The sequence below is a fragment of the Sphingobium cupriresistens LL01 genome (genome assembly GCF_001046645.1).
In the GTDB taxonomy this organism is placed as follows: Bacteria; Pseudomonadota; Alphaproteobacteria; order Sphingomonadales; family Sphingomonadaceae; genus Sphingobium; species Sphingobium cupriresistens.
Genome location: NZ_KQ130438.1, coordinates 122844 through 180000 on the forward strand (window position 1 = coordinate 122844; position 57157 = coordinate 180000).

Annotated in this window: 53 protein-coding genes and 1 riboswitch (1 of these 54 running past the window's edge); of the genes, 30 read left to right on the forward strand and 23 right to left on the reverse strand. The window is 65.0% G+C overall.

The features are described from left to right. Positions 1–427 carry the 3' end of an efflux transporter outer membrane subunit gene (locus V473_RS20505; RefSeq protein ID WP_066609163.1) on the forward strand. The gene continues 986 nt to the left of window position 1, outside the view, so 427 of the gene's 1413 nt are visible here — the last part of the coding sequence; its start codon lies beyond the left edge, outside the window; the stop codon is at positions 425–427. A gap of 11 nt (positions 428–438) precedes the next feature. On the opposite strand, the gene V473_RS20510 is transcribed toward V473_RS20505, so the two are convergent. Further along, on the reverse strand, positions 439–1275 hold the full coding sequence (locus V473_RS20510; protein ID WP_066609164.1) for a p-hydroxycinnamoyl CoA hydratase/lyase: 837 nt from the start codon (positions 1273–1275) through the stop codon (positions 439–441). Positions 1276–1445: 170 nt separating this feature from the next. Between V473_RS20510 and V473_RS20515 the strand changes: the two genes are divergently transcribed. From V473_RS20515 to V473_RS20525, 3 genes are read left to right on the forward strand one after another with little or no spacing between them, the layout of a single operon-like run. Continuing rightward, positions 1446–2990 carry an FAD-binding oxidoreductase gene (locus tag V473_RS20515; RefSeq protein WP_244884567.1) on the forward strand — a complete coding sequence of 515 codons (1545 nt, stop codon included), beginning with the start codon at positions 1446–1448 and terminating at the stop codon, positions 2988–2990. After that, on the forward strand, positions 2990–3385 hold the full coding sequence (locus tag V473_RS20520; RefSeq protein ID WP_244884568.1) for a c-type cytochrome: 396 nt from the start codon (positions 2990–2992) through the stop codon (positions 3383–3385). Before V473_RS20515 ends, V473_RS20520 begins: the two co-directional genes overlap by 1 nt. Beyond that, positions 3382–3891 (forward strand): hypothetical protein, encoded by a 510-nt coding sequence (locus tag V473_RS20525; RefSeq protein ID WP_066609167.1) that lies wholly within the window; start codon positions 3382–3384, stop codon positions 3889–3891. The genes V473_RS20520 and V473_RS20525 overlap by 4 nt, the downstream gene beginning before the upstream one ends. A 130-nt stretch (positions 3892–4021) precedes the next feature. Here V473_RS20525 and V473_RS20530 read toward each other — a convergent pair whose 3' ends face one another. Beyond that, on the reverse strand, positions 4022–4519 hold the full coding sequence (locus tag V473_RS20530; RefSeq protein ID WP_066609168.1) for a nuclear transport factor 2 family protein: 498 nt from the start codon (positions 4517–4519) through the stop codon (positions 4022–4024). A 110-nt stretch (positions 4520–4629) separates the two neighbouring features. On the opposite strand from V473_RS20530, the gene V473_RS20535 reads away from it, so the two are divergent. The 17 genes from V473_RS20535 to V473_RS20615 all read left to right on the forward strand — a co-directional run bounded on the left by V473_RS20535 (position 4630) and on the right by V473_RS20615 (position 24781). Further along, the gene (locus tag V473_RS20535) at positions 4630–5544 is read left to right on the forward strand and encodes an NAD(P)H-binding protein (RefSeq protein WP_066609169.1); all 915 of its coding nucleotides are present in this window, start codon (positions 4630–4632) and stop codon (positions 5542–5544) included. Continuing rightward, positions 5541–7730, forward strand: coding sequence for a PQQ-dependent dehydrogenase, methanol/ethanol family (locus tag V473_RS20540; RefSeq protein WP_244884569.1), 2190 nt, complete (start codon positions 5541–5543; stop codon positions 7728–7730). The genes V473_RS20535 and V473_RS20540 overlap by 4 nt, the downstream gene beginning before the upstream one ends. Before the next feature lie 8 nt (positions 7731–7738). Beyond that, positions 7739–9346: a GMC family oxidoreductase gene (locus tag V473_RS20545; protein ID WP_066609170.1), complete on the forward strand. Its 1608-nt coding sequence runs from the start codon at positions 7739–7741 to the stop codon at positions 9344–9346. Positions 9347–9451: 105 nt separating this feature from the next. Beyond that, positions 9452–10759 carry a cobyrinic acid a,c-diamide synthase CobB gene (locus V473_RS20550; RefSeq protein WP_066609225.1) on the forward strand — a complete coding sequence of 436 codons (1308 nt, stop codon included), beginning with the start codon at positions 9452–9454 and terminating at the stop codon, positions 10757–10759. 12 nt (positions 10760–10771) lie between these two features. Next, positions 10772–10962, forward strand: a riboswitch (cobalamin riboswitch). 148 nt (positions 10963–11110) lie between these two features. After that, positions 11111–13051, forward strand: a complete 1941-nt coding sequence (locus tag V473_RS20555) for a TonB-dependent receptor plug domain-containing protein (RefSeq protein ID WP_148648478.1) — start codon at positions 11111–11113, stop codon at positions 13049–13051. A 26-nt stretch (positions 13052–13077) separates the two neighbouring features. Continuing rightward, complete coding sequence (locus V473_RS20560; RefSeq protein ID WP_129926858.1) at positions 13078–13614, forward strand: hypothetical protein; 537 nt, start codon at positions 13078–13080, stop codon at positions 13612–13614. Continuing rightward, the gene (locus tag V473_RS20565) at positions 13614–14021 is read left to right on the forward strand and encodes a DUF1636 domain-containing protein (protein ID WP_066609172.1); all 408 of its coding nucleotides are present in this window, start codon (positions 13614–13616) and stop codon (positions 14019–14021) included. The genes V473_RS20560 and V473_RS20565 overlap by 1 nt, the downstream gene beginning before the upstream one ends. Then, positions 14018–15034 carry a nicotinate-nucleotide--dimethylbenzimidazole phosphoribosyltransferase gene (gene cobT / locus V473_RS20570; RefSeq protein WP_066609173.1) on the forward strand — a complete coding sequence of 339 codons (1017 nt, stop codon included), beginning with the start codon at positions 14018–14020 and terminating at the stop codon, positions 15032–15034. The genes V473_RS20565 and cobT overlap by 4 nt, the downstream gene beginning before the upstream one ends. Continuing rightward, positions 15031–15600, forward strand: coding sequence for a histidine phosphatase family protein (locus V473_RS20575; protein WP_066609174.1), 570 nt, complete (start codon positions 15031–15033; stop codon positions 15598–15600). The genes cobT and V473_RS20575 overlap by 4 nt, the downstream gene beginning before the upstream one ends. Then, positions 15597–16316, forward strand: a complete 720-nt coding sequence (cobS, locus tag V473_RS20580) for an adenosylcobinamide-GDP ribazoletransferase (protein WP_066609175.1) — start codon at positions 15597–15599, stop codon at positions 16314–16316. Before V473_RS20575 ends, cobS begins: the two co-directional genes overlap by 4 nt. Further along, on the forward strand, positions 16313–17302 hold the full coding sequence (locus V473_RS20585) for a threonine-phosphate decarboxylase (RefSeq protein WP_066609227.1): 990 nt from the start codon (positions 16313–16315) through the stop codon (positions 17300–17302). The genes cobS and V473_RS20585 overlap by 4 nt, the downstream gene beginning before the upstream one ends. After that, the gene (gene cbiB / locus V473_RS20590) at positions 17295–18236 is read left to right on the forward strand and encodes an adenosylcobinamide-phosphate synthase CbiB (RefSeq protein WP_066609176.1); all 942 of its coding nucleotides are present in this window, start codon (positions 17295–17297) and stop codon (positions 18234–18236) included. The genes V473_RS20585 and cbiB overlap by 8 nt, the downstream gene beginning before the upstream one ends. Then, positions 18233–18739 (forward strand): bifunctional adenosylcobinamide kinase/adenosylcobinamide-phosphate guanylyltransferase, encoded by a 507-nt coding sequence (gene cobU, locus V473_RS20595; protein ID WP_066609177.1) that lies wholly within the window; start codon positions 18233–18235, stop codon positions 18737–18739. The genes cbiB and cobU overlap by 4 nt, the downstream gene beginning before the upstream one ends. A 79-nt stretch (positions 18740–18818) precedes the next feature. Then, positions 18819–20294 (forward strand): lignostilbene-alpha,beta-dioxygenase NOV2, encoded by a 1476-nt coding sequence (locus V473_RS20600; RefSeq protein WP_066609178.1) that lies wholly within the window; start codon positions 18819–18821, stop codon positions 20292–20294. Between the two features lie 201 nt (positions 20295–20495). Continuing rightward, complete coding sequence (locus tag V473_RS20605; protein WP_066609179.1) at positions 20496–22883, forward strand: TonB-dependent receptor; 2388 nt, start codon at positions 20496–20498, stop codon at positions 22881–22883. A 15-nt stretch (positions 22884–22898) separates the two neighbouring features. Next, positions 22899–24368: an aldehyde dehydrogenase gene (locus V473_RS20610; protein ID WP_066609228.1), complete on the forward strand. Its 1470-nt coding sequence runs from the start codon at positions 22899–22901 to the stop codon at positions 24366–24368. A 2-nt stretch (positions 24369–24370) separates the two neighbouring features. Next, positions 24371–24781, forward strand: a complete 411-nt coding sequence (locus V473_RS20615) for a hypothetical protein (protein ID WP_066609180.1) — start codon at positions 24371–24373, stop codon at positions 24779–24781. A 9-nt stretch (positions 24782–24790) separates the two neighbouring features. Here the strand turns inward: V473_RS20615 and V473_RS20620 are convergent, their stop codons facing one another. From V473_RS20620 to V473_RS20635, 4 genes are read right to left on the reverse strand one after another with little or no spacing between them, the layout of a single operon-like run. Further along, positions 24791–25702 carry a CmcJ/NvfI family oxidoreductase gene (locus tag V473_RS20620; protein ID WP_066609181.1) on the reverse strand — a complete coding sequence of 304 codons (912 nt, stop codon included), beginning with the start codon at positions 25700–25702 and terminating at the stop codon, positions 24791–24793. Continuing rightward, a complete protein-coding gene (locus V473_RS20625; protein WP_066609182.1) occupies positions 25702–27138 on the reverse strand; it encodes an aldehyde dehydrogenase family protein in 1437 nt (478 codons plus the stop codon). Before V473_RS20625 ends, V473_RS20620 begins: the two co-directional genes overlap by 1 nt. 10 nt (positions 27139–27148) lie before the next feature. After that, the gene (locus V473_RS20630; RefSeq protein ID WP_244884571.1) at positions 27149–27970 is read right to left on the reverse strand and encodes a glutathione S-transferase family protein; all 822 of its coding nucleotides are present in this window, start codon (positions 27968–27970) and stop codon (positions 27149–27151) included. Positions 27971–27973: 3 nt separating this feature from the next. Next, on the reverse strand, positions 27974–28726 hold the full coding sequence (locus tag V473_RS20635) for a glutathione S-transferase family protein (RefSeq protein ID WP_066609183.1): 753 nt from the start codon (positions 28724–28726) through the stop codon (positions 27974–27976). 220 nt (positions 28727–28946) lie between these two features. Here V473_RS20635 and V473_RS20640 point away from each other — a divergent pair, with 220 nt between their 5' ends. The 4 genes from V473_RS20640 (at position 28947) to V473_RS20655 (ending at position 31190) form a co-directional block, all read left to right on the forward strand. After that, entirely contained in the window at positions 28947–29618 is a 672-nt protein-coding gene (locus V473_RS20640; RefSeq protein WP_244884573.1) for a glutathione S-transferase family protein, read from the forward strand. Beyond that, positions 29615–30034, forward strand: coding sequence for an acyl-CoA thioesterase (locus tag V473_RS20645; RefSeq protein WP_066609184.1), 420 nt, complete (start codon positions 29615–29617; stop codon positions 30032–30034). The genes V473_RS20640 and V473_RS20645 overlap by 4 nt, the downstream gene beginning before the upstream one ends. Before the next feature lie 148 nt (positions 30035–30182). Then, a complete protein-coding gene (locus V473_RS20650; RefSeq protein ID WP_066609185.1) occupies positions 30183–30854 on the forward strand; it encodes a DUF4197 domain-containing protein in 672 nt (223 codons plus the stop codon). Between the two features lie 72 nt (positions 30855–30926). Beyond that, the gene (locus V473_RS20655; RefSeq protein ID WP_066609186.1) at positions 30927–31190 is read left to right on the forward strand and encodes a sulfatase-modifying factor protein; all 264 of its coding nucleotides are present in this window, start codon (positions 30927–30929) and stop codon (positions 31188–31190) included. A gap of 10 nt (positions 31191–31200) precedes the next feature. Here the strand turns inward: V473_RS20655 and V473_RS20660 are convergent, their stop codons facing one another. Further along, positions 31201–32034, reverse strand: a complete 834-nt coding sequence (locus V473_RS20660; protein ID WP_066609187.1) for a helix-turn-helix transcriptional regulator — start codon at positions 32032–32034, stop codon at positions 31201–31203. A gap of 137 nt (positions 32035–32171) precedes the next feature. Here V473_RS20660 and V473_RS20665 point away from each other — a divergent pair, with 137 nt between their 5' ends. The 3 genes from V473_RS20665 to V473_RS20675 are packed head-to-tail and all read left to right on the forward strand — an operon-like array spanning position 32172 to position 34869. Further along, a complete protein-coding gene (locus V473_RS20665) occupies positions 32172–33029 on the forward strand; it encodes a beta-keto acid cleavage family enzyme (protein WP_269076455.1) in 858 nt (285 codons plus the stop codon). A gap of 14 nt (positions 33030–33043) precedes the next feature. Next, positions 33044–33979 carry an SDR family NAD(P)-dependent oxidoreductase gene (locus tag V473_RS20670; RefSeq protein ID WP_066609189.1) on the forward strand — a complete coding sequence of 312 codons (936 nt, stop codon included), beginning with the start codon at positions 33044–33046 and terminating at the stop codon, positions 33977–33979. Continuing rightward, on the forward strand, positions 33976–34869 hold the full coding sequence (locus V473_RS20675; RefSeq protein WP_066609190.1) for an SDR family oxidoreductase: 894 nt from the start codon (positions 33976–33978) through the stop codon (positions 34867–34869). The genes V473_RS20670 and V473_RS20675 overlap by 4 nt, the downstream gene beginning before the upstream one ends. A gap of 66 nt (positions 34870–34935) precedes the next feature. Here the strand turns inward: V473_RS20675 and V473_RS20680 are convergent, their stop codons facing one another. The 7 genes from V473_RS20680 to V473_RS20710 all read right to left on the reverse strand — a co-directional run bounded on the left by V473_RS20680 (position 34936) and on the right by V473_RS20710 (position 44349). Then, entirely contained in the window at positions 34936–35808 is an 873-nt protein-coding gene (locus tag V473_RS20680) for an amidohydrolase family protein (RefSeq protein WP_066609191.1), read from the reverse strand. Then, positions 35798–37927, reverse strand: a complete 2130-nt coding sequence (locus V473_RS20685; RefSeq protein ID WP_066609192.1) for a PQQ-dependent dehydrogenase, methanol/ethanol family — start codon at positions 37925–37927, stop codon at positions 35798–35800. Before V473_RS20685 ends, V473_RS20680 begins: the two co-directional genes overlap by 11 nt. Before the next feature lie 43 nt (positions 37928–37970). After that, positions 37971–39533, reverse strand: coding sequence for a class I adenylate-forming enzyme family protein (locus V473_RS20690; protein ID WP_066609193.1), 1563 nt, complete (start codon positions 39531–39533; stop codon positions 37971–37973). A 4-nt stretch (positions 39534–39537) separates the two neighbouring features. Next, a complete protein-coding gene (locus V473_RS20695) occupies positions 39538–40287 on the reverse strand; it encodes a glutathione S-transferase family protein (protein WP_066609194.1) in 750 nt (249 codons plus the stop codon). Continuing rightward, positions 40284–41051, reverse strand: coding sequence for a glutathione S-transferase family protein (locus V473_RS20700; protein WP_066609195.1), 768 nt, complete (start codon positions 41049–41051; stop codon positions 40284–40286). Before V473_RS20700 ends, V473_RS20695 begins: the two co-directional genes overlap by 4 nt. Positions 41052–41115: 64 nt before the next feature. Then, a complete protein-coding gene (locus tag V473_RS20705; RefSeq protein ID WP_244884574.1) occupies positions 41116–43485 on the reverse strand; it encodes a TonB-dependent receptor in 2370 nt (789 codons plus the stop codon). 408 nt (positions 43486–43893) lie between these two features. Beyond that, positions 43894–44349, reverse strand: coding sequence for a Saro_0803 family transcriptional regulator (locus V473_RS20710; RefSeq protein WP_242496044.1), 456 nt, complete (start codon positions 44347–44349; stop codon positions 43894–43896). Positions 44350–44462: 113 nt separating this feature from the next. Here V473_RS20710 and V473_RS20715 point away from each other — a divergent pair, with 113 nt between their 5' ends. Then, entirely contained in the window at positions 44463–45935 is a 1473-nt protein-coding gene (locus V473_RS20715; RefSeq protein WP_066609197.1) for a lignostilbene-alpha,beta-dioxygenase, read from the forward strand. 3 nt (positions 45936–45938) lie between these two features. Here the strand turns inward: V473_RS20715 and V473_RS20720 are convergent, their stop codons facing one another. Genes V473_RS20720 through V473_RS20740 form a run of 5 tightly spaced genes read right to left on the reverse strand, consistent with a single transcriptional unit; the run spans position 45939 to position 52251 of the window. Beyond that, positions 45939–47543: an MFS transporter gene (locus V473_RS20720; RefSeq protein WP_066609198.1), complete on the reverse strand. Its 1605-nt coding sequence runs from the start codon at positions 47541–47543 to the stop codon at positions 45939–45941. Further along, on the reverse strand, positions 47540–48595 hold the full coding sequence (locus tag V473_RS20725; RefSeq protein ID WP_066609199.1) for an amidohydrolase family protein: 1056 nt from the start codon (positions 48593–48595) through the stop codon (positions 47540–47542). The genes V473_RS20720 and V473_RS20725 overlap by 4 nt, the downstream gene beginning before the upstream one ends. A 3-nt stretch (positions 48596–48598) precedes the next feature. After that, on the reverse strand, positions 48599–50026 hold the full coding sequence (locus V473_RS20730) for an NAD-dependent succinate-semialdehyde dehydrogenase (protein ID WP_066609200.1): 1428 nt from the start codon (positions 50024–50026) through the stop codon (positions 48599–48601). A gap of 4 nt (positions 50027–50030) precedes the next feature. Continuing rightward, on the reverse strand, positions 50031–50789 hold the full coding sequence (locus V473_RS20735; protein ID WP_066609201.1) for a nuclear transport factor 2 family protein: 759 nt from the start codon (positions 50787–50789) through the stop codon (positions 50031–50033). Between the two features lie 37 nt (positions 50790–50826). Then, positions 50827–52251: an MFS transporter gene (locus tag V473_RS20740; RefSeq protein WP_066609202.1), complete on the reverse strand. Its 1425-nt coding sequence runs from the start codon at positions 52249–52251 to the stop codon at positions 50827–50829. 133 nt (positions 52252–52384) lie between these two features. On the opposite strand from V473_RS20740, the gene V473_RS20745 reads away from it, so the two are divergent. Continuing rightward, entirely contained in the window at positions 52385–53287 is a 903-nt protein-coding gene (locus V473_RS20745; protein WP_066609203.1) for an SDR family NAD(P)-dependent oxidoreductase, read from the forward strand. A 3-nt stretch (positions 53288–53290) separates the two neighbouring features. On the opposite strand, the gene V473_RS20750 is transcribed toward V473_RS20745, so the two are convergent. The 4 genes from V473_RS20750 to V473_RS20765 all read right to left on the reverse strand — a co-directional run bounded on the left by V473_RS20750 (position 53291) and on the right by V473_RS20765 (position 56949). Beyond that, positions 53291–53866 carry a hypothetical protein gene (locus tag V473_RS20750; RefSeq protein ID WP_066609204.1) on the reverse strand — a complete coding sequence of 192 codons (576 nt, stop codon included), beginning with the start codon at positions 53864–53866 and terminating at the stop codon, positions 53291–53293. Between the two features lie 161 nt (positions 53867–54027). Beyond that, the gene (locus V473_RS20755) at positions 54028–55395 is read right to left on the reverse strand and encodes a sensor histidine kinase (protein ID WP_066609205.1); all 1368 of its coding nucleotides are present in this window, start codon (positions 55393–55395) and stop codon (positions 54028–54030) included. A gap of 2 nt (positions 55396–55397) precedes the next feature. Continuing rightward, on the reverse strand, positions 55398–56084 hold the full coding sequence (locus tag V473_RS20760) for a response regulator transcription factor (RefSeq protein ID WP_066609232.1): 687 nt from the start codon (positions 56082–56084) through the stop codon (positions 55398–55400). Between the two features lie 13 nt (positions 56085–56097). Then, positions 56098–56949, reverse strand: coding sequence for an AcvB/VirJ family lysyl-phosphatidylglycerol hydrolase (locus V473_RS20765; RefSeq protein ID WP_082679262.1), 852 nt, complete (start codon positions 56947–56949; stop codon positions 56098–56100). Between the last annotated feature and the right edge of the window lie 208 nt (positions 56950–57157).

A 57157-nucleotide genomic window follows, 5' to 3' on the forward strand; every position in this document is an offset into this window, starting at 1 on the left:
CAATGTGCTGGGCGGCGGGCCGTTGAACTGGGTGCTGGGACCGCTCATCAGCTGGGCCTTCCCCAACACGGAAGCGATCCGGGCGCGGATCGGCGCGGCGAAGGCCGACGGCGCGGCCTCGCTGGCGACCTTCGATGGTACGGTGCTACAGGCGCTGGAGGAAAGCGAACGCGCCTTGTCCGCCTACGCCCACGCGATCGAGCGGGCGCGGACGCTGGGTCTGGCGCGGGACGAAGCGGCGCGCGCCGCCCGGATCAGCCTGGCGCGGCAGCGCGAGGGGCAGATCGATTTCCTGACCGTGCTGGACGCGCAACGCACGCTGGCGAGCGCCGAGGCCGATCTGGCGACCGCGACCCGCGCCCTGTCCTTCGCGCAGGTCGATTTGTTCCGGGCGCTGGGCGGGGGATGGGGTCAGGCCGCGGCCTGATCCCACCGGCTTCAGGCCTCGGTCTTCGCCTTGCTCAGATCATAGGCGCCCAGACCCGGCTTGTAGCTCTTCTCGTCGATGAACTGCCGGATGCCTTCCTTGCGGCCTTCGCTCTTGTCGTGGAAGTTGGCGGCTTCCTGCATCCGGACCAGATAATCTTCCGCCTCGTCATAGGTCATGGTGCCCACGCGGCGGACGGCATCCTTGGCGAATTTCAGCGCCACCGGATTCTTGCTCAGCAGCATTTCGGCGACCTGCGTCGTGCGCGCCTTGAGCTGCTCCAGCGGGACGCTCTCATTGACCAGCCGCATGGTGGACGCGGCCTTGCCGTCGATCAGATCGCCGGTCAGCGTCAGCCACATGGCGTCGCGCATCGGCAGCAGGTCGACCACCACCTTGGTCACGCCGCCGCCGGGCAGGATGCCCCAGTTGATCTCCGACAGGCCGAACTGCGCCTCATCCGCGCAGATGGCGAGGTCGCAGGCGAAGAGCGGGCCGAAGCCGCCGCCAAAACACCAGCCATTGACCATGGCGATGGTCGGCTTGTGAAACCAGCGCAGGCGGCGGAACCAGCCATAGCTTTCCGCCTGCGACTTGCGCACGCCGCGCAGGCCCTGCGATTCGGTTTCGCGGAAATATTCCTTCAGGTCCATGCCCGCCGACCAGGCGGTGCCTTCGCCGCCCAGCACCAGCACGCCGACATCGTCGCGAAATTCCAGCTCGTCCAGCACTTCCATCATGCGCCGGTTGAGCGTCGGGCTCATCGCGTTGCGCTTGGCCGGCCGCGCGAAATTCACCCAGGCGATCCGGTTTTCGACATGTACGGAAACGACGTTCTGCTCTTCCATCTTCCTGCTCCTGCGCAATATGTATCATAGGCATACAATCTGAGGATCAGGATAGGCAAGCGCTTTTTGCACATGGCTCTGGCAGTCCGCTTGACTCGTCTGGCATATCTTTTAACGATAACGATCGTTATTAATAAGCTGGCATGACTGGCGAGTGAGGTGAGATGGATGTGAAGGGCAAGACAGCGGCGGCGATAGCGCCCGCCATCATCGCCGCCTTTGGGGCGATCGTCGGCAAGGATCATGTCTTTTTCGATGAGGTCGATCAGGCCAGCTATCAGGACAAGTTCGCGATCGACGACGCGCGCCACCACCCCGCCGGTGCGGTCGCTCCGGCCACGGTCGAGGAAATCCAGGCGATCGTCCGCATCGCCGCTGACCGCGGCATCGCGCTCTGGCCGATCAGCCGGGGCAAAAATCTGGGCTATGGCGGTTCCGCGCCGTTGTTGGCGGGATCTGTGGTGCTGGACCTCAGCCGGATGAAAAAGATCGACTATGACGAGGCGAACGGCACGGTGCTGCTGGAGCCGGGCGTTGGCTTCTACGACCTCTACGATTTCCTGAAGTCGAGGGGCATGAAACATTGGCTTTCGGTGCCCGGCAACAGCTGGGGATCGGTGGTCGGCAATGCGCTGGACCGGGGCATGGGCTATACCCCCTATGGCGAACATGCGACGCGCATCTGCGGCGTGGAAGCCGTGATGGCCGATGGCCTGGTCGTGCGCACCGGCATGGGCGCACTAAACGGCGCGCCGACCTGGCAACTCTATCGCTTCGGCTTCGGCCCCGGCTGGGACCAGATGTTCGTCCAGTCCAATTTCGGCATCGTCACCAAAATGGGTCTGTGGCTGATGCCCGCGCCGGAATCGCTGATGGGCATGGATCTGGAATTCGACCGGCCGGAGGATTTGGGGCCGTTGATCGACGCGATCGCGCCGCTGCGCCGCGAAGGACTGTTGCAGCAGTCGCCCACCATCGGCAACTGGTTGCGCGCCGCCGCCGTGGTGACGACCCGCGACCAGTGGACCGACAAGCCCGGCGCGCTGCCCGACGATGTGATCGCGGCGATTCGCAAGAAATTCAACGTCGGCTGGTGGGGGGTGAGCCTGCGGCTTTACGGCCGGGAGTCGGTCAACAAGGCGGCCTATGCGATTCTTGAGCACGAACTGGGCAAGCTCAAACCCATGTCCCTACGCCCGACCGTGTGGAAGACGGGCGAACCGCTGGAGGCGACCGGATGGACCGGCACGCCGCTCACCATGCCGATGCAGAACGCCAACTGGCATGGCGGGCGCGGCGGGCATATCGGCTTCTCGCCGATTCTGCCGCAATCGGGCGCCGCGGCGCAGGCCCAGTTTCAGCGCACCTACGCCCGCTACAAGGAATATGGCATGGATTATCAGGCCAGCTTCGCCTTTGGCGAACGCCACCTCATCAATGTGAACGCGGTGCTGATCAACAAGGATGATGCGGACCTGATGGGCCGGGTCGATCCCTTTCTCAAACATCTGATATCTGACGCCAAGCGCCAAGGCTATGGCGAATATCGGACCCATCTCGACTATATGGACGCGGTCGCAGGCACCTATGATTTCAACAAGAACGCGCTGGGGCAGCTCAACCGCAAGGTGAAGGATGCGCTCGATCCCAGGGGCGTGATCGCGCCGGGGAAGAGCGGCATCTGGCCCAGCAGCCAGTCGGGAGGACAGGGCTGATGCGCCGGGGGATGATCGCGCTGGTGGGCGCTGCATTGATGTTGGCGGGCGCGGCTTGCGGCCGGGCGAGCGAAACGCCGACACAGGCGCCCAAGGGGCCGCCGCCTTTGCCCGCGCCCGAAACGCTCTCGTCGCGACCACAAGCCACGCCGGGCGAGCAACTCTATCTGACGAAATGCGCCATGTGCCATGCGCCGGGCGGCATGGGTACGGGCCTGCTGGCGCGACGCACCGACCAGCCCTTGCTGGAAAAGCGTACCGACCTGACCGCCGACTATGTCGTGCAGGCCGCCCGCATGGGGATCGGGAACATGCCCGCCATCCCGCGGGGCGAGGCGAGCGACGCCGAGTTGCGGCAGATCGCCGAGCATCTGGCCAAGGGGGCGAAGCCATGAACGGCGTATCACGAAGGGTCTTTCTCGCGAGCGCGGCCGTGGCGTCGGCGGCGCTGGCTGGCGGACGGGCGGAGGCGGCTACGCTGCCGCTCCTGCTGCACGATGCCCAATTGGCGGCCGGGCGCCGCTTCGCTGCGCGGGCGCAACTGCTGGGTGGAAAGGCGGTGGCGCTGGAGGGCGACCGGGTGCGCCAGATGCGCGATTTGCTGGCGGCCGCCCCGACGGCGATCTTCGCCGTGACGCGGCGGAGTGACGAACTGCTGGTCGGCGAGATCGCGGCCGAAGCGGGCTATCTCCGCGTGGCGCTGGTGCGGCATGGCAGGGGTGGGCTTATAACTGCGAACTGCGCACCGGACGGCGTCACTATCGGCGCGCTGGCGCAATTCTCCGATGCGGCATGGCCCGAAGCCTTTGCCGAACTGGCGCTGGACAAGATCGGCCAGTGCGCCGTCGCGCCCGCCAGCCCGGCTCTGCCCGCGCTCAGTTGGATGATGGCCCGCCGTTGACCTAAGTTCGTTCGGGCTGCGCGAAATCGAAGCCGGTCATTGAGCGCAGCGAAATGTCTTCGCTCCGCTCTGACGAGCCCTCCGCCTTCGCTCAGGGCGAACGGTTCTCATGTGAAGTGTGGTACGTCAATTACCGCCGGATAATCAGCGAATCCGGCCGCTTGCGGGGCGCCCACTTCCCCCGACCGGGGAAATTCTTCAACACTTCGCCATCCCACAATCGCACGGTGCGGCGTAGGAAGCGCCACTGGCCGTCCGCGCCCTTCACCGCATGATCGTCATACCAGCCGGCAAAGCGCAGCAGATAGGGCGGCTCGCCCTCGCATTCGGTGACGAAGGCGAAGCCGCGCATCTTGCAACTGCCGTCCGCCTGAGCCGTATATTGAACCTGCGTCACATGATGCTGGCGACCCGGAAAGCCCGGCGCATTGCGATAATGTTCGGCGATGCCGCGAATTCCCTCATGCCCTTCCCAGATGTCGGGATCGTCGAACACCTCCTCCACCATGCGCGCATCGTGCGTGAAGCAGGCGACCAGCCCGTCGACATCGCCGGTATCGAGCGCCCAGCTATAGGCGGCGATCAGGTCTTGCAGCGCAATCCTGTCCTCGATCGGAAGGGAAGGCATGATAGTCACTCTCCTTGGTTCTTCGGCCTTGGTTCTTCGGCTTGACGTAATGATAACATTCGTTACGATTATCTGCAACAAGACGACAGATCATGCAAGCGAGAGGACGCATGGGGAAGATCATCATTTCAGGCGCTTCGGGCGCCTTCGGCCACGCGGCGGCGCAATGGCTGCTGGAAAAAATCACGCCGCAGGACGCGATATTGCTGACCCGCACGCCGGCGAAGCTGGCCGATCTGGCAGCCCGCGGTGCGGACGTGCGCTTCGCCGATTTCGACGATCCCGCGAGCCTGCCCGCCGCGATGGCGGGGGGCGAGAAGATGCTGCTCATCAGCACCGCGCGCGTTGGCACCCGCGTCGGCCAGCACCGCCATGCGGTGGAGGCCGCGGTCGCGGCGGGCGTGCGGCATATCGTCTATACCTCCATCATTGCCGCCGATCAGCCCGGCAATCCCGCGATCGTCAAGAACGACCATCGCGCGACCGAGGAGATCATCGAAGCCTCCGGCGCCGCCTGGACCCATTTGCGCGACAGCCAATATGCCGAGGCGATCGCCGGGCCGATGACCATTCCCGCGCTGATGATGGGCGGCAAGCCCGACAATTGCGGTGACGGCCCGGTGGCCTTCGTCAGCCGCGACGATTGCGTGGCGACCGCGGTCGGCGTGCTGACCCAGCCGGGTCATGAAAATCAGGCCTATGTGCTGACCGGCCCCGACCTCATCACCATTCCGCAGGCGATGGCGATGGCCAGCGAAATCGCCGGCAAGCCGATCGTGGTCGATCCGGTCGATGACGACGCGATGTTCGCCTATTTCGATGCGCTGGGCGCGCCGCGCCATGCCTCCGATATCGCGCCCGACGGGCCGATCCCCTGGTCGAGCGACGACATGGTGACATTCGGCCAGTCGATCCGCGAGGGCTATTTTGCGGAAAAGACCGACTGGGTCGAGAAGATCACCGGCCGCAAGCCCAAAAGCCTGCGCGATGTGATGCTGGCGCACAAGGAAGGCTGGCCGCTGTGAAGAAATCGTTATTGGCGATTGCAGGCCTGCTGGCGCTGGCGAGTTGTGCGGGTAGCGGGCCGGGTGGCGACAGCGGCGCGGGCGACGACTGGCCCTATACCGGCGGCGACGTCTGGGGCAGCCACCATTCGCGCCTGACCGACATCGACAAGGGCAATGCCGGACGGCTGGGCCTCGCCTGGTCCTATGACCTCAATACCAACCGCGTGCAGGAAGCGACGCCCGTGGTGGTCGACGGCGTCATGTATAGCAGCGGCAATCTTGGCCGCGTCTATGCGCTCGACGCCGCGAGCGGCCAGCCGCTCTGGACCTTCGAGCCGGAGGTGGACATGCAGGCGAACCGCTCCACCTGCTGCGACCAGGCCAATCGCGGCGTCGCGCTCGCGAATGGCAAGGTCATGGTCGGCGCGCTTGACGGGAGGCTCTACGCGCTCGACGCGAAGACCGGCAAGATCCTCTGGAAGACTGACACGGTCGTCGATCACAGCCGGGGCTATACCAGCACCGGCGCGCCCGAAGTGGCAGGCGATCTGGTCATCATCGGCAATGCCGGCGCGGAATATGACGTGCGCGGCTATGTGACCGCCTATCGTATCGCCGACGGCACGCAGGCCTGGCGCTTCTTCACCGTGCCCCATGATCCGGCCAAGGGGCCGCAGGAGGACAAGGCGCTCGATGTCGCGCTCAAGACCTGGGACGCCAATAGCCGCTGGGATATTGGCGGTGGCGGCACCGTGTGGGACGCGATCAACTATGATCCCAAGTTCGGCACCGTCTATATCGGCGTCGGCAATGGCGGCCCCTATTCGATCGCGACCCGATCGCCCAAGGGCGGCGCGAACCTCTATCTCTCCTCGATCGTCGCGCTGGATGCCAAGAGCGGGGCGGTGAAATGGCATTATCAGGAAACGCCCGGCGACAGCTGGGACTTTACCGCCACCCAGCCGATGGTGCTGACCGACATGGAGGTGGACGGCAAGGTCCGCCCGGTCATCCTCCATTCGCCCAAAAACGGCTATCTGTTCGTGCTGGATCGCGAAACCGGCAAGCCGCTGCGCGTCAATCCGCTGGTGCGGACCAACTGGACCAAGGGATTCGACAAGGATGGCGTGCCGCAGATGACGCCGGACCGCACCGATTTCTGGAACGGTCCGCGCATCATCTTCCCGTCCTCGGCGGGCGCGCGCAACTGGTATCCCGCCGCCTATGATGCGGAGCGCAAAAGCTATTATGCCTCTGTGCTGGACATGGGGAACCTGATGTTCACCGTGCCCCCCGGCACGCCGGCGGAAGCGCGACGGCCCAGGGCGCTCAACGTCCAGACGACCCTCATCTTCACGCCGCAACTGGAGGCGGTGCTTCCCACCCTGCCGCCCGCGATCCGCGAGCAGGTTGAAAAGCTGCCCGAAATGCAGTGGGTGAAGGACAAGCCCTATAGCAGCGAGTTGCGCGCCATCGATCCGCTGACCGGCAAGGCGCGCTGGGCGGTCCCGACCGAGGGCTGGCAGGACCGGATGGGGATGCTGTCCACTGAGTCGGGCCTGATCGTCCATGGCACGATCGGCGGCAAGCTGGTCGTCCGCGACGCCGACACTGGCAAGCTGATCAGGGAAATCGATACCGGCACGTCCATCATGGCCGCGCCCATGACCTATCGCGTGAAGGGCGTGCAATATATAGCGGTCGCGGCTGGCTTCGGCGGCGGCGGCTGGGGCTATGTACCGCGCTATTCCGCCGCCTATCGCAACGGCAACGCCAACCGCATCCTGGTTTTCAAGCTGGATGGCGGCCCGGTGCCGCCGCCGACGGCGTTGCCGCCACCGGAAGTCGCCTCTGCGCCGCCCGCGCAAAAGGCTGGCGTCACGCCTGCGATGATCGCCAAGGGGCAGGGACTGTTCTTCCAGAATTGCGCCATTTGCCACAGCAACCAGTTGCGCTCCACCGCGCCCGATTTGCGGCGGATGCAGCCTGGCACGCATGACATGTTCAACCAGATCGTCCGCGACGGCCTGCTGCTGCCGGGCGGGATGCCGCGCTGGGACGATTTGCTAAGCGTCGAGGATGCAGACGCCATCCACGCCTGGCTGATCGCCGAGCAGGGGCCGCTGCGGGAGCGGGAACTGAAATTGAAGGCGGCGGGCAAGCCGCTTGACGCGCCCAGCGCCGCCATCATGTCCAATTTCTAGGAACGACCATGGAAGACACCGACATCATCGTTGTGGGCGGCGGTTCGGCCGGGTCCGCGATGACCGGGCGGCTGGCCGAAGCGGGTTTTGCCGTCACCCTGGTCGAAGCGGGCAAGACCGATCGGCATATGCGATCGCGCGTCCCGGCGCTGACCAGCGCGATCGTGCAGAATCCGGCTTATGACTGGTGCCATCAGGTCGAGCCGGACCCGTCGCTGGGTGGCCGGGCCGACATCTGGCCGGCGGGCAAGATGCTGGGCGGCGGCAGCGCGCTCAATGGCATGATGTTCATCCGCGGCCATCGCTGGGACTATGACGAATGGGCACGGCAGGGTGCGGCGGGATGGGATTATGAGTCGGTCCTGCCCTATTTCCGGCGCATGGAGGATAATGAGCGCGGCGCCGACCAGTGGCGCGGCACCGGCGGTCCGATCGCGGTGTCCGAAGGGCGCGCGCGCTATCCGATCACCGACCAGTGGATTGCGGCGGCGCAGGCGGCGGGCATCCCCCGATCAGCGGACCTGAATGGCGAACATGCCGAGGGCGTCGATTATGTGCAGGTATCGCAGCGAGGCGGCACGCGCTGTTCGGCGGCGCGCGGCTATCTGCACGAGCGGCGCGGCGGCAAGGCGCCGACCATAATGTTGGACGCGCAATTGCTGCGCATCCTGATCCAGGCAGGACGCGCAGTCGGTATCATCTATTGGCAGGACGGCGTCGAAAAGACGCTGCGCGCCCGTCATGGCGTGGTGCTGAGCGCGGGCGCGATGAACACGCCGCGCCTGCTGATGCTGTCCGGTATCGGCCCGGCCGATCATCTGCGCGCCCATGGGATAGAATTGGTGTGCGATCGCCCCGGCGTTGGTGGCAACCTTCAGGATCATGTCGGCACCCATGTCGTCAACGAAGTCGATGCGCGAACGCTCAACAGCGACGCGCGGGGCTTGCGCGGGGCATGGCAGCTGCTGCGCTATGCGCTGTCGCGGCGTGGCGCGCTGACAACTGCGATCGGCCATGCGCAGGCTTTCGTGAAGAGCCGGCCGGAATTGCCCGCGCCCAATCTCCAGATCAGCTTCGCCGCCTTCGCATTCGATTTCGATGAACAGGGCCGGTTGATGCTGCGCAAGACGCCGTCCGTATCCACCCTGGTCGGGCTGATGCGGCCCAGCCATCGGGGGCGGATCAGTCTCCGCTCCGCCGATCCCTTCGCGCCGCCGAAAATCGAGCATCGGCAACTGGGCAGCGAGGATGATATCGACCAGATCGTCGAGGGCATCGGCATCGCCCGCGGCATCCTGCATGAGACACCGATTGCGACACATATAAGGGGGGAGCTACGCCCCGGCGCGGCACTGACCGATCCCGATCAGTTGCGGGACTATGTGCGGATGGCGTCGATCCCGCTCTATCATCCGGTCGGCACGGCCAGGATGGGCATGCGCGACGATGCGTTGGCGGTGGTCGATGCCGATCTGGCCGTCATCGGCGTCGAGGGGCTGTGGGTCGCCGACGCCTCGGTCATGCCCAGCCTTCCCGCTGGCAATACCAACGCCACCGCGATCATGATCGGCGACAAGGGTGCGGATCATCTGCTGAGGCGCCTCCGCCGCCATTGAGGCGCTGGCGGCGCGGGGCCTGCTTTGCCACAAGGCGGACATGACACCGAATCGCGCCGCCCTCCTCGTGGATGCCATCGCCCCCTTGCCGGTATGGCGCACGTCGTGACGCCGCGACTGGGCGCGGGATTGGTGATCGGCGCCCCGGCGTCGGGCGCGGGCAAGACGATGGTGACGATCGGCCTGCAACGCGCCTTCACCGATCGCGGCCTGAGCGTGCAGGGCGCCAAATGCGGACCCGACTATATCGACCCGGCCTTTCACGAAGCCGCGACTGGCCGGCCCTCGGTCAATCTGGACGGCTTCGCCATGGCGCCGACCATGCTGCAGGGGCTGGCGGCGCACGTCGCTACAACTGTCCAACTCGTCGTCGCGGAAGGCGCGATGGGCCTTTATGACGGCGCACGGTCGCCGGGTCGTTCGGGCGCGTCGGCCGATGTGGCGCGGCTGTTGGGCTGGCCGATGCTGCTGGTCGTCGATGCCCGCGCAGCGGCGCAGACGGCGGCGGCGGTGGCGCATGGCTGCGCGACCTTTCCCGGCGCGCCGGCCATCGCCGGGGTGATCGCCAACAAGGTGGCCAGCACGCGCCATCTCCGCATGATAGAGGATGGGTTCGCGCGTATCGGCCTGCCGCTGCTGGGCGCCATCGCAACGGAGGAGGAGCTGGCCATGCCGTCCCGCCATCTGGGGCTGGTGCAGGCTGGCGAGACGGAGGAACTGGAACGGCGAATCGACGCGATCGCAGCGCGGGTGACGGCGCAATGCGATCTGGATGCGATCCAGGCGGCGGCCGGCGCTACGACAGACGTGCCGGCGCAACCGCCCGGCATCCGGCCGCCGGGGCAGCGGATCGCCGTCGCCAGGGACGCCGCCTTCAGCTTTTTCTATCCCCATATCGTACATTGGTGGCGGTCGGCCGGTGCGGAGCTGCGCTTCTTTTCTCCGCTGGCGGACGAGCCGCCGCCCGCCGACTGCGACGCCTGCTGGCTGCCCGGCGGCTATCCCGAACTCCATGCCGCGCGGATCGCGGCCAATGGCCAGTTCCTGAACGGCCTGCGCGCCTTTGCGCGGAGCCGGCCGGTGCATGGCGAATGTGGCGGCTATATGGTGCTGGGTCGCACGCTGGAGGATGGCGACGGCGTCGTCCACCCGATGGCGGGCCTGTTGCCGATGGACACCAGCTTCGCGCGCCGGCGCAGGACATTGGGCTATCGCCGCGCGCGGCTGCGGCAGGGCGCCAGCTTCGCCTCTGTCGGCCAGCTATTGCTGGGCCATGAATTCCATTATGCCAGCATCACCGCCAGCGAAGGCGAACCGCTGGCCGACATGGCCGATGCGGAGGGGCAGGCGCTTTCCCCGGCCGGGCACCGCGCGGGTCATGTGACCGGCGGCTTCTTCCACTTGATCGCCTGATCCAACTCGATTAGGGCCGCATCTGCGTCAGGTTCCCCGCAAGGGGATCAAAAGGGAACGGGGTTCAAGACCCCGGCTGCCCCTGCAACTGTGAGCGGCGAGCCATCGAGGCACAGGCCATTGGAATCGATGATTCCGAGAAGGCGCTTCGAATACGGCATTGACCCGCAAGCCAGGAGACCTGCCTGTCGCGGTCGTTCTTCGTCCGGACAGGGTGTGCCGGTCGAACGAGGATATCCTCGCGCAACGACAAGCTGACCGTGCGGGTTCGCACGGTGGCGATGTCGTGCGCGTGCGCCCTGCATCGCCACCGCGTCGCGTCCGCCCGGTCCTGTCAACGACTGGGGGATTATGATGCATTGGATTTCAAAGAGCGGCCTTTTCATTCTAGCGGGCCTGTCCACGCCGGCCTGGGCCGATGATGCGGGCGATGTGATCGTGACCGCGCTGCGCCAGCCGCAGGCGATTGAACAGGTGGCGTCGAGCATCACCATCATCGACAAGCCGGCGATCGACGCCGCACAGGCGCTGGCGGTGTCCGACCTGCTGATCCGCACGCCGGGCGTCAGCTTCACCCGCAATGGCGGCTATGGCACGGCGACCTCGATCCGCATTCGCGGCGCGGAGGCCGACCAGACCGTGCTGGTCATCGACGGCGTGAAGTTGGCCGATCCGTCCTCGACCGGCGGCGGCTATAATTTCGCGACGCTGATGACCGGCGATACCGACCGGATCGAGATATTGCGCGGTCCACAGTCGATCCTCTGGGGCAGCCAGGCGATTGGTGGCGTGGTGAACATCGTCACCGCACGGGCCGAACGCCCGATCGAAGGCAGCTTCGATATCGAGGCGGGATCGCGCGATACCGTCAGCGCCCGCGCTGCGCTGGGCGGACGACAGGGCGCGATCGACTGGCAGGTCGCGGGCAGCCGCTTCACGACGGAGGGCATCTCGGCGATCAGCCCGCGCTTTGGCGCCAAGGAGAAGGACGGCTACACCAACGGCACGCTCAACGGGCGTCTGGGCGTCGCGCTGGCGCCGGGCGTGTCGATCGATATGCGCGGCTATTATGCCAAGGGGCGCACGGATATCGACAGCGCCGGCGCCATTCCCGACAGCCCCGAATATTCGGAAGTCGAGGAATGGATCGGCTACGCCGGCCTCAACGCCGATCTGTTCGGCGGCGCGCTGCGCAATCGCCTGTCCTTCAGCCGCAGCGAGACGCTGCGCGACAACGTCAATCCCGCCCGCAAACTGCGCCAGACCAGTTTCACCGCCAGAGGCGAGACGAAGCGCTACGAATATCAGGGCGTGCTCACCATCGCGCAGGGCTGGACCGCGACCTTCGGCGCGGAGCGCGAGGAGCAGCGGATGCGCACGGCTTCGCCTTCCGATAGTTTGGCTGCCTACGCCACGACCCGCGGGTCTGCCGATATCGACAGCCTCTATGCCCAACTGAGCGTCGAGCCGCTGGCCGGCCTGACCGTCAATGGCGGAGTGCGCTACGATCATCATTCGACCTTTGGCGGCAACACGGTCTTCGGCGCGGGCGCGGCCTGGGCGCTGGTCAAGGACCGCACGATCCTGCGGGCGAGCTATGGCGAGGGCTTCAAGGCGCCGACGCTCTACCAGCTCTACAGCGATTATGGGAACACCGCCCTGGTCCCCGAAAAGGCCCATGGCTGGGACGCCGGCATCGAACAGCATCTGTTCGACCATGCGCTGATCCTGTCGGCGACCTGGTTCGATCGCAGCACCGACAATCTCATCACCTATAATGGCTGTCCGACGACCAACCGGCCGCCGCTCTGCTATGCGCCGGGCACGACAACGCCGCGCTTTGGCTATTATGCCAATGTCCAGCGCAGCGAGGCGCACGGGCTGGAACTGGCCGGCGTCGCCCATGTCGGTCGGCTGACGATCGACGGCAATTATAGCTGGGTGTCCGCGGAGGATCGGTCGCCGGGCCTGAACTATGGCAACCAACTGGCGCGGCGACCGCGCCATGCGGCCAATGCGACAGCGCGGTACGACTGGGCGTTCGGCCTGAGCACCACCGTGGCAATGCGCTGGTCGGGCAAGGCGCTCGACACCGCGCGCACCAGCGCCACGGTCGCGCCACTGGTCAACGCGGCCTACACGCTGGTGGATTTGCGTGCCGAAATGCCGGTCATGGGCAAGCTGACGCTATTCGGCCGGGTCGAAAATCTGTTCGACGAATATTATGAAACCGCGCGGCGCTACGGTCAATTGGGCCGCAGCATTCATGCTGGCCTGCGGGCGCGGTTCTGATCCCCCCTGACAAGGAGCGTATGACCATGGACAGCCTGCCCCCTGCCGCCGCCCGCCATCTCTGGATCGGATTGATGACGCTGGCCAGCACCATAACCACTCTGGCGCTGGCCTGCGCCACGCCTTTCCCCGCCCTGGCCGCCCTGGCCGCGTTGCATGTCCGCCGGCAGGACGGCATCATCCTGATGCTCGCGGCCTGGGCGGTGTCGCAGGGGGTGGGCTATTGCCTGCTGGGCTATGAAACGACTGTGGAGAATGGCGTCTGGGCCGGGACCATGGCGCTGGCGGCGATCGCGTCGCTGCTCGGCGCGGATGGTGCGGCGCGCCTGTTGCCGCACGCGCATCCGGCGGTGCGGCTGGTCGTGGCCTATGGGGCAGCGTTCGCTACGTTCAAGATGGCCGTCCTGGCGGGCGCGTGGGCGCTCGATTCCGGCTGGGCGGCCTTCGCGCCGGATGTAATGGCGCGGCAGTTCGGGCGCTACGCCATGATCCTGGCCGGCCTGCTGGCCTTGCAACATCTGGCCGACCGCAGCGGCCGGCTGCGCCGTGCGGCGACCGCCTGATGTTGCGCGCGGTCGAGGATGGTCCGGCGGTGGTGGTGTGCAGCAGTTGCCGCCACTCGCCGGGGCAGCGGGAAGATGCCGATGGCGTGCGCGGCGGTGCGCGGCTGGCGGAGGCGCTGCGCCGGGTGAAGGCCGGGTCGGACCGCTATGACGGGGTGGCGGTGCAGGACATGCCCTGCCTCTTCGCCTGTTCCGACCATTGCGCCGTCCATCTGCGGGCGCCGGGGAAGATCGGTTATGTGCTGGGGCGCTTTACGCCCGACGAGGATGCCGCGCGCGCGATCCTCGACTATGCGGCGCATCATGCCGCGAGCGCCCATGGCCAGGTGCCTTATGCCGACTGGCCGCAAGGGGTGAAGGGCCACTTCATCGTGCGTCTGCCGCCTGCCGGGTTCGTCGCCACATGAGCCTGTTTCCCACCGAGGCGGCGTTCGACGCCGCGCTGGCGTCCCTGCCGCGGGCCGACCTGGCCTGCCGCGCCGCTGCCGCAGCGCGTCAGGGGCAATTGACAAAGCCGGCCGGGTCTTTGGGTCGGCTGGAGGAGATCGCCATCTTCCTGGCCGGCTGGCAACGGCGCGCGCGCCCGCATATCGATCGCGGCCGGGCAGCGGTCTTTGCGGGCAATCATGGCGTGACGCGGCATGGCGTCAGCGCCTTTCCGCCCATAGTGACGGCGCAGATGGTCGCGAATTTCGCCGCAGGGGGGGCCGCTATCAACGCGCTGGCGGGCGCAGCCGGGCTGGATCTGCATGTCGTGCCGATCGACCTCGACCGCCCGACCGAGGATTTCACCGTCGCTGCGGCGATGAGCCAGACGGATTGTCTGGCGGCGCTCAATTGCGGCGCGGACATGGTCGATCCGGGCCTGGACCTGCTGCTGCTGGGCGAGATGGGCATCGGCAACAGCACCGCCGCTGCGGCTTTGTGCCAGCGCAGCTTTGGCGGCAGCGCGAGGGAATGGGTCGGCGCGGGGACCGGTGTCGATGCGCATGGCCTGGCGATGAAGCGACAGGTGGTCGAACTCGCCATGGCCTATCACGCAGACGCCCCGATGACGCCGTTCGAGACGTTGCGCCGGGTTGGCGGGCGGGAGATCGTCGCCATTGCCGGTGCCATGTTGGCGGCGCGGCATCGTCATGTGCCGGTGGTGCTCGACGGGTTCATCTGTGCGGCGGCGCTGGCGCCGCTGGCGGTGGCCATGCCTACGATCACCGATCATATTATTGCCGGACATCGATCCGCCGAGGCGGGTCACGGGCGGCTGCTCGACCGGCTGGGGCTGAGGCCATTGCTCGACCTCGACATGCGGTTGGGCGAGGGTAGCGGCGGCGCAGTGGCGGTGGCGGTGATCCGCACCGCGCTGGCGGCGCATGACCAGATGGCGACCTTCGCCGATGCGGGCGTGTCGGCGGGCGGATGAGCGGCACGCTGCTCCATCTGATGCGACATGGGGCGCCCGAATTGACCGGGCGATTGCTGGGACATGCCGACTGGCCCGCCACCGATGCAGGCATCGCCGCCTGCGTGGCGCGCGCCCATACGCTGGAGGTGGAAGTCATATCATCGTCCGATCTGACGCGCGCGCGCCAGGCGGCGACCGCCATCGCTGCGCAGCGCGGCATCGCGCCGCGGACCGACCCGCGCTGGCGGGAACTGGACTTCGGCGCCTGGGACGGCGCCGATCCGGCGACGCTGGATCAGTCGTCGCTTGCGTGTTTCCACGCTGACCCCGACGCCTGTCCGCCCCCCGGAGGCGAGCGCTGGTCTGCGCTGGTAGCGCGGGTCGGTGAGGCGATCGCCGCTCTTCCGCGCCGACCGACGCTGGTCGTGACCCATGGCGGCGCGATGCGCGCGGCGCTGGCGGCATTGTGCGGCTTCGACCAGCGTCAGATCTGGACAGTCGATCTGCCCTATGCCGCCTGCCTCACGCTGCGCCTCTGGCCGGGCGACCGGCCCTGGGCGCAGCTTGTGGGGTTGGTGACATGAAGGGCTTGATCCTTGCGCTGCAATTTCTGACGCGATTGCCCCTGCCGAGGGTGGAGGCGGACGGGACGGCGTTCGCCGCCGCGATGCGCTGGTTCCCGGCGGCGGGCCTGATGATCGGCGGGCTGGTGGCCGGCGCGGCATGGGCCGGCGCCTGGATCGATGCGTGGATCGGCGCGCTGCTGGCGCTGGTGGCGTGGGTTTGCGTAACTGGCGCGCTGCATCTGGATGGACTGGCCGATCTGGCCGATGCGACGAGCGCGGCGCACAAGAATCGCGAGCGGTTGCTGGCGGTGCTGGCCGATCCCCATGTCGGCGCCATGGGCGCCACCGCGGTGGCGTTGCAGTTGATCGCCAAGCTGGTGCTGCTCCATGGCCTTGTGGAATCGAAGGCATTCGCTGCGCTGCTGTTGATCCCCTTCGCCGCACGGATTGGGCCGCTGCTCTGGAGCCGCTGGCTGCCGCCTCTGCATGACGGCCTTGGCGCGCAATTCCGCGCGGTCATCCGCCCCGCCGATCTGGCGCTGTGGGGCGTCATGCTCCTCGCCGTCGCTTTCTGGATGCCGGCGCTGCTGGCTATGGCGCCGCTGGCCGGATTATGGGGCTGGTGGATTCTCACGCGCATCGGCGGCATTTCCGGCGACAGCCATGGCGCGGGTATCGAATTGCTGGAAAGCGGCCTTCTGCTCACAGTTATCGTGTGGGCGCGAGCGTCATGACGCGCTGGACCCATCATGGCGGGAAGCTGGACGACGCGCGGCGGTGGTTCGGCGAGGGGCAGGCATCTTGGATCGACCTGTCGACCGGGATCAATCCCAATGGCTGGCCGGTCGAACAGGCGCCCGCGATCAACTGGCGCGCCTTGCCCGGTGACGCACAACTGGCCGCGCTGGAGCAGAACGCGGCGCGGCATTTCGGCGTCGATCCCGCTTATCTGTGCGCGCTGCCGGGAAGCGAGGCGGGCTTGCGCTCACTGAGCGGCATCATATCCGGCGCTATCGTGCACGGCGCAGCCTGTTACCGCACCCATCGCGACATCCATCCGGACAGTATCGCCTTCACCCCCGGCGTCGATGATTCCGCCTTGCCGGACGGCAAGATACTGCTGCTTGCCAATCCCAACAATCCCGACGGGCGCCTGCTGGACAGGGCGGCGCTGGACGGGCTGCTGGAGCGGCAGGGGGCAAGTGACGGCTGGCTGGTGCTGGACGAAGCCTTTGCCGACAGCCTGCCGGCTATCAGCATGGCGGATCGTGTCGCGGACGACCGGCGGCTCATCATCTTTCGTTCTTTCGGCAAATTTTTCGGCTTGGCGGGCGTGCGACTGGGCTTTGTAATCGGGCCGCGCGCGATCATCGCACGGTTTCGCGAACGGCTGGGCAGTTGGCCCCTATCAACCGCAGCGCTGGTCATCGGCGCGAGTGCCTATGCGGATCGCGACTGGATCACCACCACGCGGGCGCAGCTGATCGAACAGGGGAAGGGGCTGGACCAGCTCTTGCGCGCGCGCGGCCTGAGTCCGCAAGGCGCTTGTCCGCTGTTTCGCCTGATCGTTGCCGAGGATGCCGCGGCATTGTTCGATCATTTGGCCCGGTGCGCGATCCTGACCCGGCCGTTCGACGAAAATCCGCGCTGGCTGAGGATCGGGCTGCCCCGCGACGCCGCTGCGCTGGCGCGGCTGGATCGGGCGCTGACCGATGGCTGAACCTGTGGCTTTGCTGGCGTTGGCGATTGAGGGGGCGATCGGCTGGCCCGATGCGCTGAATCGGCGCATCGGCCATCCGGTGGGCATTTTCGCGGCGATCATCGTCTGGTGCGATCGGCGCTGGAACCGGCCGGAATTGGCCGATTGGACGCGATATGTGGCGGGTATCGGCTGCGTGCTTCTGTTGCTTGTCGTCGCGACCGTGGCGGGGCTTTTGCTGCAATGGGGCCTGCATCGCATTGCGGGACGCTGGGCCTGGATTTTCATCATGCTATGCGCCGTGCCGGGTATGGCGGCGGGCAGTCTCTACCGGCATGTGCGCGCGGTGGCGGCTCCCTTGCAGGCGGGCGATCTTGGTGCGGCGCGTATGGCCGTCGCCATGATCGTGGGCCGCGATACCGATCGGCTCGATAGCGCGGGCATCGCGCGCGCCGCGATCGAGAGCCTGGCCGAAAGCTTTTGCGATGGCGTGATGGCGCCGCTCTTCTGGCTGGTCATGGGTGGCTTGCCCGGCCTGTGGGCCTATAAGGCGATCAATACCGCCGACAGCTTGATCGGCCATCGCGAGGAACGGTGGCGCGCCTTTGGTTGGGCGGCGGCGCGGCTCGACGATTTGCTCAATCTGATCCCCGCGCGTCTGTCCGGCTCGTTGCTGTGCCTGAGTGCCGGACGGGGCTTGCGCATCATGTTGCGCGACGCGCATCGCCACGCATCCCCCAATGCGGGTTGGCCGGAGGCGGCGATGGCGGGTGCGCTTGACGTTCGGCTGGCGGGGCCGATAGCCTATGATGGCGTGTCGCAGGACAAGCCGTGGATCGGATCGGGCCGATTACATCTCGCCGCCGCCGATCTCCATGCGGCCTTGCGCATCTATCTGCGCGCCTGTCTGCTCCTTGGGCTGGCGGCCGCCCCCTTCGCATGGTGTGACTTATGACGATTTTGTTGGTGCTAGGTGGCGCACGATCAGGCAAAAGCCGCTATGCGCTCGCCCGCGCCGAAGCCATGTCGGGCGATTGCCTGTTCGTCGCGACCGCTCAGGCGCTGGACAGCGAAATGGACAGCCGTATCACGCGCCACAGGGCGGAGCGCGGCGACCGCTGGCGCACGATCGAGGAACCGATCGCGCTTGCGGCGATCGTGCAGAGGGAATCACGCCCGGAGCGCATATTGCTGATCGACTGTCTCACCCTTTGGGCATCCAACCTGATGATGGCGGAGCGGGACATCGATGAAGCGGTGGCTGCTTTCGTTGCGGCGCTTCGACAGGCGCGGGGGCAGGTGATCCTGGTCGCGAACGAGGTGGGGTTGGGTATAGTCCCGGACAATGTGCTCGCGCGACGGTTCCGGGATGTCGCGGGCACCATCAACCAGGCGGTGGCGGCCTGTTCCGACGAAGCGATGTTCCTGGCCGCCGGCTTGCCGATGCGGCTGCGCTGACGGCGTCTTATACTCTACGCTTGGCAACAACAGTAACGATTGTTACTATGAGTCGAGATAAGAGAGGAACATCGAGGCCATGCCAGCCTATCCCCAGACCATTCATTTTGTCGGATTGAACACACCCGTCGGCATCGAATGGGCCGCCCGCAATCTGGACGTCATCGGCGCAATCCCCGCAGAGATAGACGGCGCCTTTTTCCGCGCTGTCCCGGACCCCGCCCATGCCCCGATGTTCGATGACGATATAGTGCTGTCGGGCGACGGCATGGTCGCGAAATTCACCATCCAGGGGGGCAAGGTGGATTATGCCATCCGCTATGTCGAAACCGAGCGCCACGCGCTGGAAAAGGACGCCCGGCGCGCTCTGTTCGGTCGCTATCGCAACCCCTTCACCGACGATCCCGCCGTGGCCGGCCGCGACCGCACCGTCGCGAACACCACGCCGGTCTGGCATGGCGGGCGACTGTTGATGACCAAGGAGGATGGCCTTGGCTATGAGGTCGATCCCGACACGCTGGAGACGATCGGCCGGTGGAATTATCATGGCGCCTTCACGTCGCAGACCTTCACCGCGCATCCGCGCGTCGACCCGCACACCGGGGAGATGTTCTTCTTCGGCTATGAAGCGGACGGGCTGTGTTCGACCAAGGTGGCCTATGGTGTGGCCGACCGGGACGGCAATCTGGTGTCGGAACACTGGTTTGATCAGCCCTATTGCTCGACCATCCATGATTTCGCAATCACGCAGCAATATGCCATCTTCCCGATTTTTCCGACCACGGCCGATCTCGACCGGTTGAAGTCGGGCGGCGCGCATTGGGCGCATCAGCAAGATCTGGACAGTTGGGTCGGCATCATGCCACGCGACGGCAAGGTGGCGGAGATGCGCTGGTTCCGCGGGCGGCCGGGCGTGTCTGCCTTTCACATTGTCAACGCCTTTGACGATGGCGATCTCGTTCATCTCGACCTCTGCCTGTCGGACACCAATGCGTTCGGTTTCATGCGCGAAGCGGGCGGCATCCAGCGCGACCAGCGCGAGATAAGCGGCGGCCTGACCCGCTGGACCTTTGATCTGTCGAAGGCGGGAGACGGGTTCGAGGAGCGGCTGATCGGCCCGCCGGGCGACATGCCGCGGCTGCGCGATGCGGACCAGGGGCGGCCCTATCGATCGGCCTGGTATCTGTCGATGAACCCGCAGGGCGGTCCGCCGCTGCCGGGCGGCCCGGTCGGTTTCGCCTTCAACGCGCTGTTGCAGATCGAACCGGGCAATGGCCGCATCGACATGATGGGGCTGGAATTCGGCATGGCGATCAGTGAGCCGGTCCATGTTCCATCGGCACAGGCGGGGCATGACGGCTGGCTGCTGATGGTGGTCGATCGCCAGGCGGGGGAGGCGGATTTTAAGTCCGAACTCTGGGTGGTGGACGCAAACGCCATCGCCGCCGGGCCGGTCGCGCGCGTGCCGATGCCCCTGCCGATGCGCGCGCAGGTCCATGGCGCCTGGGTGTCGGCGGCGCAATTGGCGAGCGCGAAGGCGCACCAAGCCGCTTGACAACATACTAACGATCGTTACTTAACAACGGCGAGGCAAAGACCTCTCCGTCCTGAACGGAACAGACGCAAGGCCCTGGCCGGGCAAAGAGGATGGCAAGGCAGGCAGGCGCACAGCGCCGCCCCCACCGGAACCGGTAATGGCTGGTCCGGCGCTTCCTCCCCTGCGCCTGGCGGCCATCATATGAGGGAGGAAAAGATAATGGCGACAATCTGGAAGAGCCGGTTTCACGGGCGTGTAGCGGGTTTGGCGTTGGCGGCGGCGATGATCGCCGCGCCCGCACTGGCGCAGGAGGCGGCGACGCCCGACCAGCCCGCCGATCAGGCCGGCGCAGCCGACATCATCGTCACCGCCCAGTTCCGCGCGCAGAATTTGCAGGATACGCCGATCGCGATCACCGCGGTGTCGGCCGATACGCTGGCGGCGCGCAGCCAGACCAGCGTGACGGACCTGGGTCAATTCGCGCCCAACGTGGCGCTGGCCCCCGCGACCAGCATCCAGGGCAATGCCGTGGCCGCCTTTATCCGCGGCGTGGGGCAGCTTGACGCCAGTTTCGCGCTGGAGCCGGGCGTCGGCATCTATATCGACGATATCTATTATGGCACGACCTTCGGCGCGGTCATGGACCTGACCGACCTGGAGCGGGTCGAGGTGCTGCGCGGGCCGCAGGGCACGCTGGCCGGCAAGAACAGCGTCGGCGGCGCGGTGAAGCTGTTCAGCAAGAAGCCGGATTCCACGGCGGGCGGTTTTGGCGAGGCGACCTATGGCCGGTTCGACCGGCTGGAACTGCGCGGCAGCGCGAATATTCCGCTGACCGACGACCTGTTCCTGCGCGTGTCGGGCGTGTCGAAAAATGTCGATGGCTATATGAAGCTGCTCGACTATGGCTGCGTCAACCCGACGTCGGGCATCCCGGCCACCAGCGGCAACAAGAACTGCCAGATCGGCACCGAAGGCGGGATCGACGTGATGGCCTTGCGTGCCGCGCTGCGCTACGCGCCGGCCGGATCGCCGCTGGAAATCAACATCGTCGCCGATGTGTCAAAGGACAAGAGCGAGACGGTGGCGACCAAATTGCTCTACGCTGACAATCCGTCGGTGCGCAGCTATGTCGCGGGTGATCCGACCGCAGGCATCCCGTTCGACAGCCGTTTCATGACCGGGGCGAAGAGCTATAGTTCCTACGCGACCTATGCGACCGGCGGCAATTATACGACCGTGTTCGGCATCCCGACCCAGATCGCGCCGGGCGGCTTCACCGCCAGCCCGACCAGCACGGTCAAGGCATGGGGCCTGTCGGGCACGATCGACTATGACCTGTCGGACAGTCTGAAGATGAAATCGATCACTGGCTATCGCAGCGCCGACGGCACCAGCGCGATCGACGTCGATGGATCGCCGCTCGCGATCCTGTTGCAGCAATTCACCTACGGTCATGAGCAGTTCACGCAGGAACTGCGCCTGAGCGCCAATTTCAACGATCTGGTCGACCTGACCGTCGGCGGCTTCTATTATAACGCCACCGACACGATTCAGGGCCGCAGCCAGATCCCGACCTTGTTGTTCGATTTCCTGTCGGACGACGTGATCAAGAATCGCAGCATATCGGCCTTCGCCCATGGCGAGTTTCATGTGACCGACGCTTTCAATATCATCGGCGGTCTGCGTTATACCGACGACAAGAAGACCTATCGCTATTCGCGCCGCAATGTGGACGGCAGCTTGCCGAGCGGCGCCTTCTTCACGCCCAATTTCCTGCTCGTCGGGCTGGATGGGCTGACCGGCACGTTCAAGGGCAACCGGGTCGATTACCGTATCGGCGTCAATTATCGCTGGTCGGACGAACTCATGACCTACGCCCAGCTATCGACCGGCTTCAAGGGGGGCGGCATCAATCCGCGTCCGTCCGCGCCCGACCAGGTCCAGACATTCGGCCCGGAAAAGCTGACCACCTATGAAGCCGGGTTCAAGGCCGATCTGCTTGGCCGCATGCTGCGCCTGAACGGCGCGGTGTTCCTCAACAAATATAACGACATGCAGCTCGTCCGCTACCAGTGCCCGGAAAGCATCGTCCTGTCCTGTTCGGTGCCGTCCAATGCGGGCGACGCCGAAGTGTTCGGATGGGAGCTGGAAGCGCAACTGCGCCCGGCGGACGGTCTGTCTTTCGATGCGTCGGTCGGCTATCTGGATTTCGACTATAAGACGATCACCAACCCGGCGACGCTGGTGACGAAGGACATGATCGCGCCGTTCATCAGCAAATGGCAGCTGTCGGCGGGCGTGCAATATGAAGCGGACCTGGGCGGCAACGGCACGCTGACGCCGCGGATCGACTGGTCCTGGCGCTCCGATTTCTATTATAATTCGGTCAACAACCCCTATAATCTGATCGACGCGCCCAGCCTGGTCAATGCGCGGCTGACCTATCAGGCGGCGGACAAGGACTGGTCGCTCAGCGTGGGCGTCACCAATGTCTTCGACACATTCTACTATAATGGCGTGGCGGAGAATGTCGGCACCTTCGGCGTCGTCACCGGCACCGTGGGCCGTCCGCGCGAATGGACCGCGACGGTCAAGAAGAGCTTTTGAGAGGAAATGGACAGCATGACCCCCGACGCCATCCGCATCGCCCATCCCGATAAATTATTCATCGGCGGCGACTGGATCGATTCCACCGGCGACGGCGTGATCGAGATCGTGTCGCCCAATAGCGAGGAAGTGGTCGCCCGCGTCGCCGACGGCACGGAAGCGGACATGGACCGCGCCGTCGCCGCCGCGCGCAAGGCGTTCGATGAAGGGCCGTGGCCGACCATGGACCCGGCCGAGCGTGGGGCTTGTCTGCGGCGGATGGGCGTCGAACTGGAAAAGCGCGCGCCCGAACTGGCGGCCGCCTGGACCGCGCAGGTCGGCGGCCTCGCCAGTTTCGCGCCGGTCATGACCGGCGGCGCGACCGCGACACTGATGGCGATCGCCGGCTATGCCGATAGCTATCCCTTCGTGGAGCGGCGACCCTCGCAGATGGTCAACACCGCCATCGTGGTGCAGGAACCCGCAGGCGTGGTCGCGGCGATCGCGCCGTGGAACGCGCCCTATGGCATCATGTCCGCGAAGGTCGCCTATGCGCTGGTCGCGGGCTGCACCGTCATCATGAAACCCTCGCCCGAAACCCCGCTGGAGGCCTATATCATGGCTGAAGCGGCGGCGGCGGCGGGCGTGCCGGCGGGCGTCGTCAATCTGGTTGCGGCCGGGCGCGATGCATCCGACCATCTGGTGCGCAACCCCGGCATCGACAAGGTAACCTTCACCGGATCGACGCTGGCGGGCAAGCGGATCGGCGAAGTATGCGCCGGGCGCGTGGCGCGCTGCACATTGGAACTGGGCGGCAAGTCGGCGGCGATCGTGCGCGACGACTTCCCGATCGAGGCCGCCGCCGCGATCCTGGGCAACACCATCACCATCATGAGCGGCCAGGTGTGCGCCATGCTGAGCCGCGCGATCGTGCCCAAACATCGCCATGACGAACTGGCCGCCGCCATCGCCAAGGTGATGCAGGGCGTCCGCATCGGCCATAGCGACGCGCCCGACACCCAGCTTGGCCCGGTGGCGATGAAGCGCCAGCTTGATCGGGTGGAGGACTATATCGCCTTGGGTCGGACAAGCGCCGATCTGGTGACCGGCGGCAACCGTCCGGCGCATCTGAACAAAGGCTATTTCATCGAACCGACCCTGTTCGCCAATGTCGATAACGCCAGCCGCATCGCGCAGGAGGAGATTTTCGGCCCGGTCCTCTGCCTGATCCCTGCCGAGGATGAGGAGGATGCGATCCGCATCGCCAATGACAGCAGCTTCGGGTTGAACGGATCGGTGCTGACTAATGATGCCGACGCGGCCTATCGCATCGGCCGGCGCATCCGTGCGGGCGGCTTCGGGCAGAATGGCATGAAGCTGGAATTCGGCCTGCCCTTCGGCGGGTTCAAACAGTCCGGCATCGGCCGCGAAGGCGGGGTGGAAGGGCTACACCCCTATCTGGAAAGCAAGACGATCCTGCTCGACGGCGCGCCCGCGGGCTTCTGACGATGATCGCCCTTAATGCGCAGGGGCGCGGCACCGGCGGTGCCTTCACCGCCGCCCGGATCATCTTTGGCGGCTGGTTCCTGTTTTCGGGGGTGGAATATTTCACCCCCTTCGACCTCCAGCCGCTGGGCAATACGCCGTTGGCGCAGGAATTCACGCTGGCGCTGATCCATAGCGGCCTGTTCGCCTGGATCAAGGTGATGGAGGTGGTCGCCGCGCTGCTGATCCTGGCGAACCGGGCGGTGCTGCCCGCCGCGCTCGCCTGCGTGCCGCTCAACATCGTGATCGGCTATTGGAATTTCGTGCTCGATCCGGGCGTGGTCGAATATGCGTTCGGGATCGTGACGCTGGTGTTGAACGCGATCCTGCTATGGCCCTGGCGGCAGGAACTGATCGGGTTGCTGCGCTGGTAGCACGCTAACCTATTCGAAGAACGCCACCGCCCGGACTTCTATACTGGAGCGCGTTTTCGTGTCCGGCAGGCTGCTGTCGTGGAACGCGGTGTGGGGGCAGCGCCAAGTCACATCATGGTCGCTGTCCTGAAATTTGAACAGCAACACATCGTCCGCCATCATGTTCGAAAAATACCACCAGCGATGCCGGTCGCGGTGGCGAAAGATAGAGGCGGCGATCATCTGCTCCTCACCCGCGACCGGGGCGGTCAGCGCGTCGCCGCCGGGAAATGCATCGACCACGAACAGGGTGTTGGACGTCGCCTCCTCGTCCGACACGGTGCGGCCGTCGCACACCGCCAGCGGCCAGTCCTGCGGGCCGGGCGTGAAGGTGCGCCAGAAACTGACGCAGACATAGCGTTTATAACCCGGACCATCGGGGAAGGCGGCGGCATAGGCGCGTTCTGCCGCCCGGCGACCGCTGATTTCGTTATAATCGACATGCGCCTCGCCCGCGGGCGGCTGGATGCCGCCTTCATGGCGGTAATGCTCGACCTTTTCCTGGGCGCGGGCGGTGAGATCGGCGGAGGTGCGGATCATCCAGCCGCCCGCTGACACGCAGGTTGCGCCGGTCAGCGCGCGGATCGCCTCTTCACATTCGCGCAGATAGAGGCGATCGACCTCCTTCTTGTCGAAGAAATCGGCGATGCCGCTATGATGTTTGCCCAGCATGAAGCCATGGGTGTCGAACCGGAAATGGTCGCGGATCGGCATCCCGTCGCGCACCATCATGCGATGATCGCCATAGGTGCCGGTGTTGATCTCCACGCCACGCGACACATAGCGCCGCGTGACGAAATCGCCTTCATCGAGATAGCGGATCAGCGCGGGCGCCTGCCGCGCGCTATCCTCGACATCGGCGGCGATCGGCAGGCTGGCCATCAGTCGACGTCCTCTGGCAGCGCGCCGATCACCGATTTCACCTCTAGAAATTCCTCCAGCCCGAACTTGCCGAATTCGCGGCCATTGCCCGATTGCTTGTAGCCGCCGAACGGCATGTCGAAGGCCAGGCCACCGGCATTGACGAACACGGCCCCCGCCCGGATGCGGCTGACGAACTTGCGCGCATGGGCGGGATCGCCCGCGACATAGGCGCCCAGCCCATAGGGCGTGTCGTTGGCGATGCGGATCGCGTCCTCATCATCTTCATAGGGCATGAGGACCAGGACGGGGCCGAAAATCTCCTCCTTGGCGATCGTCATGTCCGGCGTGACGTTGGCGAAGACGGTGGGACGAACATAGCTGCCCTGGCTCAACCCTTCGGGCCGACCGGTGCCGCCGGTGACGAGGGTCGCGCCTTCGTCGATGCCGGTCTGGATCAGGCCCTGGATGCGGTCCCACTGGCGCTGGCTGACGACCGGGCCGATATGATCGCCCTCGACCTGTGGATCGCCGACCTTCTTGGCGGCGAACAGCGCGCCGACCTTTTCCGCCGCTTCGTCATGCTGGGACTTGTGGACCAGCATCCGGGTGGGCGCGACGCAGCTCTGGCCGCTGTTGAGCAGCACGCCGCCCACGCCGCCGGGCAGCGCCTTGTCGAGCGGCGTGCCTCGCAGAATGATGTTGGGCGACTTGCCGCCCAGTTCCTGTGCGACGCGCTTGACCGTATCGGCGGCATTCTTGGCCACCATGATCCCTGCGCGGGTGGAACCAGTGAAGCTCACCATGTCGATGTCGGGATGTTGGGCGAGCGCGGTGCCCACGCCCTCGCCATCGCCCTGCACCAGGTTGAAGACGCCCGGCGGCACGCCCGCGGCATCCAGAATTTCCGCGAAGATGGCGGCGCAGCTAGGGGCTTCTTCCGACGGTTTCAGGATCATCGTGCAGCCAGCCGCCAACGCCGGGCCGACCTTGGCGAGGATCTGGTTCATCGGCCAGTTCCAGGGCGTGATGAGCGCAACCACGCCGATCGGTTCGCGCACGACCCGATTGTCGCCGATCTTCTCGGAAAATTCGTAATTTTTGAGCGCGTTGAGCGCCTGCCCCAGATGGCCCAGGCCCGATCCCGCCTGCGCTGTTTGCGCCATGGAGATAGGGCAGCCCATTTCCGTGGCGATGGCGCGGGCGATGTCGGGGACACGCTTTTGATATTCGCCGACGATCCGTTCGAGCAGCGCGACGCGCTCCTCGCGGCTGGTCTGGGAATATGTCTCGAACGCCCGGCGAGCCGCGACCACGGCCGCGTCGACATCGGCGGCGGTGCCGAGGATCAGGTCGGCGGCGTTCTGGTCGGTGGCGGGGTTGATGACAGCGACGGTGCGGCCGCCCTGACTGTCGACCCATAGGCCATCGATATAATGTTGCAGCGTATTGGGCATGGGAAAATCCTTATGCGGGAAGAAGGCCGAGATCGGCGTCGGTGGCGCGCGCCCCCCATTTGTCGCGCGGCGGCAGCGGGCGGTTGTTCCAGGGCGGTTCGAGCGCGAAGCTGGAGACGGTGCGGCCTTCGGGCAAGCGACCATTGCCGCCACCCTGACTGTAGTCATAATAGAGCGTCATCAGTTCGCGATGGCCATGATGGCGCTGCGCTACCGGATGCGACAGGCACGCCTCGCGCCAGCGCAGCAGCCGGGTCAGGTGCTGCGGGATTTGATAGGCTTCATAATAGTCGAGGAACCAGAGCCGCTTGAACATCGGGGTGAAGGCGACCTCCGCCCAGCCGAACCGGTCGAACAGGAAATCGCCATCCGGCGCGTAATGGCGCAGATAGTCGTCCAGCCGCGCATATTGCGCGTCCACCTCCGCCTTATGCTCGTCCCGCTTCGCCGGGTCGCGATTGAGGATCATGCGATATCCCGCGCCGGTGAACTGGCCGTCGGTCGCACATAGCATCGCTTCGACCGCATGTTCGTAGGGGTCTTGCCGCGCCACCGGCGGATCGGGATAGCGATCCTCGACATAGCGCATGATGACCATGCTCTCCTTCAGGGTCGCGCCATTTTCCAGCTCCAGCGCGGGCAGCGCCGTAGTCCCGCGCGTCTTGGCGAGCAGCCAGTCGGGGCGGGGCTGCGCTATGTCGATCTGATGATCGGCCATGATGCCCTGCAATCCCTTCAGATCGAGCAGCAGCTCGATCCGTTCGGAAAAGGGGCAGCCGGGAATATGGTACATGCGCAGTCGTCCCGCGGCCGGTTCATCCTGCCAGCCCATGGATCAGGCCGCCGTCGCGGTGGGACGGGGCGGCATTTCGCTCTTGGATTTGGCGAACATGGCCTGCGCGGCGGGACGGGCATTGATGCGCTCGATCCAGGCGACCAGATGCGGCGTCGCCTCCCTGTTGACGATGTCGGCATAGCCAAACTGCATCCCGTTCGCGATCGCGAAGTTGCAGACATCGGCCAGCGTATAGTCGTCGCCCGCCAGCCAGGGGCTCTGCGCCAGCCGCTGTTCCAGTCGGTCGATCGACACGCGGATCTTGCGCATTTCCTCGTCCAGCACCGCCTGGGGGAAGCCGGCGCGGGCGCTGCGCCACTTGGCTCGCTGTTCGGGGATGGGGATGTGTTTCAACTTCTCCTCGAACTCGGCGTCGGACAGCTTGCGCGCCATCGGGCCGATCATCCGTTCCCAGCCGATGGTGGACACGCACCAGCAGAAATATTCATCCACCCATTTGGTCCATACGCGCATCTCCGCGATCTGCACCGGATCGGTCGGGCGCAAGCGCGTAGCATTCGGAAAGGCATCCTCCAGATATTCGCAGATCACGGTCGATTCGGTGATGATATGGCCGTCATGGTCCAGCGCCGGCACCTGACCGCGCGGATTGATCGCCTTGAACCAATCCTCATGATGTTCGAACCGGGTCGGGTCGACGAAGCGGGGCGTGAAATCCAGCCCCTTTTCATACAGGGCCAGCAGGGGCTTCAGGCTGTTGGCAGCCGGACCGAAGCTGTAGAGCGTCAACATGCGCTGTTCATCCTCACCTTATGGTTATGGCGTCTGGTGCGCCTTCAGGCATGAAACTGGCCGTCGATCGGGCAGGCCGCAAGTCGTCTGTCGATACTATCAGCGCGACTACCCGGTAATCCGGGCCGTCCAACCTGTCAGTGGCAATGATAGCGCCGCCACTCGTCTTGCGGCGGGGCCAGGGCTTTGCTTTGGATGGTGACAAGAAAAGCCGGAGAGAATGATGCTGGAACTGCTGACGTCGGAGACGCCCAACGGGTGGAAAGTCTCGATCCTGCTGGAGGAACTGGGCGAGCCCTATAAGGTCACGCCGATTGCGCTGACCGATCGCGTCCAGAAACAGGACTGGTATGTCGCGCTCAACCCCAATGGCCGCATCCCGACGCTGGTCGATCATGACGCGGGGGATTTCGCCATCTTCGAATCCGGTGCGATTCTGCTGTATCTTGCGGAGAAATACGGCCGCTTCCTCCCCACCGACGCGCGGGACCGCAGCCGCGTCATCCAGTGGGTGATGTGGCAGATGTCCGGCCTCGGCCCGATGATGGGACAGGCGACCGTCTTCAACCGTTATTTCGACGAGAAACTGCCATCGGTGATCGATCGTTATGTGCGTGAAAGCCAACGCCTGTTCGGCGTGATGGACACGCACCTCGCGACCCGCGATTATCTGGTGGGCGATTATTCAATCGCCGATATCGCCTGCTTCCCCTGGGTCCGCGGCCATGAGTGGGCCTGCGTCGACATGGGCGGCTTCCCCCACCTTGAGCGCTGGTTCGACAGGATTTCAGCGCGGCCCGCGGTGCAGCGCGGACTGCTCATTCCCACGCCGCCGACTGACGCGGAAATGGCGGAAAAAACGACCAGGCAGGGAAAGACCATTCTCGCGTGAACGCTTTCTTCCAGCGGATCGTCCGCATCGAATGGGGCCATTGCGACCCCGCCGGTATCGTCCATGCGCCGCGTTATTTCGACATTTTCGGCGAAAGCACGATGCTGTTGTTCGAACAGGCTGGCCTGCCCAAGAAGCGGGACATGCTGGCGACCATGGCCTTTGCCGGCTTTCCGATGGTCGATGTGTCGGCGCGTTTCTTCGTGCCCACCGCCTATGGCGACGATGTGCTGGTGGAGGCGGACTCGCCGGTCTTCGGCAACAGCAGCTTCACTGTGACGCATCGATTGTCGCTAAACGGGCGGCTGTGCGTGGACTGTGTCGAAAAGCGGGTATGGACTGCGCCCGACGCCAGCCGACCGGGCGGATTGCGGGCGGAACGGGTGCCGGATTCTGTGCGGGCGCTCTTTACATAGTGTTGCCTGTTCCCGCGCAGGCGGGAACCCAGTCCTGCCGCCTGAACTGGACTCCCGCCTTCGCGGGAGCATGGCGTTCTTTATCCACGTTCAGCGCCCCGCAAGCCTGACCGGGCCATAGCGTCCGCCACGAAAAGGGAGATGCGGCATGGAGCAAATATTCGGACTTTCCGACAGGCGCAGCCTGATCGCGGCCTTGGCGCTGCTGCCACTGGCGGCCTGCGCCACGCCGATGGGGCGCTACACCGTCGAGGATGCGGTGCGGCGGCTGCTTCAACTGTCGAGCGAGCGCGCCTTTGCCCGGCTGACCGAACCGGGTGGCTTTTATGACGACCAGTTGACCCGGATCGTGCCGCCGGACCTGAGCGGCGGGAAGGGCGGCGCGGTGCTGTCCGCCTTGCTGCGCACGAACGCTGTGCGCAATCAGGTGGCCCGGTCGCTCAACGATGTCGCGGTCGATCTGGCCGACAATGCCACGCCGATCGTGATGGAAGCGGTGCAGCGCATGACGTTGGCCGATGCCGTGTCGGTGCTGCGTGGCGACCCGACGGCGGCGACCGACCTGCTGGCGCGCGAAGCGCGCGGATCGGTGGTAGAGGCGGTGCTGCCCGGTGCGTCGCGCGCGCTGCGGTCCGACATGTTCGAAATGCTGTCCGCCGCGCTCTCCGCCAGCGGGGGGAGGGATTATGCGGCGCTGGCCGACAATGTGTCCGGCCAGATCGGCGATGCGATCTTTCGCGCGATCGGGCGGGAGGAGGCGGAAATTCGCCGCGATCCGGGCGCGACGCGCGACCCGATTCTGATGACGCTGCTGCACTGATTTTGGCCGTACGATGCCCAGGTCTATCGCTTATGTCTTGATTTCGGTGCCGGGGCGTGGTGTCCCGGCGCCATGGAACAGAAATATCCCGGCGTCGCCGCCATCCCCTGGGATCAGCCCGCGACCATGATCGACCTGGACGGCAAACCGCCGCTGATCGGCACGATACGCGACTGCGCCGTCCATTATGGACTCTATAAGCCCGAAGCCAAGGCGCAGGCGCGCGTGCTGCTGACCCAGCCCGTGCATCGCGAAGGGCGCAAGACACGTACCTGGCTGCTGGAGCCGGACGAGATCGCGGCGCTGGCCGAGCGGCTGAAGCGCGAGACGAACTAAGCGTCGCCGGTCAGGCGGCGACGCTCTCCGTCTCCGCCACCAGCTTGGCCAGCCGCGCGGCGCTGACATCGTCCAGCGGGGCGAACAGCAGCAGGCGCTGGCCCGGCGCTTCCTCGATCGCATAGCTGGTGTGGCGGAACATGATTTCGCCCACGCCGGGCATGTCGGCGATGTTCGTGTCCTCGAAATGGGCCATGATCTCCGATTCCTGCCAATAGCGCTGGAAGAAGTCGGACTGCTCCATCATGTCGGCGATGATCCCTTCGAACACCTCCGGCTGGGCGGTGCGGCTATAGTCCCATTTGAAGCGCGCGATCAGGCGGCGGCACATGTCCTGGAACTTGTCTGGATCGGCGCGGTAGCGTGGGTTCAGCATCAGGATGCGGAAGAGGTTGCGTTGCTCCCGCGGCAATGGGCTGTAATCGCGAAAGGCCCGGCCGACCAGCCGGTTCCAGCCGATCACGGTCCAGTCCTCCACGATCACCAGCGCGGGAATCGACAGCGCATCCATCAGATGCTGGGTGCCGACATGAATCGTTTCATCGGGGCGACCCGCCAGCGGCGGCGGCCGATGCTGGGCCAGGGCGAAGAGAAATTCCCGCTCATTGGGGCTGAGGCGCAGCGTCCGGCTCAATCGCTCCAGCATCGGCGCGGATAGCTGGACCTCCCGCCCCTGCTCGAACCAGGTGTACCAGGTGACGCTCATCCCCGCGAGCGTCGCCACCTCTTCGCGCCGAAGCCCGCGCGTGCGGCGGCGTTCGCCCGGCGGCAGGCCGACGTCCGACGGGGCCAGCTTCGCCCGCGCAGCTTTCAGGAACCGCGACAATTCTTCCCTCTGTGCCATGCCTTATCCAGTTACTCGCAATAATGGGACATCCACCGGCCTTCTTGCGGGCCGTCTCCTCTGCAAGACCCTGTGGTCTGCGATCGGCAGCATAGCCGAGACTGGACAGGAGAGTAAGATTGGCTGGCAAGCTATTTGTGACCTGCGCGGTGACCGGAAGTTCACCGATGCCGGCACATCCCAATTTCCCCTTTCGCCCCGATCATGTCGCGGCCGAAGCGCTGGCGGCGGCGGCGGCGGGCGCGGCGATCATCCATCTGCATGTGCGCGACCGCGAAACCGGCGATCCCTCGCAGGCGCTGGACGATTATCGCGAGGTCGTCGGCCTGATCCGCGCTAGGAACAACGACGTGATCCTGAACGTCACCACCGGGCCGGGCTGCACCTGGATGCAGGGGGATGAAGATCCGGCCGTCTGCGGCCCCGGCACCTTGATGTTCACCGCCGAACGGCGGCTGGAGCATATTCTCGATCTCAAGCCCGACATGTGCACACTCGACATCTGCACGATGCAGCTATGGGGCGGGGTGGCGATCAACCTTGATCCCATGATCACCAAGATGGGTCATATGATTCAGGACGCAGGCGTGCTGCCGGAAATCGAATGTTTCGAAGCGGGCGATTTCGTGTTCGCCGACGATCTGATGGCCAAGGGCGCGATTCCGAAAAATGCGCCCTTCACCTTCGTTCTGGGCACCAAATATGGCCTGCCCGCGACGACCGAGGCGATGCTCTATTCCAGGAACCAGATTCCGCGCGGGGCGCAGTTCACCGGCTTTGGCGTCAGCCGCCACAGCTTCCCCATGGCGGCGCAGTCCGCGCTGCTGGGCGGCAATGTGCGGGTCGGGTTCGAGGATACGATCTACTTGCGCAAGGGCAGGATGGCGCAGGACAATGCCGACCTGGTGCGTTGGGGCGTCGAAATCATCGAACGCATCGGCGCGGATGTCGCCAGTGCCGGCGAAGCGCGAGCGATGCTGGGCCTGAAACAATAAGAGAGAGGATCGATATGACACAGACAGCAGCAACGCCCATGGGCGACGTCAGCGGCCGCACGGCCTTCATCACCGGCGGCGCGAACGGCATTGGCCTTGGCATCGCCCGCGCGCTGGTGCGGGCGGGCGCCAATGTGGTGATCGCCGATATTCGCGAGGACGCCCTGGCGCAGGCGAAGGCCGATCTGGCCGCCGATGGACAGGTGGAAACGGTGCAATTGGACGTCACCGACCGTGCCGGCTTCGCCCGCGCCGCCGACGCGGCGGAGGCGCGCTTCGGCAAGATTCATATTCTGGTCGGCAATGCCGGGGTGGGCGTGATGGGACCGGTGCTGGATGCGCGTTTCGATGATTGGGACTGGGGCATGGGCGTCAATCTGGGCGGGGTCATCAATGGTCTGGTCACGATCCTGCCGCGCATCAAGGCGCATGGGGAGGGCGGGCAGATCGTCACCACATCGTCCCAATCGGCGCTGATCCCGATCGGCTATTCGGCCATCTACACCGCGGCCAAGGCGGCCGTGCTGGGCATTTCCGAGGCCATTCGCGGCGAACTGGCGGCGGAGAATATCGGCGTCTCCGCCTTCATGCCCGGCCCGGTGCAGAGCAATATCGCGCATAGCGGCGAACTGCGTCCCGCCGAATATCGCGAGGATAGCGGCTATCGCCAGCGCGAGGAGGAACTGGAAAAGCGGCCTGTGTCGCCGCTTTGGATGAGCGCGGACGAGGTTGGCGAACGGGTGCTGGCCGGCATCCGCGCCAACGACCTCTACATCCTGACCCACCCCGAATTCGCCGGCGGGATGCGGACGCGCTTCGACGCGATCCTGGCCTCCTTCCCCGATGAGACGATCAATCAGGATCGGGCGAAGGAAATCGGCTTCCTGCTCGGCAATCCGGTGTTCGACGACCAACTGGCGCGGCGCAAGGCGAAGGAATTGGCGGCATGACGCAGGTTGCCGGCCGCACCGCCTTCATCACCGGGGGCGGATCGGGCGTGGGGCTGGGGCAGGCGAAGGTCTTCGCGCAGGCCGGGTGCAAGGTCGCGATCGCCGACATAAGGCAGGACCATCTGGACGAGGCGATGGCCTGGTTCGACGGGCGCGGCCATGATGTGATGGCGGTAAAGCTGGATATCACCGACCGCGCCGCCTATGCCCGCGCCGCGGACGACGTCGAGGCGAAGCTGGGGCCGGTGGAACTGCTCTTCAACACGGCGGGCGTGTCGATCTTCGGCCCGCTCCAGAACGCCACCTATGATGACTGGGACTGGCAGTTGGACGTCAATTTGAAGGGGGTCATCAACGGCATCCAGACCTTCGTGCCGCGCATGATCGAACGGGGCAAGGGCGGGCATATCGTCAACACCGCGTCGATGTCCGCCTTCGTCGCGCTCAAGGGGACGGGCATTTACTGCACGTCGAAAATGGCGATCCGGGGCCTCAGCGAATGTCTGGCGCTGGATCTGGCCGATCATGGCATCGGCGTATCGATGTTGTGTCCCGGTGCGGTCAACAGCAATATCCATGAAGCGGTGCTGACCCGGCCGGTGCATCAGCGGAATAGCGGATATTATGGCGCGGACCCCGATGTCATGGCGCATCTGAAGCAGGTGATAGCGGTCGGCATGGAGCCGGAAGTGCTGGCGCGCTATGTGCTCAAGGGCGTGGAGGCGGACCAGCTCTATATCCTGCCCTATCCTGAATTTCGCGGCACGCTGGAGGATATCCATGAGCGGGTGATGGCGGCGGTCGCCCGGCCGCAGGACGATCCCGATTATGCCAAGCGCGTCGCCCATGGCGTGCCGGGCGGCGAGAAGCGGGAAAAGGTCGAGAGTTAGAAATGACTCTGGCCGGGCGGATAAAGGGGCCGCCCGGCCAGCTTTTTATATCGACGAAAGCCTGGCTCAGCCCAGTCCCAGCAGCTTGACCGCATTATCCTTCATGATGAGCGGCAGCACCTCTTCGCGGAAGCCTGCCTCCAGCGCGGCGTCGATCCATTTTTCCGGGCGGATCAGCGGCCAGTCGGACCCGAAGAGCATTTTATGCTTCAGCTGCGTGTTGGCGTACTGAATCACCTGTTTGGGGAAATATTTGGGCGACCAGCCGGACAGGTCCATGAAGACATTATCCTTGTGCAGCGCCATCGACAGGCTTTCGTCGGTCCAGGGCCAGCTCGGATGGGCCAGGATGATCTTCATGTCGGGAAAATCGACCGCGACATCGTCCACCAATATGGGCTGGCCATATTTCAGCCGCACGCCGCCGCCACCGCGCATCCCCGTGCCCATGCCCGAATGGCCGGTGTGGAAGATGGCGGGCAGCTTATATTCCGCGATCACTTCATAGATGGGATAGGCGACCCGGTCGGCCGGGTGGCAATCCTGCATGATGCCGTGGAATTTGAAGCCTTTGACTCCGTAATTTTCGACCAGATCGCGGGCTTCGCGCGCGCCGAACTTGCCCTTGCGCGGGTCGATCGAGGCGAAAGGGATGACGATGTCGCTGTCGTTGGCGGCCAGTTCCGCCACTTCGTAATTGCTGATCCGCTTGGCCCCGATGCCGCTCTCGCAATCGACGGTGAACAGGCAGAAGGCGATATTCTGCGCCCGATAATAAGCGATGGTTTCAGGAATGGTCGGCCGCTTGCGGTCCGCCTTGAAATAGGCCGACGCCGCGTCGAAATATTTGGCCATCACCGGGTCTTCGGGATCGTGGCACGACACTTCGGCATGGACATGGACGTCGATGGCGAGAACCTTGGTCGGATCAACGGGCATTGGGCTTGCTTTCCAGTGTCTTGTCCTCATTGGCGCGATGGATGACGTAAGCGCGGATATCCTCGATCTCCTTGGCTGAGAAGATCGACGCGAAGCTGACCATGCCATTATCCTTGAGCGCGCCGTCATGCACGATCATCCGCCAGGTCGCCTTGTCGTTCAGCGCCGCGCTGCGGCGCAGGTCTGGGACGATGCTGCCGCCGACCGCGGAATCGCCATGGCAGGTGCTGCAATAGCGGCCGAAACGCGCGCCGCCGGCGGCTATGTCCGCTGCGCTGGCGATGGAGGGCGGCGGATCGAGCGGCATGGCGGTGAGCGGCGGCGCTGGGGGCAAGGCGGCCTTGCCGCCCAGCTTGAACACCAGCAGGCGGCTGATATTGCGGCTCGGCCCGCTCTTGTCGGACAGGATACCGGGGGCCAACGCCCATACACCGCCCCAACCAGCCATCACCGCGACATATTGCGCGCCGTCCAGTTCGTAGCTGATGGGCGCGGCGACGATGCCGCTCTGGGCGGGAAAGGACCATAGTTTGCGGCCGTCCGCGCTCGCATAAGCGTTGAAATCGCCGGTCGCGGTCCCCTGAAACACCAGGTCGCCGCCGGTCGCGAGCAGGCCGCCATTCCATGGTCCTTTGTACGAGACGCGCCATTTCTCCTTCTGCGCCACCGGGTCCCAGGCGATCAGCGCGCCGGTGGTCGCCTTCATCGCCGCATCGCGCACCGCCTTGTCGGCGGGCATGGCGGCGGCGGCGATATCGACGCCGACATTGAAGCCCAGCTTGTTCGCCTTCCACCCCTTTTCCGGGATATAGGGGAAGGCGGCGAGATTGGCGGGGATGAAGACGGTCTGGCTCTTGGGGTCGAACGCCATCGGGTGCCAGCTATGCGCGCCGGTCGCGCCGGGGGAGCCGATGAAGGGCTTGCCGGTCTTGTAATAGCGCGCTTCCGGATTTTCGATCGGTCGCCCGGTCTTCATGTCGATGCCGCTGGCCCAGTTGACCGGCACGAAATTCTTCGCCGACAGCAGCTTCCCGTTGGTGCGATCCAGCACATAGAAGAAGCCGTTCTTGGGTGCCTGCATCAGCACTTTCTTCTTCTGCCCGCCGATGTCCATGTCGGCCAGCATGATATGCTGCGTGGCGGTAAAATCCCAACTGTCGCCGGGCGTGGTCTGATAATGCCAGGCATATTCGCCCGTCTTCGCATGAACCGCGACGATCGAGGACAGATAAAGATTGTCGCCCTTGCCATCGGACCGATAGGCCTGGTTCCAGGGCGATCCGTTGCCGACGCCGATATAGAGAAGGTCTAGCTCCGGGTCATAGGCCATGGCGTCCCACACGGTGCCGCCGCCGCCCTGCTTCCACCATTCGCCATACCAGGTGGCGGCGGCTTTCTTCAGATAGTCGGGCTCCTTCTCCGTGCCGGGCTGGGCCGGGACGGTGTAGAATTTCCACTTCTCCGCGCCGGTGTCGGCATCATAGGCGGCGACATAGCCGCGGGCTCCGAATTCCGCTCCCCCATTGCCGATGACGACCAACCCGTTCACGACGCGCGGCGCGCCGGTGATGGTGTAGTTCTTGGTCTGGTCCAGCGTCACGACGCTCCAGACGGACTTGCCGCTCTTGCGGTCGATCGCGATCAACCGGCCGTCGAGCGTGCCGACGAACAATTTGTCGCCCCATGCCGCCACCCCGCGATTGACCGCGTCGCAGCAGGCCTTGACCAGCGTCTCGCGCGGCACCGCCGGGTCGTAGGACCAGAGCAGTTTGCCGCTGCGCGCGTCATAGGCCTTCACCATGCTCCATGCGGTGGAGACATAGAGGGTGCCGTCGATGAAGAGCGGTGTCGCTTCCTGCCCGCGATTGGTGTCCATATCGGCCGACCAGGCGAGGCCCAGCGTACCGACCGTCTCCTGATTGATCGCGGACAGCGGGCTGAAGCGCTGCTCGTCATAGGTGCGGCCAGTCGACAGCCATTCGGCGGGCTTGGCGGCGATAATCCGGGCGGCGTCCACGCCGCCTGTGGAGGCAGGGGCGGTAACGTCCTGGCTCGTGCCCTTGCCACAGGCCGACAGGGCCAGACTCGTTCCCAACAGCAGCGCAATCGCGACCCGCATCCTCTTCCTCTCCTTATGCGGTGCAGGTTTCTGCATCCGTCACCTAATTCACCATCCGCGCGCCGGACCAATAGGCGGCGCGCAGGGCCTTCTTGTCCATCTTGCCCGCCGAAGTCCTGGGAATGGCGGGGACGAAGGCGACGCTCTTGGGCGCCTTCACCCCGCCCAACCGGGCCTTGGCATGGGCGATGATTTCAGTCTCCCCGATATCGTCGGCGACCACAATGGCGTGGACCGCCTCGCCCCATTTTGCATGGGGGATGCCAATGACCGCGCATTCGCGCACGGCGGCCAGTTCGGTCACGGCCGCTTCCACTTCGGCGGAAAAGACGTTGAAGCCGCCGGACACGACCATGTCCTTCTTGCGATCGACGATATAGAGATAGCCGTCCGTGTCGCGCCGGGCGACGTCGCCTGTATGGTGCCAGCCATGGGCGCGTATTTCGGCGGTGGCTTCGGGCATGTCATAATATTCGCGCGACACCAGCGCGCCGCGGACTACCAGTTCGCCCGCTTCCCCATCGGGCAGGAGATTGCCGTCATCGTCCATGATGCCGACCCGGACGGATCGGGTGGGCTGGCCGCAACTGGCGAGCCGTTCGGGACGGTCGCCGGCCGCCGCCGCGGCGACCGCTTCGGGCGACAGCCAGGTGACGATCATCGGCGATTCCACTTGGCCATAGGCCTGGCAGAGGCAGGGGCCGAATATCTCCACCGCCTGCCGTAATTTCTCCGGCGAGACGGGCGATCCGACCAGCAGGAATATCTTGAGCGAAGACGTGTCGCTGCCCACCCGTTCCGGCGCGTCGAGCAAGTTGTAGAGCGCGGTCGGCGGCATATAAACATGGGTGACGCGATGGCGCGCGATCGTGTCCAGCACGGCGGCCGCCTCGAAGCCGGGCAGGATCACTTGCGTCGCCCCCAGCGACAATGTCGCCAGCGCCACCGGACCCGCCGCATGGGTGATCGGTGCGACAACGAGGGAGACAGGTGATGCGGTTCTGCCGTCTACGGCATGCGCCAGCGTCTCGATCATCGTGCCCCAGCCCAGATTGGTGACCACCACCCCCTTGGACGGGCCGGTGGTGCCTCCGGTGGGGAAGAGGCCGACCACATCGTCGGGCTTGCCGAACGGATCGGAAAAGTCCGGCAAGCTGTCCAACTCGCTGTTCGCAATGAACTGGTCGAGCGAGGGATCGCCATCATAGGCACGATCTAGGCAGACGAAATGGGTCAGGCTGGGGACTCGCGCTTTGAGCGCCGCCACATCCTCCGCCTGGCTGCTGTGATAGAAGAGCCAGCCGCAGCGAACATAATCGAGATAGGCGGCATTGGCGTCGATGGCGTTGCGGGTGTTGACCGGCACCCACTGGCCATTGGCGCGCCAGATGGCGAGCAGGGCGACCATCATCGTCGCGCTATTGGGGCCATAGAGCGCGATCGGTTGCTGATTGCGGAAGCCCGCCGCATGGAGCGCGGCGGCGACCTTGATCGTCTGCGCCCTGACCGCCGCGAAGCTCAGCGTTTCGCCGTGCTCCGCATCGATCAGGCAGGGGCGTTCGGGGTCAAGATCATGGCCCCGGTCGAAATAGTCGATCGCGCGCATCCCATCAGCCCCAGCGGTTGATCTCCGGGCCGATGGCCCAGATGGCTTCAGGTTCGGGAACGGTGGCGAGGCCCAATGCTTGTGCGACGGCGGGGCGGGCGCGCAACCGCGCTTCCCACGCGTCGGTCAGCGGCGCGGCGGCGAAAGCGTCTGGCACGATGGCGCGCATTCCTGCCAGCCAGGCATGACTTTCAAGGTCGGCGATGGTGAAATCGCCCATCAGCCAGTCGCGCCCGTCGGCCAGTTGCGCCTCGATCTTCTCGACCGCCTGGAAGATCTTGCTGCGGCTGTCGGCCAGTTGGGCTTCGTCCACCTTGGCTTCCACCGCCTGCGCCCAGCGGGCGTCCAGGTCCGCACTGGCGATGCCGGCGGGGACGGCGGGCGGCGGCGTGGCGGCATTGCCCAGCGCGGCGGCGGCGGGGGCCACACGCTCGATCACATAGCGGCACCAGGCCATCATCTGCCAACGGGCATAGGGATCGGCCGGGCGGATCGCGGGGCCGCTGCCCACCTCATCCAGATAGCAGGCGAGGAAGACGCTGTCGGTCATCGCCACGCCATCTACGACCAGCACGGGCCCTTCGCCCTCGATCGACTGGTCGACTTCGATCGGGTGGGGCAGGGCGGTCGAGTGGCGCTCGCCCGCGACCAGATCGATCGCGCGCAAGTCCAGATCGACGCCTTTCTCGAAAGCGGCGGCGAGGACGGTGAAGGACGGGCCATTGGGCTGGCCGTGATAGAGGATGCCGGTCATGCGGGTTCGCTTTCGAGCAGGGAGATGCGGCGGGCGAGGTCGGTGCGGCCCAACGCCCAGCAGGCGCGGGTCGCGGGGCGCGCATAAATGGCGCGCAGCCAGCGCATGATGTGGGGGGTCAGTTCGTCATTGCAGAGCTGCGGCTGCGACAAGGGCATGGCGTAGGCGAGGTTGAAGCCGTTGATGTCGGCCAGACCATATTCGTCCGACGCCAGCCATTGCCGCTCACCCAGCGCCTGTTCCAGATAGCCGATGCCGAGGGCGACGCGCCGCTGCGATTCCGTCATCTCCTCTGGCGAAAAGGCACCATTGATCGCCTTGCGCCAGGCGACGCGCCGTTCGGGCATGGGAATGCGGTCGATCGCCGCTTCCAACTCCGCCGGGTCTTTCTGCCGCACCGAAGGGCCGACGAAGACGCTCCAGCCGATCATCGAGAAGCTGGGGGCGAGCCACTGGTCCATGAACTTCATCCACCAGCGCGTGCGCCACTGGTCGACCGGGTCGGCGGGCATCAGGCGCGGGCCGTCGAACGCCTCATCCACATATTCCATGATAGCGGTGGATTCGGTCAGCACCAGCTTGCCATGGGTCATGGCCGGGATAGTGCCGAGCGGATTGACCGCCAGATAATCCGGCTTGTGCTGGTCGAAATTCAGCAGGTCGAGATAATGGCTGTCGAACGCGACGCCCTTTTCGAACAGCGCCAGCATCGGCTTGCCCGAATTGGCGTTGGGTTCCCAGTGATAGAGTGTGACGTCGGTCATGCCGGATGGGTCTCCGAAAAGAAGCCGGCCGGGCGTGCGCAGCCCGACCGACCGAGGGGGAGGCTTAGAATTTCTTCTTCACCGTGATCGCCCATTCGCGCGGATTGCCGGGGCGCGCCTTGCGCACGCCCGCGCCCGCGCCGCGCAGGTCGAAGACGGAGAGATAATAATATTTGTCGAAGAGGTTGGTGACTTCGAACGAGACGTCGAGATCCTCGTCTGCATTCTGCCAGGTCAGCCGTGCATTGGCGAGCGTGTAGGCAGGCACGAAGTTCAGGACGCGGACGCCGCTGATGACTGCGGCGCCACCGAACTTCTTGTCTTCATAGGTGACGTCGAAGCGCGGGGTCAGGCTGCCGGCCTTGTCCAGATCGATCTTATATTGCGCGCCGACGCTGAACTTCCAGGGTGGCGATACCGGCGGATCATTGGCCGACACGCCGCCCGGATTGGTCGGATAGGCCGCTGCCGGATCGAGGCTGCTCGCCTTGTATTTGAAGTCGAGATAGCTGATCGAGGCGTCGATCGCGAGGCCGTCGATCGGGTAGGCGGACAGTTCCGCCTCGAACCCCTTGACCCGCGCATCGCCGGCGTTGAGCCGCGCGGCGCAAGGCGCGCCGGGGCAGGTCAGAACCGGGATCTGGATATCGATATAGTCGTTGATGAAGGCGGCGGCGTTCAACCGCACCCGGCGATTGAAGAAGTCGCTCTTGAAGCCGATTTCATAGGCGGTCAGCTTTTCCGGGCGGAAGGCGATCACCTGCTGCGTGTTGAACGGGCGCGGGTTGGAACCGCCGCCCTTGAAGCCGGTCGACACCGATCCATAGACCATCAAATTGTCGGTCAGGCGATAGTCGGCCGCGACGCGATAGTCCCAGCGCTTGGCGCTATAATGGGCGGTGAGGCCCGACAGCGCCGTCACGGTTTCGGTGGTGTTGCCATTGCCATTATAATCGAGCGTGTCCGCGCCCGAATAGCCGATGCCATAGGCCGCGCCGACCGGATCGAGGAAGGCATTGACCGTCCCGTCGAAGTTCAGCCGATAATAGGTCTGGTCCTTGCTTTCCGTCGTGTAGCGCAGGCCACCACTCAAGGTCAGCCGGTCGATCGGCTTCCAGGACAGATGGGCGAACGCCGCCTTGGCCTCCGCCTTGGTCGGGTCGGGCTGGCGGAATTGCAGCGGATAGACCGGGACGTAGCGAATGTCCTGCAGCGAGTCATAGGTCGATTTCTGCTTGAAATAATAGCCGCCGACCGTGGCGTTGAGATTGTCGCCCAGCTCCGCGTTCAGCCGGACTTCCTGGCTGAAGCTCCAGTTTTCCAGATAGTTGCGGCCAAAACCGATATTGGCGGGCGAGATATCGTCATCGGAATCGAACTGAGTGTTGAAGGTGCGATATCCGGTGATGGAGCTAAGCTTGAAGGCGTCGGTCAGCGCATAATTGACCTGGCCCGACACGCCCCAGCCCTTGTAGAGGCTGCGGTCGGTGCCCTGGGTCGCCGCAAGAGGCGTGCCGGCCGCACCGAAGGGATCGACCGGGATCGGTGGCACCCACACGCCGGCGGGTTGGCCGGTGCCGATATAGTTGCAATAGCGGCCGCAGATGAAGCGATCGTCATAGACGACGCCGGGCGCCGGATTGGTGTTGGGCGAATTGACGGGGTTCGTCGCGATCAGCACTTCGCCCGCGATGGTATGTTCGTCGCGGGTGTAGTCGCCGATCAGGGTGACATCCAGCTTGTCGCTCGGTTCCCAGAACAGGATGCCGCGGATCGCCTGATAGCCCACGCCGCCCAGCTTGCTGATGGTGCAGTCACCGGCGGGCTGGGTCGACGGTATGCCGCTGCCCGGATTGGCGCAGCCATAGTCGATGCGGTCGACAAAGCCTTCCTGCTGCTTGGCGACGCCGGAGATGCGCGCCGACAGGGTGCTGGTGATGCCGAAATCGGCCGCGGCGCGGATGCCGATGCGGTTGCGGATGCCGTAATTGACCTCGACAAAGCCGCCGCCATCGCCCGACGGACGCTTGGAATAGAGTTTGATCGCGCCGCCCTCGGCATTGCGGCCGGCCAGCGTGCCTTGCGGTCCGCGCAGGATTTCGACCCGGTCGAGATCGAGCAGCTCGAACACCGCGCCGGTCAGCTGGGGGTAATAGACATCGTCGATATAGATACCGACGCCCGGTTCATAAGCAGGATTGAAGTCGTTCTGGCCAACGCCGCGGATCGATGCGGTGATCGACGGGCCAAAGGACGCGCCCTGGGGCTTTAATGATACGTTGGGCGCGGCATCGGCCATTTGCGCCAGGTTGGTCTGGCTCTTGGCCTCCAGTTCGGCGGCGCCGACGGCGGTGATGGAGATGGGCGTGTCCTGCAACCGCTGGGCGCGGAACTGCGCGGTGACGACGATGTCGGCCACCGAACTTTGCGACATGGCTTCCTGCTCGGCGGCCTGCGGGGCGGCCGCGGGCGGTGCCGATGATTGTGCCGACGCTGGTGTAGTGATTGCGAGGATGGAGGCTGACGCCAAAAGGGCGCGCGACATCATTGCACGAAGATCGTGTTGCATGGGTAATCCCCTCTCCTAATCCGGCTTGAGATCCGTCCTGCCCGAACGTGATCCGCCTCATGACGTTGCTGTGCGTCGATTGTTAGTAAGGCATACAATTTTATCCGATGCAAGAGCCTGACCGGCTTCGCAACGAACATTGACGCTATATTTGCCTCTATTGCGATAGGGCAAATAATGCTGTTGTTTCTATTGGTGGTATCAGGGGTAACAGATGGGATCTGGCGGAAGATCCAACCGCGCGTAAATAGGCGTTTTCATCCCATCGCGACGTCAGACATACACCCGGCGCAGCAGCTCGACCAGCATCGCGGCTTCGGCCGGGCTGAACCGCGCCTTGAGCCAATTTTCATGCTCGGCGATGCAACGGCGCGCCTGCGCCAGCGAGTCGCGGCCGCCTTCCGTCAGGCTCAATGTCTGGCGGCGGCGATCCTGCGCGGACGCGCCGCGGGTCAGGAAACCGCGGTCCTGCATCCGATTGACGATCGCCATCACGCTCGCCCGGTCCATTTTCAGTCGGCGGCCGATGTCCGCCTGGGCGATGCCGGGCTGGTCCTCAATCAGCCAGAGGACGGCGACCTGCTTTTGCGTCAGGCCCAGGTCGCTGAAGGTTTCGGTGAAATGTTGATAGACGGCCGCGCTGGCCAGCCGGATGTGAAAACCGACCAGTCCGTCGATGCCGCTGAGGCGAGGATCGGGGAAGAGGTCGAGCGGTTCAATGTCGTTCATGGTATTCATAGTAACAGTGTGCGTAGCAAGTGCTGATCCGTCAATCCGGGCACTTGAAAAAATGTCAGTGCCACATACAATATCCTCAACCAGAAAAAGGGAGAGGATCAACCATGGCGCATTTTCCGGACACGCCGTCCTTCACGGGTTTCAACACGCCCACGCGGATCGAGGCGGACATCGCCGACCTGGACATGACCGGGGCGGTGCCGCCCGAACTGGACGGCGCCTTCTATCGGGTACAGCCCGACCCGCAATTCCCGCCCCGGCTGGGCGACGACATCGCCTTCAATGGCGACGGCATGATCACCATGTTCCGCTTTCATGACGGCCAGGTCGATTTCCGCCAGCGCTGGGCGAAGACCGACAAGTGGAAGCTGGAACAGGAAGCGGGTAAAGCGTTGTTCGGCGCCTATCGCAATCCGCTGACCGATGACGAGGCGGTGCAGGGCAAGATACGCGGCACCGCCAACACCACCGCCTTCATCCATGGCGGGAAACTCTATGCGCTGAAAGAAGATAGCCCGGCGCTGGTGATGGACCCGGCGACGCTGGAGACGGACGGCTATACATGGTTCGACGGCGCGATGACCGGCCAGACGTTCACCGCCCATCCCAAGATCGATCCGGCGACCGGCGACATGATCGCCTTTGGCTATGCGGCCAAGGGGGTGCTGACGCGCGACATGACCTATTATGTCGTGTCGCCCGATGGCGTGCTGAAGCAGGAGTTGTGGTTCGAAGTCCCCTATTACGCCATGATGCACGACTTTGCGATCACGCCCGATTATGCGCTGTTCCATGTGGTGCCCAGCACGTCCAACTGGGAACGGCTGGAGCAGGGGCTGCCGCATTTCGGCTTCGACACCACGCTGCCGGTCTATCTGGGCGTGCTGCCGCGCCGGGCCGATGCGACCGCGGCGGACATACGCTGGTTCAAGCGCGACAATTGCTTCGCCAGCCATGTCATGAACGCCTTTCAGGATGGCACGAAAATTCATTTCGACACGCCCGAAGCGAAGAACAACATGTTCCCCTTCTTCCCCGACATCCATGGCGCGCCGTTCAACGGGCCGGAATCGGCGAGTTTCCTGACGCGCTGGACGGTCGACATGGCGTCCAATGGCGAGGATTTCGCCAGCGTGCAGCGGTTGACCAGCATGATGGGCGAATTTCCTCGGATCGACGATCGGCAGACCGGCCTGCCCTATCGCTATGGCTGGTTGCTGGTGATCGACCCGACCAAGCCGGTGGAGCTGAAGGGCGGCAGTCCGTCGGGGATGCTGATGAACACGCTGGGCCTGATCGATCACCAGACCGGCGCGGAGCAGACATGGTGGTGCGGGCCGCTGTCGTCGTTGCAGGAGCCCTGCTTCATTCCGCGCAGCCCCGATGCTGCGGAAGGCGACGGCTGGATCGTGCAGGTGTGCAACCGGCTGGAGGAGCATCGTAGCGACCTGCTGCTGTTCGATGCGCTGGACATCGTCAAGGGACCGATCGCGGAAATCCGTATCCCGATAAGATTGCGGTTTGGCCTGCACGGCAATTGGGCGACGGCCGACCAGATCGGGCTGGCGGTGGCGTAGCCGTTAAACCTGCTCTCCCGCCGCGCGGGCGCGGGGGAGCAGGCTGGCATGGTCGCGTTCGACCCGCCACAACAGCGCCAGCAGGATCAGCACCAGCGGCGGCGCGACCCAATTGATTGACAGGATCGCCCCGCCCAGGTCGCCGCCGCGCGCATCGCTGATCATTCCCACGGCATAGGGACCGATGCCCAGACCGAAGATGGTCGACACGACGATATAGAGGCTGACGGTCAGCCCACGCATCCGCGGCAGAACCTGTTCGAACAACACGGCGTAAAGCGGCGGCATCCACATGGTCAGGATCAGGCTGTAGAGAGTGAAGCGCAGGTAGAAATCGCCGGCGTCCGGCGCATGATAGACCCAGAACGCCAAGAGCGGCGACAGGCTCATGGCGAACAGCGCCACCCACACCCGGCGCGACAGGCGATGCGCGCCGATCCGGTCGGACAATGGTCCGGCGATCAGCGGCCCGACGACGCCCAGTCCGGCGGACAGCAGGCCGAATTGCAGCCCGGTGTCGGCCGGCGACAGGCCATAGCCTTTCATCAGGAAGGAGGGGGTAAAGCCCATCACGCCGTAGTTGATGACGCTCTGCAACGCGCCCGCGCCGATACAGAGCAGCAGCGATGGATTGCGGGTGATGAGCGCGAAGGCGACCGGATCGCGGCCCTTGAGATTTTGCAGCAGGTTGGCGATGACGAAGGCGCCAAAGCCGATCACGCTCCATTGCACGACATGGGGGCTGATCGCCACGCCGCCCAGCAGCAGGGGGGGACGGGGCGAAAAGGATTCCGACCAGTGGATCGCCAGCAGCACGGCCAATATGATCAGCGCCAGCAGCCCGATATTGAGCGTCCAGTCGCGCGTCGTCGCCCGCGTGCGCGCCAGACTGAGCCAATGAAAGCCCGGCGTCACCGCGCCCAGCACGTTCAGGCTGGCGCGGAAGGGATGGGGATCATGGGCGGTCGGGATGCCGTCCATGACGCCGCGCTGCGGTTCGGGCAGGCGGCTCATCAGGAAGGCGATGAGGAAGCCGGGCGTCGCCGCGACGGCGAAGGCGAATTGCCAGCCTCTCAGACCGAGCGGTGCCGTGCCCGCCGCATAGCGCGCATCCCACCATTGCGCCGCCATGCCACCGATGATGAGCGATCCGCCAAGGCCGATGGCGATCGCGGCCGCCATCACCGCCATCACCATGCCGCGCTTTTCGCGCGGGAAATAATCATAGGTCAGGCTGGTGCCGGCCGGCTGCGACGCCGCTTCGCCGATGCCGACGCACAGGCGCGAGAGCATCAGCGTGAAGAAGCCGGTCGCCAGCGCCGCGCCGCCGGTGGCGAGCGACCAGAAGCCGATCGTGATCGCCAGCAGCTTCGTCCTGATCCACCCGTCCGCCAGTCGCCCCAGCGGCAGCGAGAATAGCGCGTAGAAGAGCGCAAAGACGGTGCCGTAGAGCAGCCCCATCTCCGCGTCGCCGATCTTCAGGTCCGCCTTGATCGCGGGGGCGAGGATGGCGAGGATATTGCGGTCGAGCAGGCTGACGAGATTGGTCCCGGCCACCAGCGCCAGCGCATAATAAGCGGTCGCGCGCGAAGGAGTCGCTATGGTCACAGGTTGAACACACGCTCGGCATTGGTCTGCATCAGTTTGCGCTTCGCTCCGTTCGTAATGTCCAGCAGGTCATGCGCCCGCACCTCGTCCGCCACATATTGATAGGGATAGTCCATCGCATACATGACCCGATCCTCGCCCAGCACGGATTGCGCGAATTTGATCGCCGGCTCCCAGGCCATGCCGCTGGTGGTAACGCAGACGTTCGACCGCATATAGTCGTGGATCGATTTGTTGAGCGGCTTCATCCGCTCATAGCGCTGCGATCGCACGCCCGCCTGATGCATATAATCGAGACGGTACAGCCAATAGGGCAAAGCCTCTCCCATATGGCCGACCACGATCTGCAAATCGGGATAGCGGTCGAAAATGCCGATGGTGATGAGCCGCAACAGGTGCATCCCCGTCTCCACGCCAAAGCCGAAGATCGCGCCGTCCAGCCCGGCGTCCAGCATCGGGCCGATCATCGCGTCGGGCGGGGTCGAAGGATGGATGTAGAGCGGCTGGCCGGTATCGGCGAGCGCGCGGAAGATCGGGTCGAACTTGGGATCGTCCAGATACTCGCCCTGGGTATGGCTGTTGACCATCACCCCCTTGAAGCCCAGATCAGCCGCCCCCCGCCGGATTTCGGCGGCGGACCAGTCCGGATCCTGCGGTGCGATCGACGTCATGCCCACGAAGCGGGTGGGATGGGCGGCGCAACGCTCGGCAAGATGATCGTTGGCGCGGGCGACCATCGCCTTGGCCTCGTTGACGTCCAGCAGTGGTTGCACGCCCGGCGAGGTCAGCGACAATATCGCGACGTCGATCCCGGTCGCGTCCATATCCGCCAGTCGCTGGTCGCCCAGGTCGAGCAGCCGATCGATGATCTGGGTCGCGCGCTGCGACGGCGACTGGCCGTAAAAGCCCCACAGCGACACCATGCCCCGGTCGGCCGTTCCGTCGCGCAACATGCGCAGATAGGCGTCGATTTGTTCGCGCGTGGCAAAGGCCTCTTCGGTGGCGATGCGCAGATAGCCGCGGTCACCGCCCGTTTTCAGTGCGTGGCTCATCGCTTATCCTTCGTGGATGGCTTTGGTGACAAGGCAGGCATCGATCCCTTCCGGGCCGTCCTCCGCGCCATGGCCCGACCATTTGACCCCGCCAAAGGGGGAATCCGACCCGCCGATCATCGCTGTATTGATGCCGACCATCCCGGCCTCGACCGCGCGTGCGACACGCCGCTGGCGCGCGGCGTCGCTGGTCCAGGCATAGGCGGCCAGGCCATAGGGCAGGCGATTGGCCTCCGCGATCATCGCGGCTTCATCGGCATAGGCGTTGATGAGGGCGACGGGGCCAAACGGCTCCTCATTCATGATGGCGGCGTCCAAGGGCGTGGCCGACAGCACGGTCGGGGCGAAGAAATAGCCGGCATTGCCGATCCGTTCGCCGCCGGTTTCTAGGCGGGCGCCCTTGGCCACCGCGTCGCCGATCAACCAGTCCATCGCGTCCAGCCGCCGCGCATTGGCCATCGGTCCCATGACGCTGCCCGCCGCCGCGCCGTCGCCGACCGTTACCTTTTGCGCGCGCTCGACAAAGCCGGCAAGGAAGCGATCATGGACGCCCGCCTCCACGATGAAGCGCGTCGGCGATACGCACACCTGCCCGGCATTGCGATATTTGCCCGCCACCACCGTATCGAGCGCCTTGTCGATATCGGCATCGGCGAAGATCAGCACCGGGCCATGGCCGCCCAGCTCCATCGTCGTGCGCTTGCAATCCTCCGCCGCCAATTTCGCCAGATGCTTGCCGACGACGGTGGAGCCGGTGAAGCTCATCTTGCGGATGATGGGGGAGCCGAGCAAATGGCGCGACACTTCGTCGGGCACCCCGAACACCGCCTGCGCCACATCGCCGGGCAGCCCTGCGTCGAGCAGGCATTGCAATACCCCCAGCGCGGACGCAGGCGTTTCCTCCGCCGCCTTCAGGATGACCGAACATCCCGCCGCGATCGGCGCACCGAGCTTGCGGCCGGGATTGCCGAGCGGGAAATTCCACGGCGCGAAGGCGGCGACCGGACCGACCGGCTCCTTGGTAACGGTCGATCGCTGCCCGGCCGGACGCACCAGCGCCCGGCCGTAGAGACGAAAGACTTCGCCGGCATAAAAGTTGAACAGGCCGACATTCATCATCACTTCGATGCGTGCTTCGGCCAGCGTCTTGCCCTGCTCCAGCGTGGCGATGCGGGCGAGTGCCTCCTGCCGCTCGACCATCAGCCGGGCCGCGCCTTGCAGCACGGCCGCCCGCTCATGGGGCGTGCTATCGCGCCAACGATGGAAGCCGCGCTGCGCCGCCGCCAGCGCCGCGTCCATGTCCGCCGCATCGGCCAGCGGCAGGTCCGCGATCGCCTCGCCGGTGGCGGGGTTGACGACCTTGTGGGTCCGTCGCCCGCCGCCCGACAGCCGCTGGCCATCGATCATCAGATAAAGGTCCGGATAGGTCATGGGGTCAGGCGCTCACGGCTTCGCGCGCGGCCCGTTCGCGGTCGATATCGCCCTGCCAGCGTTCGGCGACGATTTCCTTGCCCGTTACCGGATGGACCATGTGAAACGGCACCATCTTGTGCGTCGGCCACAACCAATGGTCCTCGATCAGCGCGTCGGGGCCGGTCGGATCTTCGGGATAGGTGATCTTGGGGAAAGGCACATATTCGGCCGGGGTATTGGCCCAGCCCTGGTCGAAATCGGCATGCCATTGCGGCATGTAATTCAGGGTCTGGATGCGCCAGATGCCGTCCACCTTCTTGTAGGTATTCTCATAGATACCGCCCTCCCACCATTGGCGCGTGCCGAGCATGGGATTGGACGGGTCGGTATAATCCTTGTGCCGCCCCGCCTGCATCATCGACCGTGCGCGGGCATAAGCGGTGACGCCATCGGCGTCGATGTCGACGATATCCTGCAATTGCGGATGGTCGAGCAGGAAGCCGTCGATCGGCCCGTTGGTGCCATGGGTGAAGCGCGCCTGGAAGCGTTCGACATAGAGGCGGCGAATGCCCGCCTGGCCGCGCCAGACGCCGCCGAAGAATCGTACTTCGCCATCCTCGGTGAACAGGTCGGCGGTTTCGTTATAGAGGCATTTGTCGATCAGATAGCCGTAGAGATGCTGCAATTTTCGCACGTCCAGTTCATCCTCGCGCCGTTGCAGGCGGGTGCCAAGGTCGGCGACGCTCTGTTCCAGGCGGGCGATACGGTCGGTGTCGGACATGATTTGCTCTCCTATCATTGTATGTAATACTTACAGATTAAACGGCTTCCGCAGCCAGTCGCTCCACTTCCTCGCGGTAGGGACGGATGGCGCGGATCATGCAGAATGTCGCGATCGGCAGCAGCACGCCGGCGGTCATCACGAGCGACTTCCAGAGCTGGCTGGGATCGCCGACGATATAGTCCTGCACCAGCCCGACCAGGAAGCTGCCCATCGCCCCGAAGAAGGTGAACATGAACAGATAGATCGCCGTCACCTGGCCCCGCATCGCATTGGGTGCGACGCGCTGGATCGCGGCGTTCTGCGGTACTGCGCCAGCGATGCCGAACATCGCGCCGATGCTGGCGACGCCCAGCGACGCATAGCCGTTGGGCATCAGCGGGGCGAGGATGGCGCACACCGTCACGCAGCCGAAGAAGATCGCCGCGGCGCGGACATTGGCGTCGGCGTGGCGCTTGGCCAGCCATTCGACAAAGATGCCGCCCAGCAGCAGGCCGGTAAGCGAGGCGACCAGCGTCATCGACCCCATCACCGCGCCGATCTGCGCCTCGTTCCAGCCATAGGTGCGGATCATGAAGGGGACACGCCAGAATTGCAGGCCGAACACCTCGATCGCGCTCAGCGCCAGCCCGGCGAACAGCGGATAATAGACGCGACGCTTGGCATGGATCGCCTTGGCGGCGTCCAGGCCGGTGAAGGTCAGGATGCGGCGGCCCAGCGAGGCTTGAACGGGCGGCGTGATGGAGTCTGCGGCGGGCGCTTGGCGCGGCGGTTCCTTGACCGTCAGAAACAGGAGGGCGACGAACAGGGCGGGCAGGCCCAGCCAGATCATCAGCCATTGCCAGCCCAATATGGTGAGGCCCCCATGCTGCGTCGGCGCCCATTCCGCCGCGGTCGCGATCAACATCCCACCGATCGCCGGGCCGAGCGTGGTGCCGCCGATGAAACCGAATTGCAGCAGGGCGAAGGCGCGGGTCAGGATGCGCGGCGGGAAGGCGTCGGCCAGCAGCGAGTAGGAGGAGGGCGCATGGGCCGATCCCCCTGCCGCCAGGAAGACGCGGGTGCCGACGAACTGGCCGAAACTCTGCGCGATGCCCCCAAGCGAGGTGATGACGCCAAGCGCCGCGCATCCGCCCGCCAGCACGAACTTGCGCGGGAAGATGTCGGCCAGACGCGCCAGCGGGATGCCGACGAACAGATAGCAGATGATGCTGGCGGGACCGGCGAGGAAGCCGAGTTGCGAATCGGACAGGCCGAAATCCGCCTTGATCCGCTCCGCCAGCATGGCGAACACCACCTGTTCGAAGAAGGTGACGAAGGTCGCCAAGATGATGACGAACAACGCCCAATAGGCGGCGCCCATGGTGTAGTGCGGGACCGTGGAGCGGCCCGCATTGGCAGAGACGTTGCCATCTGCCTCCCACAGACTGTCGGTCGCAATCGGCGCAGATGCCAGGGCCATGAGCCTTCTCCTCTCCACTTCTCCCTTTATTCACAGGGATGAAATTTCGGCTTGGCGAATTTGTAAGTGAACTATACGAATATGGCGAGAGAAAAATGCACGTCCGTTAGAAAGTCGGCGAAGGGAGATCGGGATGCTGGATTATGAAGGACGAACCGCCTTTGTGACAGGTGGGGCCAATGGCATCGGCCTGGGCCTGGTCCGCGCCTTGCTGGCGCAGGGATGCAAGGTGGCGATCGCCGACATTCGCGAGGATGCGCTGGCCGCCGCGATCAAGACGTTCGACAATCAAAGCGTTATAGCTGTCCAACTCGATGTCGCATCACGCGCCGGTTTCGCGCGAGCTGCGGACAGGGCGGAGGCGGCGCTTGGGCCGGTCAGCCTGGTCTTCAACAATGCCGGCATCAACCTGTTCCAGACCATCGACGAGTCCAGCTATGACGACTGGGACTGGGTGATGGGGGTCAATCTGCACGGCGTCATCAACGGCGTGATGACCTTCGCCCCGCGGATGAAGGCGCTGGGGCAGGGCGGCCATATCGTCAATACGGCGTCGATGGCGAGTTTTCTGTGCGGCGGCGCGCCAGGCATTTACAACACCACCAAATTCGCGGTGCGCGGCATGAGCGAATCCCTGCGCTACAGTCTGGCGCCGCATGGCATCGGCGTGTCCGTGCTCTGTCCCGGCCTCGCGAAGAGCCATATCTATGCCAGCGACGAAGTGCGGCCGTCCGCGCTCAGCGGTGGTGCGAAGCCAGTGGATGGCGCGGCGGTCGATCGGCTGGAGCAGTTGCACCAGTTCGGCATGGAACCCGACGTCATCGCCGCTCGCACGCTGGAGGCGATGCAGGAGAATCGCTTCCACATCTTCCCCCATCCCGAATTTCGCGACGAAATGGCGACGGTGTTCGATGAAATACTCGCCGATTTCCGCGACTATCCCGAAGATGCCGGCTTCGCCCAGCGCACTGGCTTCGAAAAGATGCGTCGTGACAACTATGCCAAAGCCCGACGCACGGCGCGCGAACGCGCCTGACATTCAGTGCGCGAACAGGTCGCCCTGCCGGGGCGGGGCGGCCGGTCGTCTTGGCGCGGCCCGCGTGCCGATCAGTACGCGGGCGCGGCCGGTGAGCGTATAGACCGCCTGTCGCTGCGCCCCGCGATTGAGATGATCGACGCGATAGCCCTGATAATGGCGCTTGAGCAGTCCGGCCTTGACCAGTTCCGACGCGGCCCGGCTGAGATTGGTCTTGCCCGACGCGCGCACCCGATTGCGCACCTCCTCCTGCACCAGCACATCGTCGGCCGTCGTATCGCCCGATAACCTGGCATCCTTGCGCAGTTCATCGCGCACCCGCTCCACCAGCGCCATGCGGCGCGGATCGCGATGGCCCATCGGCGTTAGCGCATCGCATAGCCAGTCGCGCAGCGCGACCCGCCCGTCGCCCACCCGCACTTCCGGCCCGGCGCTGCCATCCGGTCGTGCCACGTCCGCGATCAGCGTCAGCAGCATGAAGGCGTATCGCGGCCGCGAGCAGCAATGGGACAATTGGTCGAGCAGCAGCGAAAGATCGCTGCCGCCGGGAATGCGGGACAAAGCGGGCGCATGAAACATATCGTGAATCAAGCACAGAGCGAGTCGCTTGGGAATCCGCTTTTTTCCGCGAGTCGCATTTTGTCACCCGTGACACTTTGCCCTGCGGTAAAGTGTCACGGCGGAAACTTTGCCGTAGCGCGCCGGCGGCCCCGGCTGGCATTACTCCGATTGCTTGGCTTTCAGGATGGCTCATGGTCGGCAGGCAGGGTCAGGGTCACGCGCAGCCCCGGTCCCGCATCGCTCAAGGTCAACGTGCCGCCATGGAGATGGGCGACCGCCGACGCCAGCGACAGGCCCAGACCAGCGCCGCTGATATGGCGCGACGCATCCAGCCGGGCGAAACGACGTAGCGCTTCGATCCGCTGTTCCTGCGCGATGCCGGGGCCGTTATCGGTCACGGCGACGCAGATCGATGCGCCATCCCGCCACGCGGATAGCAGGATGCGATCGCCGCCATATTTGAGCGCATTGTCGATCAGGTTCGACAAAACCTGACCCAATATCTCCCGATGCGACCGGATATGCAGGCCGGGCGGCGCATCGACGTTGATGGTGACGCCCTTATCCTCGGCCAGCGCGTCATACATGTCCTGAAAATCGTCCAGCAGCGCGGCGACATTGACGGCGGAAAAATTGTCGCGGCCGATGCCCGCTTCGGCCCGGCTGATCAGCAAAGCGGCATCCAGCATCCGCAACAACGTGTCGCCTTCGTCCAGCGCCTTTTCCAGCGCGGCGATCGATTCCTCGTCCCGGCTCTGGCGCAGGGCGCTGTCCAGCACGGCGCGCAAACGGGTCAGGGGCGATCGCAGATCATGGGCCAGACCGTCGGTCACCAGCCGCATCTCATCCACCAGCCCGGTAATGCGGTCCAGCATCGCATTGATCTCGTCCCCCAGGGCGTCGAACATGTCGCCGCTGCCGCTCAGCGGGATGCGGCGTTTGATGTCGCCGGTGCCGACCGCGGCGGCGGTATCGATGACCGATCGCAGCCGGCCCCGGATGATCGCCGCCGAGAAAAAGGCGGCGCCGGCCGCCAGCGGCATGGCGAGCAATATCGCGCCGATCAGCGCCGCTTCCAGATAACTGCCGAAGCGCAGGTCGTTTTCCACGACATGGCCGGTCAGCAGCCGCGTGCCATCAGGAAATTGCGTGCTGACGACGCCGATGCTCTGGGGATAGCGGGTGCGTTGATCAATACGGCGCAGGTCGATCCGGCGCCAGTTTTCCGACGGCCCGACGTTGGTCGGCCAACCAGGAATGTTGCCGGCGATGCGCCGGCCGTTCGGTGCAATCAGCAGCATGATCGAACTGCCGTCCGGGTCGGCCGTCATACGGCTACGCACCGTGGCGCCGGCCGCTTGCAGGCCGGCCGCGGCATAGGTGGCGGCGATATCGTCGCGCAGGTTCACCGCGACCGCGCGGCTGGCTTCGTCCACCGACCGGCTGGTGAATTGATGGACGGCCCAGAGCGCGACGAGCACGCAGACGATTTGCATGAGGAAGACGAGCGCGGCGAACCGCCAGATGACGCTCTGGCGCCAACGCATCGTCACCCTTGTTCGCTCAAGCGATAACCCGCGCCACGGATGGTGTGGATCAGCGGCGGTTCGCCTTCTTCGTCGATCTTACGGCGCAGCCGACTAATATGCACGTCGATGACGTTGGTGCCGGGATCGAAATGATAATCCCAGACGCCCTCCAGCAACATGGTGCGGGTGACGACCTCATCCTGATGGCGCAGCAGATAATCGAGCAGGCGAAATTCGCGCGGTTGCAGGTCGATGACGCGCGCGCCGCGCTTCACCTTGCGGGAGAGGAGATCGACGTCCAGGTCGCCGCAGGACAGGCGCGTTTCGGGCGCCTGTCCCCCGCCGCCGCGCCGCAGGATGATGCGCAGCCGCGCCAGCAGCTCGGCAAAGGCGAAGGGCTTGGTCAGATAATCGTCCGACCCGCCGGTCAGCCCTTTGATCCGTTCATCGGCGGTCGCCAGCGCCGACAGGATGATGACCGGGGTATCGATGCTCGCCGCGCGCAGGGCGGCGAGCATCGCCATGCCGTCCATGCCCGGCAGCATCCGGTCCAGGATGATGGCGTCATGCCCGGCCTCGGTCGCCAGGAACAGGCCGTCGCGGCCATTGTCCGCCCGGTCGACAGTAAAGCCTTCCTCGATCAGCCCCTTGGCGATGTAATCGGCGGTGGTGGCGTCGTCTTCGACCAGCAGCACTTTATAGCTCATGACCGTCCTCATTTCACCGCCCGGATCGACGCACATGTCGCCTTATAGGCGCGCCATCGCTCAAAGCCATAGAAGGCGTCGGAGCACGGATCGAAGGCATCATATTGTCGCGCCCGCCGACCAATTGCGCGATCGCTTGCAGCAGCGCGGCGCTGACGGCATCGGCGTCGTGATCGAGCGCATGGCCGCGGGGCAGTCGCAGCCGGGTGACGTTGGGCTGGCGCAGCGTCGGACAGAGGCTGGCCGCCTCCTCCGCGCGATGGATGCACAGCAAGGGTGCCCAGCTAAGCCGCCGGGCGGCGGTGGTTGCGTCTTCCTTCGGTTCGTTGAAGGAGAGGATGTCGGATGGAGAGGCGCGCCACTGGCGGGTGGCGCCGGGCGCGATCAGGCCGATAAAAACGATCTGCCGACGCAGCGTGGTCGGCACATAAGGCAGCGACGGGACGATGATGTCGGCGCCGAAGGACTGGCCCAGCAACAGCAGGCGCGCGCCGGGATCGACGGCGATGGCGCGACGCAGGCCCTGCGCGATCATGGCGCCGGCCTCCTCAGGCGTGCGGTGCGTTCGAAAGAAGCGCAGGCTGTTTTCGGTGACGACGGGGATGCCCCGGCGGGTCAGCCGATCAGCGATCCGCGGTCCCAGCCCTGCATGGAACCCCATGTCACCTGACAAGTAGAGCGCCACCATCCGCGGCTGGCGCGGGCTGGAAGCGGCTTTTGCAGGGAGCAGGTCGAACAGCGCGCCGTCGCCGATATAGCCGATATGCCATAGGGCCAGCAGCAGTGCGCCGATCAGACCGGTCACGGCGGCGGTCGATCGGTTTATGCCGTTTTGCACTTTGGTTCGCTGGCGTGGGATTTGCATCGTCCGTCCGTGCTTTAGCGCGCCACGACAGCAGTTTGCCGGCTCTGGGTTCGCGATCGTGCTGTTAACCGCAGGCTTTAATAGGAAAGGCCGACAGTCGATAGGATGAGCGTCTCATTACGGTTTCTTCATGACGCGCAATCCGTTGTGCTTTCGCTAAGGCTGTCGCCTTCCGGGCCGCTGGATGCCTGATATCGTAGATGACATC

Coding starts and splice junctions, on each gene's coding strand:
- V473_RS20555 (WP_148648478.1), top strand. CDS start 11,111: ATGATGCATTGGATTTCAAAGAGCGGCCTTTTCATTCTAGCGGGCCTG.
- V473_RS20655 (WP_066609186.1), top strand. CDS start 30,927: ATGGAACAGAAATATCCCGGCGTCGCCGCCATCCCCTGGGATCAGCCC.
- cobS (WP_066609175.1), top strand. CDS start 15,597: ATGAAGGGCTTGATCCTTGCGCTGCAATTTCTGACGCGATTGCCCCTG.
- cobT (WP_066609173.1), top strand. CDS start 14,018: ATGAGCCTGTTTCCCACCGAGGCGGCGTTCGACGCCGCGCTGGCGTCC.
- V473_RS20660 (WP_066609187.1), bottom strand. CDS start 32,034: ATGGCACAGAGGGAAGAATTGTCGCGGTTCCTGAAAGCTGCGCGGGCG.
- V473_RS20750 (WP_066609204.1), bottom strand. CDS start 53,866: ATGTTTCATGCGCCCGCTTTGTCCCGCATTCCCGGCGGCAGCGATCTT.
- V473_RS20695 (WP_066609194.1), bottom strand. CDS start 40,287: ATGACCGGCATCCTCTATCACGGCCAGCCCAATGGCCCGTCCTTCACC.
- V473_RS20520 (WP_244884568.1), top strand. CDS start 2,990: ATGCGCCGGGGGATGATCGCGCTGGTGGGCGCTGCATTGATGTTGGCG.
- V473_RS20700 (WP_066609195.1), bottom strand. CDS start 41,051: ATGACCGACGTCACACTCTATCACTGGGAACCCAACGCCAATTCGGGC.
- V473_RS20725 (WP_066609199.1), bottom strand. CDS start 48,595: ATGAGCCACGCACTGAAAACGGGCGGTGACCGCGGCTATCTGCGCATC.
- cobU (WP_066609177.1), top strand. CDS start 18,233: ATGACGATTTTGTTGGTGCTAGGTGGCGCACGATCAGGCAAAAGCCGC.
- V473_RS20740 (WP_066609202.1), bottom strand. CDS start 52,251: ATGGCCCTGGCATCTGCGCCGATTGCGACCGACAGTCTGTGGGAGGCA.
- V473_RS20685 (WP_066609192.1), bottom strand. CDS start 37,927: ATGCGGGTCGCGATTGCGCTGCTGTTGGGAACGAGTCTGGCCCTGTCG.
- V473_RS20730 (WP_066609200.1), bottom strand. CDS start 50,026: ATGACCTATCCGGACCTTTATCTGATGATCGATGGCCAGCGGCTGTCG.
- V473_RS20705 (WP_244884574.1), bottom strand. CDS start 43,485: ATGTCGCAAAGTTCGGTGGCCGACATCGTCGTCACCGCGCAGTTCCGC.
- V473_RS20565 (WP_066609172.1), top strand. CDS start 13,614: ATGTTGCGCGCGGTCGAGGATGGTCCGGCGGTGGTGGTGTGCAGCAGT.
- V473_RS20650 (WP_066609185.1), top strand. CDS start 30,183: ATGGAGCAAATATTCGGACTTTCCGACAGGCGCAGCCTGATCGCGGCC.
- V473_RS20630 (WP_244884571.1), bottom strand. CDS start 27,970: ATGGGCTGGCAGGATGAACCGGCCGCGGGACGACTGCGCATGTACCAT.
- V473_RS20545 (WP_066609170.1), top strand. CDS start 7,739: ATGGAAGACACCGACATCATCGTTGTGGGCGGCGGTTCGGCCGGGTCC.
- cbiB (WP_066609176.1), top strand. CDS start 17,295: ATGGCTGAACCTGTGGCTTTGCTGGCGTTGGCGATTGAGGGGGCGATC.
- V473_RS20640 (WP_244884573.1), top strand. CDS start 28,947: ATGATGCTGGAACTGCTGACGTCGGAGACGCCCAACGGGTGGAAAGTC.
- V473_RS20600 (WP_066609178.1), top strand. CDS start 18,819: ATGCCAGCCTATCCCCAGACCATTCATTTTGTCGGATTGAACACACCC.
- V473_RS20530 (WP_066609168.1), bottom strand. CDS start 4,519: ATGCCTTCCCTTCCGATCGAGGACAGGATTGCGCTGCAAGACCTGATC.
- V473_RS20690 (WP_066609193.1), bottom strand. CDS start 39,533: ATGCGCGCGATCGACTATTTCGACCGGGGCCATGATCTTGACCCCGAA.
- V473_RS20615 (WP_066609180.1), top strand. CDS start 24,371: ATGATCGCCCTTAATGCGCAGGGGCGCGGCACCGGCGGTGCCTTCACC.
- V473_RS20710 (WP_242496044.1), bottom strand. CDS start 44,349: ATGAACGACATTGAACCGCTCGACCTCTTCCCCGATCCTCGCCTCAGC.
- V473_RS20735 (WP_066609201.1), bottom strand. CDS start 50,789: ATGTCCGACACCGACCGTATCGCCCGCCTGGAACAGAGCGTCGCCGAC.
- V473_RS20620 (WP_066609181.1), bottom strand. CDS start 25,702: ATGGCCAGCCTGCCGATCGCCGCCGATGTCGAGGATAGCGCGCGGCAG.
- V473_RS20575 (WP_066609174.1), top strand. CDS start 15,031: ATGAGCGGCACGCTGCTCCATCTGATGCGACATGGGGCGCCCGAATTG.
- V473_RS20635 (WP_066609183.1), bottom strand. CDS start 28,726: ATGTTGACGCTCTACAGCTTCGGTCCGGCTGCCAACAGCCTGAAGCCC.
- V473_RS20670 (WP_066609189.1), top strand. CDS start 33,044: ATGACACAGACAGCAGCAACGCCCATGGGCGACGTCAGCGGCCGCACG.
- V473_RS20760 (WP_066609232.1), bottom strand. CDS start 56,084: ATGAGCTATAAAGTGCTGCTGGTCGAAGACGACGCCACCACCGCCGAT.
- V473_RS20510 (WP_066609164.1), bottom strand. CDS start 1,275: ATGGAAGAGCAGAACGTCGTTTCCGTACATGTCGAAAACCGGATCGCC.
- V473_RS20560 (WP_129926858.1), top strand. CDS start 13,078: ATGGACAGCCTGCCCCCTGCCGCCGCCCGCCATCTCTGGATCGGATTG.
- V473_RS20765 (WP_082679262.1), bottom strand. CDS start 56,949: ATGCAAATCCCACGCCAGCGAACCAAAGTGCAAAACGGCATAAACCGA.
- V473_RS20610 (WP_066609228.1), top strand. CDS start 22,899: ATGACCCCCGACGCCATCCGCATCGCCCATCCCGATAAATTATTCATC.
- V473_RS20605 (WP_066609179.1), top strand. CDS start 20,496: ATGGCGACAATCTGGAAGAGCCGGTTTCACGGGCGTGTAGCGGGTTTG.
- V473_RS20625 (WP_066609182.1), bottom strand. CDS start 27,138: ATGCCCAATACGCTGCAACATTATATCGATGGCCTATGGGTCGACAGT.
- V473_RS20535 (WP_066609169.1), top strand. CDS start 4,630: ATGGGGAAGATCATCATTTCAGGCGCTTCGGGCGCCTTCGGCCACGCG.
- V473_RS20755 (WP_066609205.1), bottom strand. CDS start 55,395: ATGCGTTGGCGCCAGAGCGTCATCTGGCGGTTCGCCGCGCTCGTCTTC.
- V473_RS20680 (WP_066609191.1), bottom strand. CDS start 35,808: ATGCCCGTTGATCCGACCAAGGTTCTCGCCATCGACGTCCATGTCCAT.
- V473_RS20715 (WP_066609197.1), top strand. CDS start 44,463: ATGGCGCATTTTCCGGACACGCCGTCCTTCACGGGTTTCAACACGCCC.
- V473_RS20585 (WP_066609227.1), top strand. CDS start 16,313: ATGACGCGCTGGACCCATCATGGCGGGAAGCTGGACGACGCGCGGCGG.
- V473_RS20525 (WP_066609167.1), top strand. CDS start 3,382: ATGAACGGCGTATCACGAAGGGTCTTTCTCGCGAGCGCGGCCGTGGCG.
- V473_RS20675 (WP_066609190.1), top strand. CDS start 33,976: ATGACGCAGGTTGCCGGCCGCACCGCCTTCATCACCGGGGGCGGATCG.
- V473_RS20745 (WP_066609203.1), top strand. CDS start 52,385: ATGCTGGATTATGAAGGACGAACCGCCTTTGTGACAGGTGGGGCCAAT.